Annotated in this window: 56 protein-coding genes, 3 pseudogenes and 1 riboswitch; of the genes and pseudogenes, 27 read left to right on the top strand and 32 right to left on the bottom strand. The window is 71.5% G+C overall.

The features are described 5' to 3' along the window. Nucleotides 1-97: 97 nt before the first annotated feature. Entirely contained in the window at nt 98-430 is a 333-nt protein-coding gene (locus ACWGIF_RS19625) for a hypothetical protein (protein WP_453498975.1), read from the bottom strand. Between the two features lie 397 nt (nt 431-827). On the opposite strand from ACWGIF_RS19625, the gene ACWGIF_RS19620 reads away from it, so the two are divergent. Continuing rightward, entirely contained in the window at nt 828-1,100 is a 273-nt protein-coding gene (locus tag ACWGIF_RS19620) for a hypothetical protein (protein ID WP_453498973.1), read from the top strand. 358 nt (nt 1,101-1,458) lie between these two features. On the opposite strand, the gene ACWGIF_RS19615 is transcribed toward ACWGIF_RS19620, so the two are convergent. Together ACWGIF_RS19615 and ACWGIF_RS19610 are read right to left on the bottom strand one after the other, a co-directional pair. Next, nucleotides 1,459-1,677, bottom strand: coding sequence for a hypothetical protein (locus tag ACWGIF_RS19615; RefSeq protein WP_362628075.1), 219 nt, complete (start codon nt 1,675-1,677; stop codon nt 1,459-1,461). 233 nt (nt 1,678-1,910) lie between these two features. Continuing rightward, nucleotides 1,911-2,180, bottom strand: coding sequence for a hypothetical protein (locus tag ACWGIF_RS19610; protein ID WP_453498971.1), 270 nt, complete (start codon nt 2,178-2,180; stop codon nt 1,911-1,913). A gap of 232 nt (nt 2,181-2,412) precedes the next feature. Here ACWGIF_RS19610 and ACWGIF_RS19605 point away from each other — a divergent pair. Together ACWGIF_RS19605 and ACWGIF_RS19600 are read left to right on the top strand one after the other, a co-directional pair. After that, nucleotides 2,413-2,564, top strand: a pseudogene (locus ACWGIF_RS19605) (IS5/IS1182 family transposase); the annotation flags it as partial. A gap of 69 nt (nt 2,565-2,633) precedes the next feature. Further along, the gene (locus ACWGIF_RS19600; protein WP_453498969.1) at nt 2,634-2,879 is read left to right on the top strand and encodes a DUF2283 domain-containing protein; all 246 of its coding nucleotides are present in this window, start codon (nt 2,634-2,636) and stop codon (nt 2,877-2,879) included. A gap of 405 nt (nt 2,880-3,284) precedes the next feature. Here the strand turns inward: ACWGIF_RS19600 and ACWGIF_RS19595 are convergent, their stop codons facing one another. Continuing rightward, the gene (locus tag ACWGIF_RS19595) at nt 3,285-3,503 is read right to left on the bottom strand and encodes a hypothetical protein (protein ID WP_453498967.1); all 219 of its coding nucleotides are present in this window, start codon (nt 3,501-3,503) and stop codon (nt 3,285-3,287) included. Nucleotides 3,504-5,852: 2,349 nt separating this feature from the next. Here ACWGIF_RS19595 and ACWGIF_RS19590 point away from each other — a divergent pair. Together ACWGIF_RS19590 and ACWGIF_RS19585 are read left to right on the top strand one after the other, a co-directional pair. After that, nucleotides 5,853-6,611: a hypothetical protein gene (locus tag ACWGIF_RS19590; RefSeq protein ID WP_453498965.1), complete on the top strand. Its 759-nt coding sequence runs from the start codon at nt 5,853-5,855 to the stop codon at nt 6,609-6,611. A gap of 502 nt (nt 6,612-7,113) precedes the next feature. After that, nucleotides 7,114-7,794 (top strand): HEAT repeat domain-containing protein, encoded by a 681-nt coding sequence (locus tag ACWGIF_RS19585; protein WP_453498963.1) that lies wholly within the window; start codon nt 7,114-7,116, stop codon nt 7,792-7,794. 61 nt (nt 7,795-7,855) lie between these two features. On the opposite strand, the gene ACWGIF_RS19580 is transcribed toward ACWGIF_RS19585, so the two are convergent. Both ACWGIF_RS19580 and ACWGIF_RS19575 read right to left on the bottom strand, forming a co-directional pair. Then, on the bottom strand, nt 7,856-8,134 hold the full coding sequence (locus ACWGIF_RS19580) for a hypothetical protein (RefSeq protein WP_453498961.1): 279 nt from the start codon (nt 8,132-8,134) through the stop codon (nt 7,856-7,858). Nucleotides 8,135-8,272: 138 nt separating this feature from the next. Next, entirely contained in the window at nt 8,273-8,683 is a 411-nt protein-coding gene (locus tag ACWGIF_RS19575; RefSeq protein ID WP_453498959.1) for a PIN domain-containing protein, read from the bottom strand. 238 nt (nt 8,684-8,921) lie between these two features. On the opposite strand from ACWGIF_RS19575, the gene ACWGIF_RS19570 reads away from it, so the two are divergent. The 4 genes from ACWGIF_RS19570 to ACWGIF_RS19555 all read left to right on the top strand — a co-directional run bounded on the left by ACWGIF_RS19570 (nt 8,922) and on the right by ACWGIF_RS19555 (nt 11,558). Then, a complete protein-coding gene (locus tag ACWGIF_RS19570; protein WP_453498957.1) occupies nt 8,922-9,053 on the top strand; it encodes a hypothetical protein in 132 nt (43 codons plus the stop codon). Nucleotides 9,054-9,450: 397 nt separating this feature from the next. After that, nucleotides 9,451-10,299: a heavy metal-binding domain-containing protein gene (locus ACWGIF_RS19565; protein ID WP_453498955.1), complete on the top strand. Its 849-nt coding sequence runs from the start codon at nt 9,451-9,453 to the stop codon at nt 10,297-10,299. A 61-nt stretch (nt 10,300-10,360) separates the two neighbouring features. After that, complete coding sequence (locus ACWGIF_RS19560) at nt 10,361-11,164, top strand: heavy metal-binding domain-containing protein (protein ID WP_453498953.1); 804 nt, start codon at nt 10,361-10,363, stop codon at nt 11,162-11,164. Continuing rightward, nucleotides 11,157-11,558: a hypothetical protein gene (locus ACWGIF_RS19555; protein WP_453498951.1), complete on the top strand. Its 402-nt coding sequence runs from the start codon at nt 11,157-11,159 to the stop codon at nt 11,556-11,558. Before ACWGIF_RS19560 ends, ACWGIF_RS19555 begins: the two co-directional genes overlap by 8 nt. Nucleotides 11,559-11,779: 221 nt before the next feature. Here the strand turns inward: ACWGIF_RS19555 and ACWGIF_RS19550 are convergent, their stop codons facing one another. After that, on the bottom strand, nt 11,780-12,709 hold the full coding sequence (locus ACWGIF_RS19550; RefSeq protein ID WP_453498949.1) for an AraC family transcriptional regulator: 930 nt from the start codon (nt 12,707-12,709) through the stop codon (nt 11,780-11,782). 110 nt (nt 12,710-12,819) lie between these two features. On the opposite strand from ACWGIF_RS19550, the gene ACWGIF_RS19545 reads away from it, so the two are divergent. Further along, nucleotides 12,820-13,500 carry an NAD(P)H oxidoreductase gene (locus tag ACWGIF_RS19545; RefSeq protein WP_453498947.1) on the top strand — a complete coding sequence of 227 codons (681 nt, stop codon included), beginning with the start codon at nt 12,820-12,822 and terminating at the stop codon, nt 13,498-13,500. Nucleotides 13,501-14,258: 758 nt separating this feature from the next. Here the strand turns inward: ACWGIF_RS19545 and ACWGIF_RS19540 are convergent. The 4 genes and pseudogenes from ACWGIF_RS19540 to ACWGIF_RS19525 all read right to left on the bottom strand — a co-directional run bounded on the left by ACWGIF_RS19540 (nt 14,259) and on the right by ACWGIF_RS19525 (nt 16,747). Continuing rightward, nucleotides 14,259-14,432, bottom strand: coding sequence for a hypothetical protein (locus ACWGIF_RS19540; RefSeq protein ID WP_453498989.1), 174 nt, complete (start codon nt 14,430-14,432; stop codon nt 14,259-14,261). Between the two features lie 153 nt (nt 14,433-14,585). Continuing rightward, nucleotides 14,586-15,710 (bottom strand): glutamate--cysteine ligase, encoded by a 1,125-nt coding sequence (locus ACWGIF_RS19535; RefSeq protein ID WP_453498945.1) that lies wholly within the window; start codon nt 15,708-15,710, stop codon nt 14,586-14,588. Between the two features lie 296 nt (nt 15,711-16,006). Then, nucleotides 16,007-16,451: pseudogene (locus ACWGIF_RS19530) on the bottom strand (IS5 family transposase); the annotation flags it as partial. 74 nt (nt 16,452-16,525) lie between these two features. Continuing rightward, nucleotides 16,526-16,747 carry a hypothetical protein gene (locus tag ACWGIF_RS19525; protein WP_453498943.1) on the bottom strand — a complete coding sequence of 74 codons (222 nt, stop codon included), beginning with the start codon at nt 16,745-16,747 and terminating at the stop codon, nt 16,526-16,528. 270 nt (nt 16,748-17,017) lie between these two features. Here ACWGIF_RS19525 and ACWGIF_RS19520 point away from each other — a divergent pair, with 270 nt between their 5' ends. Continuing rightward, nucleotides 17,018-17,398 (top strand): Hsp20/alpha crystallin family protein, encoded by a 381-nt coding sequence (locus tag ACWGIF_RS19520; protein WP_453498941.1) that lies wholly within the window; start codon nt 17,018-17,020, stop codon nt 17,396-17,398. 231 nt (nt 17,399-17,629) lie between these two features. Here ACWGIF_RS19520 and ACWGIF_RS19515 read toward each other — a convergent pair whose 3' ends face one another. Beyond that, nucleotides 17,630-18,037, bottom strand: coding sequence for a RidA family protein (locus ACWGIF_RS19515; protein ID WP_453498939.1), 408 nt, complete (start codon nt 18,035-18,037; stop codon nt 17,630-17,632). A gap of 123 nt (nt 18,038-18,160) precedes the next feature. Between ACWGIF_RS19515 and ACWGIF_RS19510 the strand changes: the two genes are divergently transcribed. Further along, nucleotides 18,161-18,541, top strand: a complete 381-nt coding sequence (locus ACWGIF_RS19510; RefSeq protein WP_453498937.1) for a winged helix-turn-helix transcriptional regulator — start codon at nt 18,161-18,163, stop codon at nt 18,539-18,541. Between the two features lie 191 nt (nt 18,542-18,732). Here ACWGIF_RS19510 and ACWGIF_RS19505 read toward each other — a convergent pair. From ACWGIF_RS19505 to ACWGIF_RS19495, 3 genes and pseudogenes are all read right to left on the bottom strand, one after another. Further along, a pseudogene (locus ACWGIF_RS19505) lies at nt 18,733-19,314 on the bottom strand (transposase family protein); the annotation flags it as partial. A 194-nt stretch (nt 19,315-19,508) separates the two neighbouring features. Next, nucleotides 19,509-23,630, bottom strand: coding sequence for a hypothetical protein (locus tag ACWGIF_RS19500; protein ID WP_453498935.1), 4,122 nt, complete (start codon nt 23,628-23,630; stop codon nt 19,509-19,511). Nucleotides 23,631-23,978: 348 nt separating this feature from the next. After that, nucleotides 23,979-24,814 (bottom strand): IS5 family transposase gene (locus ACWGIF_RS19495; protein WP_453498933.1). Its coding sequence is split into 2 segments (ribosomal slippage): nt 23,979-24,464 and nt 24,467-24,814, totalling 834 coding nucleotides; the frame shifts between segments, so codons are not numbered across the junction. A gap of 262 nt (nt 24,815-25,076) precedes the next feature. Between ACWGIF_RS19495 and ACWGIF_RS19490 the strand changes: the two genes are divergently transcribed. Further along, entirely contained in the window at nt 25,077-25,814 is a 738-nt protein-coding gene (locus ACWGIF_RS19490; RefSeq protein ID WP_453498931.1) for a hypothetical protein, read from the top strand. Nucleotides 25,815-26,353: 539 nt separating this feature from the next. After that, entirely contained in the window at nt 26,354-26,929 is a 576-nt protein-coding gene (locus ACWGIF_RS19485; RefSeq protein ID WP_453498929.1) for a hypothetical protein, read from the top strand. A gap of 371 nt (nt 26,930-27,300) precedes the next feature. Here ACWGIF_RS19485 and secD read toward each other — a convergent pair whose 3' ends face one another. Continuing rightward, nucleotides 27,301-29,649, bottom strand: coding sequence for a protein translocase subunit SecD (gene secD / locus ACWGIF_RS19480; protein ID WP_453498927.1), 2,349 nt, complete (start codon nt 29,647-29,649; stop codon nt 27,301-27,303). Between the two features lie 99 nt (nt 29,650-29,748). Continuing rightward, entirely contained in the window at nt 29,749-30,126 is a 378-nt protein-coding gene (locus ACWGIF_RS19475; RefSeq protein ID WP_453498925.1) for a hypothetical protein, read from the bottom strand. Nucleotides 30,127-30,666: 540 nt separating this feature from the next. Here ACWGIF_RS19475 and ACWGIF_RS19470 point away from each other — a divergent pair. The 6 genes from ACWGIF_RS19470 (at nt 30,667) to ACWGIF_RS19445 (ending at nt 35,335) form a co-directional block, all read left to right on the top strand. After that, a complete protein-coding gene (locus ACWGIF_RS19470) occupies nt 30,667-31,170 on the top strand; it encodes a hypothetical protein (protein ID WP_453498923.1) in 504 nt (167 codons plus the stop codon). Nucleotides 31,171-31,358: 188 nt separating this feature from the next. Beyond that, complete coding sequence (locus ACWGIF_RS19465) at nt 31,359-31,523, top strand: hypothetical protein (protein ID WP_453498921.1); 165 nt, start codon at nt 31,359-31,361, stop codon at nt 31,521-31,523. A gap of 1,032 nt (nt 31,524-32,555) precedes the next feature. Then, on the top strand, nt 32,556-33,107 hold the full coding sequence (locus ACWGIF_RS19460; protein ID WP_453498919.1) for an AAA family ATPase: 552 nt from the start codon (nt 32,556-32,558) through the stop codon (nt 33,105-33,107). A gap of 225 nt (nt 33,108-33,332) precedes the next feature. Next, on the top strand, nt 33,333-33,635 hold the full coding sequence (locus tag ACWGIF_RS19455; protein ID WP_453498917.1) for a hypothetical protein: 303 nt from the start codon (nt 33,333-33,335) through the stop codon (nt 33,633-33,635). A gap of 285 nt (nt 33,636-33,920) precedes the next feature. Further along, nucleotides 33,921-34,259: a hypothetical protein gene (locus ACWGIF_RS19450; protein ID WP_453498915.1), complete on the top strand. Its 339-nt coding sequence runs from the start codon at nt 33,921-33,923 to the stop codon at nt 34,257-34,259. A 539-nt stretch (nt 34,260-34,798) separates the two neighbouring features. After that, nucleotides 34,799-35,335 (top strand): hypothetical protein, encoded by a 537-nt coding sequence (locus ACWGIF_RS19445; RefSeq protein ID WP_453498913.1) that lies wholly within the window; start codon nt 34,799-34,801, stop codon nt 35,333-35,335. 605 nt (nt 35,336-35,940) lie between these two features. On the opposite strand, the gene ACWGIF_RS19440 is transcribed toward ACWGIF_RS19445, so the two are convergent. From ACWGIF_RS19440 to ACWGIF_RS19430, 3 genes are all read right to left on the bottom strand, one after another. Further along, nucleotides 35,941-36,390, bottom strand: coding sequence for a hypothetical protein (locus tag ACWGIF_RS19440; RefSeq protein ID WP_453498911.1), 450 nt, complete (start codon nt 36,388-36,390; stop codon nt 35,941-35,943). Then, nucleotides 36,377-36,829, bottom strand: coding sequence for an Ohr family peroxiredoxin (locus ACWGIF_RS19435; RefSeq protein WP_453498909.1), 453 nt, complete (start codon nt 36,827-36,829; stop codon nt 36,377-36,379). The genes ACWGIF_RS19440 and ACWGIF_RS19435 overlap by 14 nt, the downstream gene beginning before the upstream one ends. Before the next feature lie 75 nt (nt 36,830-36,904). Beyond that, a riboswitch (guanidine-III (ykkC-III) riboswitch) is annotated at nt 36,905-36,968 on the bottom strand. 68 nt (nt 36,969-37,036) lie between these two features. After that, a complete protein-coding gene (locus ACWGIF_RS19430) occupies nt 37,037-38,104 on the bottom strand; it encodes an AraC family transcriptional regulator ligand-binding domain-containing protein (RefSeq protein ID WP_453498907.1) in 1,068 nt (355 codons plus the stop codon). Nucleotides 38,105-38,321: 217 nt separating this feature from the next. On the opposite strand from ACWGIF_RS19430, the gene ACWGIF_RS19425 reads away from it, so the two are divergent. From ACWGIF_RS19425 to ACWGIF_RS19405, 5 genes are all read left to right on the top strand, one after another. After that, a complete protein-coding gene (locus ACWGIF_RS19425; protein WP_453498905.1) occupies nt 38,322-39,095 on the top strand; it encodes a type 1 glutamine amidotransferase domain-containing protein in 774 nt (257 codons plus the stop codon). Nucleotides 39,096-39,288: 193 nt separating this feature from the next. Next, a complete protein-coding gene (locus tag ACWGIF_RS19420) occupies nt 39,289-41,364 on the top strand; it encodes a discoidin domain-containing protein (RefSeq protein ID WP_453498903.1) in 2,076 nt (691 codons plus the stop codon). A gap of 314 nt (nt 41,365-41,678) precedes the next feature. Next, nucleotides 41,679-42,575, top strand: coding sequence for an NAD-dependent protein deacetylase (locus tag ACWGIF_RS19415; RefSeq protein WP_453498901.1), 897 nt, complete (start codon nt 41,679-41,681; stop codon nt 42,573-42,575). A gap of 118 nt (nt 42,576-42,693) precedes the next feature. Further along, the gene (locus ACWGIF_RS19410; protein WP_453498987.1) at nt 42,694-43,242 is read left to right on the top strand and encodes a GNAT family N-acetyltransferase; all 549 of its coding nucleotides are present in this window, start codon (nt 42,694-42,696) and stop codon (nt 43,240-43,242) included. 101 nt (nt 43,243-43,343) lie between these two features. Continuing rightward, entirely contained in the window at nt 43,344-43,619 is a 276-nt protein-coding gene (locus ACWGIF_RS19405) for a hypothetical protein (RefSeq protein WP_453498899.1), read from the top strand. 217 nt (nt 43,620-43,836) lie between these two features. On the opposite strand, the gene ACWGIF_RS19400 is transcribed toward ACWGIF_RS19405, so the two are convergent. The 3 genes from ACWGIF_RS19400 to pdxR are packed head-to-tail and all read right to left on the bottom strand — an operon-like array spanning nt 43,837 to nt 46,602. Beyond that, nucleotides 43,837-44,532: an RNA polymerase sigma factor gene (locus ACWGIF_RS19400; RefSeq protein ID WP_453498897.1), complete on the bottom strand. Its 696-nt coding sequence runs from the start codon at nt 44,530-44,532 to the stop codon at nt 43,837-43,839. Between the two features lie 8 nt (nt 44,533-44,540). Continuing rightward, entirely contained in the window at nt 44,541-45,029 is a 489-nt protein-coding gene (locus tag ACWGIF_RS19395; protein ID WP_453498895.1) for an LPXTG cell wall anchor domain-containing protein, read from the bottom strand. 43 nt (nt 45,030-45,072) lie between these two features. After that, nucleotides 45,073-46,602, bottom strand: a complete 1,530-nt coding sequence (gene pdxR, locus ACWGIF_RS19390; protein WP_453498893.1) for a MocR-like pyridoxine biosynthesis transcription factor PdxR — start codon at nt 46,600-46,602, stop codon at nt 45,073-45,075. 29 nt (nt 46,603-46,631) lie between these two features. Between pdxR and ACWGIF_RS19385 the strand changes: the two genes are divergently transcribed. Next, the gene (locus ACWGIF_RS19385) at nt 46,632-47,558 is read left to right on the top strand and encodes a DMT family transporter (RefSeq protein ID WP_453498891.1); all 927 of its coding nucleotides are present in this window, start codon (nt 46,632-46,634) and stop codon (nt 47,556-47,558) included. 109 nt (nt 47,559-47,667) lie between these two features. On the opposite strand, the gene ACWGIF_RS19380 is transcribed toward ACWGIF_RS19385, so the two are convergent. Together ACWGIF_RS19380 and ACWGIF_RS19375 are read right to left on the bottom strand one after the other, a co-directional pair. Beyond that, on the bottom strand, nt 47,668-48,297 hold the full coding sequence (locus ACWGIF_RS19380; RefSeq protein ID WP_453498889.1) for a class I SAM-dependent methyltransferase: 630 nt from the start codon (nt 48,295-48,297) through the stop codon (nt 47,668-47,670). 195 nt (nt 48,298-48,492) lie between these two features. Further along, on the bottom strand, nt 48,493-48,867 hold the full coding sequence (locus tag ACWGIF_RS19375) for a YbjQ family protein (RefSeq protein WP_374777748.1): 375 nt from the start codon (nt 48,865-48,867) through the stop codon (nt 48,493-48,495). A 293-nt stretch (nt 48,868-49,160) separates the two neighbouring features. On the opposite strand from ACWGIF_RS19375, the gene ACWGIF_RS19370 reads away from it, so the two are divergent. After that, nucleotides 49,161-49,637, top strand: coding sequence for an SH3 domain-containing protein (locus ACWGIF_RS19370; RefSeq protein WP_453498887.1), 477 nt, complete (start codon nt 49,161-49,163; stop codon nt 49,635-49,637). Nucleotides 49,638-49,644: 7 nt separating this feature from the next. Here ACWGIF_RS19370 and ACWGIF_RS19365 read toward each other — a convergent pair whose 3' ends face one another. From ACWGIF_RS19365 to ACWGIF_RS19335, 7 genes are all read right to left on the bottom strand, one after another. Then, nucleotides 49,645-49,995: an NTP pyrophosphohydrolase gene (locus ACWGIF_RS19365; RefSeq protein ID WP_453498885.1), complete on the bottom strand. Its 351-nt coding sequence runs from the start codon at nt 49,993-49,995 to the stop codon at nt 49,645-49,647. Nucleotides 49,996-50,138: 143 nt separating this feature from the next. Next, nucleotides 50,139-51,137, bottom strand: a complete 999-nt coding sequence (locus ACWGIF_RS19360) for a phosphatase domain-containing protein (protein ID WP_453498883.1) — start codon at nt 51,135-51,137, stop codon at nt 50,139-50,141. A 3-nt stretch (nt 51,138-51,140) separates the two neighbouring features. Next, nucleotides 51,141-52,349, bottom strand: a complete 1,209-nt coding sequence (locus ACWGIF_RS19355) for an RNA ligase (protein WP_453498881.1) — start codon at nt 52,347-52,349, stop codon at nt 51,141-51,143. 57 nt (nt 52,350-52,406) lie between these two features. Next, a complete protein-coding gene (locus ACWGIF_RS19350; RefSeq protein ID WP_453498879.1) occupies nt 52,407-53,093 on the bottom strand; it encodes an epimerase in 687 nt (228 codons plus the stop codon). Between the two features lie 117 nt (nt 53,094-53,210). Beyond that, complete coding sequence (locus ACWGIF_RS19345; RefSeq protein WP_453498877.1) at nt 53,211-53,645, bottom strand: VOC family protein; 435 nt, start codon at nt 53,643-53,645, stop codon at nt 53,211-53,213. 9 nt (nt 53,646-53,654) lie between these two features. After that, entirely contained in the window at nt 53,655-54,365 is a 711-nt protein-coding gene (locus tag ACWGIF_RS19340; protein ID WP_453498875.1) for a class I SAM-dependent methyltransferase, read from the bottom strand. Then, the gene (locus ACWGIF_RS19335; RefSeq protein ID WP_453498873.1) at nt 54,362-55,366 is read right to left on the bottom strand and encodes a tellurite resistance/C4-dicarboxylate transporter family protein; all 1,005 of its coding nucleotides are present in this window, start codon (nt 55,364-55,366) and stop codon (nt 54,362-54,364) included. Before ACWGIF_RS19335 ends, ACWGIF_RS19340 begins: the two co-directional genes overlap by 4 nt. Between the last annotated feature and the right edge of the window lie 139 nt (nt 55,367-55,505).

The following is a 55,505-nucleotide window of genomic DNA, read 5'->3' as shown; positions in this document are numbered from 1 at the left end:
GTGCGGAGCAGGGAGCGGGGCCGCTTGGCGACGGGCGATTTGCTCGGCGGGTCCGGCTGCGGCGGGAGCTCGGCGAACTCCTCGGCGCCGCACGCCGTCACCAGCAGCTTGAGGACTCCAGGCGGGTCTGCTCGGAGTTGTCCGACCCCCGGGACGGGTCGGCGGCCTTGCGTACGCGCAGCTGCCCGGTGCGGGCCAGGCGCAGGTAGACGTCGACCGGCTCGGCGGCGAAGACCTCGCGGATGCCGGCGTCGTCGGCGAGCGGGTGCTCGGCGTGGGCCAGGGCGCGGGTGTACTCGCCGACCACCCACTTCACCTGGCGGGCCCGGGACGGGGAAATCAACGGCCAGGACGTCACTTCGGCGGCCGCCGCGTTCAGCAGCTCGGGGCCCGTCAGCCTGCGGTCGACGACCTCGACGTCGGCGTTCACGACGTCACCTCACCGCGAGCGGAGGTGACGCGGCCGCGGACGACGGATTTTGGGGGAGGACGGGGGAGCGGAGCTTGCGGCCTCTCTGCGCCCCCTGTGGCTGGACCTGGCCGAGGCGGTCGGTATCGCCGCGAGCCGGGCGGCGTCCCGCTGGGACAGCTCGGAGGTTCTCGGGCTGCCCCGGGCGACTGCCGAGGATTCGCTTTCATGATCCGCCACCGGGCGGACAAGCTCGCCGGCGCGATTCTCGCCGAAGCGCAGTCGTCACGTAAGGAACCGGTAGAGCCTGTCGAACCCGCGGTTGCGCCGGCCGCTGCATCCGCCGCAAGTCCGTCACGCAACGGTCCTGCGGAGTCGCGCGCGCTCTTCACCGGTGGCTGTGCAGTGGCCACGGCACATGTCGGCGAAGCAGGCCAACGCGGTAGCGGCGGGGGCCACACTGGTCAGCCGGGACCGCGCGACCTACAGCTGGGACGTGGTGGCCGCTGACGGCAGCATCCTCGGGCACGTCGAGCCCGCGTACCAGGCCGGCCGGCGCAGGGGTTGGCAGGGCTGGGCCACCCAGCTGACGCGCTCCTCCGACCCGCACCGGCATCCCACCCGGGACGCCGCCGGGGCTGACGCCCTCGGGCAGTGGATCCGTCTCGTCACGGCCAAGCCCCGGCACTGACGTCCGGCCGCCCCCGCTAGTGTGCCGGCGGGGTGGCTGCCCAGGCCGGGCCGCGGATGACCCGGTTCTTCCATCCCCATCACGATGCGGCCGGACTGCGGGCCCTGGTGCTGTTCAAGTTGGTGACCTCAACTCGCCTTGGGGCCTACCTGGTACCAACCCTGAGGTCAAGGACGATGACTAGCGAGTGGCTGTCCAGGACAAGGGTCTGCTCCCAGGACAAGGGCCTCCCGGACAAGAGTTCGCGGGCGCCATCCGGATGCGGCTCATGCTCACATGACCGAGGAGCAGGCCGCCGACAACACGGGCGCCGCCTCGGGTCGCCGGCAGTGGGCCGATGACCCGGGCTCGCGTGTGGTCAGTAGCCGCTGCTGTCGTAGATCCGCTGGCCGGAGTACGTGCCGCCCTGGCAGTACCAGTAGCCGCTGCTGTGTTTCACCGGATTTCCGCCGCCGTACTTGCAGTCCGCCGAGGAAACCTGGGGTGTGGCCGCCTCGGCCGCGAAGGACCCGGTGGCGCTCATTCCTGCGAAGGCCAGGGTTGCGAGAGCCAGGCCGAGTAGTCGTCGAACGCGCATGCCTTACTCCTCTCGGGGTTAGCCCGTTTGGGCCTTCCCAGGATGACTGCGCGGGGTGTCTGTGGCGTGCGTGACTAGTCCAATCGGGTGATTCTGGGGGAGTGGCAGGGTGCTGGGCCGAACGCCTACAGGCCTTGGCGCGCCCGGGGAGTCCGCTGACCGGAGAGCCCGGGGCTGAGCGCTGCCGGTACGGCGTCGGGGATCAATCGAACCGTGGTTATCGGAGAGATTGATCATGGGCCGGGCACCGCGGCGGCGTTCGGCGACAGCCCCAGGTCGTCGCCCGCGAAGATGAGGACGCAGCCCAGCTTCTGGGCCGCCCGGCGCCATCCGGGCGGCAGCGTCAGACGCAGCGGGTGCAGGAACGGCGCGCTCAGACGGGGTGAGTGCGCGCTCAGCAGGCCCTTCGACAGGCGGACCTGCCACCCCTCAGCCGCAGGGACGGACAGGATGCTGTTCCGTGGCGGCCAGGTGGAGTCCGGCGCCGAGCGCGGAGGAGACAAATGAGGTGACGGTGTCGGCCCCCGACACCGTCACCTGCCGTTGCGGGTCCTCCAGGAGCAGGTGGGGGATCGCCCCTCGGGATAATCGACCAGTGCGGCCTGGGCGTTCACGCCGGTGGTGATGGGCATGCCCGCATCCTCGCGGAACCACCAAGCGGCCAGGGCCCGTTTGCGCGCGGGCCACCCGATCGTGCGGTCAGTCGACCGCGTGCAGCTTGGGCCGCGGCGGTGGAACTCCTCCCACGCCAGGATCCGAGCCGTCGGAGAGCAGGCCAACGCCACCCTGAAGAGTTGGCGGCTCCTGCGCAAACTCCGTTGCAGCACTGCCCGCATCACCGACATGGTCAAGGCCGTCCGGCCTTGCACCTTGCCACGGCAGCCTGAGGTCGCTGTGGCCGGAGGCATGGACAAGGACAGCGCCACCATTAACGAAAGCAAGGAAGACCGCTCACCGTGACAGACGTCAGAGTCACCTACGACAAGACCGTGAACGCAGCGTACGTATACCTCACCGAACCGCAGGCCCGCGTGAAATCCGCGCGCATGTATCCCTGCGATCCAGTGGGCGTCGACGGCATGATCAACCTCGACTTCGACGAGCAGGGCCGCCTCATCGGCATCGAGGTGTTGGCGGCCAGTTCAAAACTGCCCGAGTACCTGCTCCAGACCGCGGAGCGGCTGGATACCGAAGGTGCATGATCAGTAGAGCACCGCGTTCGCGGCACTGCGGTGCGCCTTGCAGCAGGATGGAAAGGCTCCCTGACGTCGATGAAGTCTGGGGAACGTGAACGCAGAACAAGGAGGGCATCTATGACATCGCTGGACCTGCTGGTCAAGCAGCATGTCGCCCCAGTGATGAAGGCAGCCGACTTCAGGAAGTCCGGCCGCACCTTCCGCCTGACCGCCGGCAACGGCGACCAGGCCGTTCTCGGGTTCGCCCGTCACTACGTAGACCCTGATGCGGCCGTCTTCGAGGTCGCCTATCACATCGTTCCATCGCCGTACTGGGCGGACCAGCATTTGAGGACAGCATGCGGAGGGCCGCGCACCCGATGGGTGCGCGGCCTTCGCAGTTGCTGGGTTCCCGGCTCGGCCGGGAGAACGTCACCTCCGGCGGATGAGGGCGAACGCTGCGGCCAGTGCTGCCCCCACGGTGGCCACTGCCCCGATCGGGGCGGTCAACGACGGGTGGACGACGCACACGTAGCCCGTACCAGCCAGAACGATGACGATCACGAGAACCAGGAGCAGCGTCTGCACCGGGTCCATGCCCTGCGAAGCCGGCTGGGGCTGCGCGGGCTCCTGCTGTTCGTTGGCGGACAAAGAGGTTCCCCCTCGGCCTCGAGGGTCCGCCGTGTGCTGGCGTCGACGGACCCGACTCTCCAGGCCCACGCACAGCACGAAGGCCCGCCACCAGCCGGCAACGGGCCCACAAAAAGACATGGGTGTCCCTGGCTAGGGCAGAGGCCTTGCTTAGCTCAGGGGTGAATCGTGCACTGTCGTCCTACCTTTCGATGCCCTTGAGGCCTACCCCGACAGAGCCGGCCTCACACACGCGCACCGGTGATCCGCGAGACTGTGCGGATGATCGCGCGCCGCTGCTGGGCACCGGCCCCGCTACGCTGCCGCCCCTCCGCCCGTGCTGGGCCTGCGCGGACCGACCCCTGAACACGTCTCCTCCGAGGGGCACCTACAGCTCGTCAGGCAGGGCGACCGGGGGAAGACCACCGGGCTGGATGCTGTCGACCGGGGCAGTGACCGGCGACGTGTGACGGCAGCCGGACCAACCCGCGGTCGACAGCACCACGAGACCGGGAGCAGCCGTGCGAAGGCTGCTCCCCACAGTTGCCATTGCACCCTACTTCCGGGCGAGGCCTGCCGTTGACGCGCTGATGCAGGTGTCAGCCGCACCCGGACAGAGTGCTCGCGTCCGGGAGTGCCGCCCCTGATTCCCGCTTCTCTTATCTCTGGATTTAACCTCGGGCCGGCCCCGCCACGGTGCCCGCACTCGGCAGCCTCCGGGGCGCGACCGGCGATCTGCTCGTCCGCCCCGACCATCCGCAGGCTGTCGATCAGCCTGGCCACCCCAGCCGGGCTGTTGAGGGTGACGCCAGCGGCGGGGTCACGGGCGAGCAGGGCCGTGACCTGCTCGCCCGCCCCGACCTTCCGCAGGCTGTACAGCAGCCTGGCCACCGCGCCCGGGTTGTCGAGGGCGACGTCAGCGGCGGCCCGAGCGGCCACCCGGAAGGCCCTCACCCGTTCACGATGCCCCAGCCGAAGCCTGCATCACCCGTCCACAACCTCCGGGGGTAAACACCCCCAGAAGCCGCCAGAGGGTCCCGCACACGGGTCAGCCGGCGCACTCCGCGACAGCTCGGAAGGTGACGGTCCCCCCTGTGGGGAGGCGGATCTCTACCGCCCATGTGTCGCCTGTCGTGCCCTGCCTCTGGTTACTACGCACAACGTAGTTCTCGCTCCCCGTACTCCAGGCCAGGACCTCCCACCCGCCACCTGTGAGGCGGCTTCCGGCCGGGCATGTGGCGGTCGCAGTGGCCACGGTCCCGGAGACTGCGTCTCCTTCAACTTCGAAGGTGGTTTCAAGGCCTGCGCCGGTGGCGCCGGGGGCGCCGGTAGCGCCCGTGGCGCCGGTGGGTCCTGCCGGTCCGACCTCACCGGTGGCGCCGGTGGGTCCTGCCGGTCCGACCTCACCGGTGGCGCCGGTCGGTCCTGCCGGTCCGACCTCACCGGTGGCGCCGGTCGGTCCTGCCGGTCCGACCTCACCCGTGGCGCCGGTCGGTCCTGCCGGTCCGACCTCACCCGTGGCACCGGTAGGCCCCGCCGGTCCGACCTCACCGGTGGCGCCGGTCGGTCCTGCCGGTCCGACCTCACCCGTGGCACCGGTAGGCCCCGCCGGTCCGACCTCACCCGTGGCACCGGTAGGCCCCGCCGGTCCGACCTCACCCGTGGCACCGGTAGGCCCTGTGGCGCCGGTAGCCCCCGTCGGTCCGGTCGGTCCCCGCTTGCACCGGTCGTGGTCGAACAGCCCGTCCCGCCCGGATGCCTCCGAGTCGGCCCCGGGGCCCCCGTGGTACGGCCTGCAATCCTTGTCGATCGGGTCCGCGGCTTCTCCCGCGCTGGCGGTGTGCGTGCTTGCCTGTGCCGCCGTGACCATGGGACCGGCGATCCCGGAAAGTACAAGGGCCAAAGAAGCCATGGCCCCGCGGGCAGCCCACCGCCCCCGCCCGTGCACAGGGCCCAGGGCCCACTTCGTCCTGCGCTGACGACTCATACATAGCTCCCTTGCAACACTGAGCCGGCTGATGGCCTGGAAGCAGCACCAGCTCCCCAGGCCACATCGGCACACCAAGGAGGCTGCTTGAGTAGGTTCATCCCAATATCAGCAAATCGGCCTATCGAAGCCTGTACGGAAGAAGACAAGCTCCCTGTCGGCTCCACTGGCGGCCTGAGCACCACCGCGGACCTCCCTCGCTCGCCCGGCCCCTGCGTCAGCGTGACCCGCACGCGGCGCGACGGCCTGGCGGACGAGGCCGTACGGCGGAGCGGGGTCGCGGGCCCGGGCGGGTCGCTAGGAAGAGAATTCGAACACATGATGGAACGCACCATGCCTATCTGCCCGGCGCCTTGTCAGATTTACGCGCTAGGTTCCCCGTCATGGATGCAGGGGATTGGATCGCTGTCGGTTCCATGGTTGTGGCCCTCATGGCTGCCGGCGTCAGCATGCGGCAGGCCAGGCATGCGAACCGTCAGGTCAAGGCCGCGGAAGAACAGGTCGCGGTCGCACGGCAGCAACTTGAGCATGCGGAAGTGGTGCATCGAGAACAGAACGAGCCGTACGTCGTTGTCGACATCCAGCCTGGAGACTCCATGTCGGGTGTCCTCGTGGTCGTCGTTGAGAACATCGGTTCCACGATCGCCCGCAATGTGCGGATCTCCGTGGACCCCCCGCTCGAATCGGGCTGGGGCGAGGACCTGACCGAGATGCTGAGGCGAGCCTTCTCTCGCACGTTCCCCCTGCTCCAGCCAGGACGCCGACTGCAGTTTCTCCTCGACGAACAGGAGCGCTTCCAGAACACCGCCCTGCCCACGACGTACACCTTCACCGTCCGCTGCGAAGGGCCGTACGGGCCGATGGAGGAGATGGAGTACGTGGTCGACTTCGGCACGTACGCCGAAATGCTGCTGGTGCACGGCCCCCTGAAGGGCGTGGAGGACAAGCTGAGCAGCATCCGGGACCAACTCAAGGGCCTGGCCGCCAGCTACAAGGAGAGCAATGCCGCGGCCATAAGAGAGGAAGCTCAACACCGCTCACGTCAGATGCGCGGGCGGATGGACCAGGCACGGCTTCGCCGCGAACAAACAACAGCGCCCGCCATCGAGGGCCAGCAGCACGGCGAAGAGTCCCAGACCTAAGCTTGTCGTTTAACGTCCGGCTTCGAACAGGCGGGCCTGATGCTCACCTGTCCGCACGGCCTGTCTCAGGAAGGCCTGCCTCATGTCCGCCCGCGGCGCAAGCGCAGTCGGTCAGGGCATGATCGACTCCGATTGGACTCGGTGGTGGGGTGGTGTGACGTGAGCGAGTGGCGGACCGATCCGACGTTCGCGATGTGTCGGGCGTTGGCGGACGGGGCGGAACTGTCCTCGTTCGTGGGCGGGCCGTTCGATGTGAGGGCGGTGGTGGCCGACATCCGGCCCGAGGCCAAGGACGGATTCCTTCTCGACGAAGTCCCCTGGGGGCACTTCCCGCTGGGGGATCATGTCAGGGAGGCCATTCACCTGCTGCACACCGGCACCTCGCCCGTTCGCACCGGAACGGGCGAGGTGAGCGGAATGTGCGCCAACAACATGCGGGCCGCCGCCGTGCTCGCCGTGCCGTTCCTGATCCGGATCGCCGCCGACACCCGCCACCCGTACCGTGCCGACGCTCGCCGAGGTTTCCTCCCCGGCCCGCGCCCGCTACTTCGGCGTCGCCTCGCGCCGCGAACTGCTGCTCCACCGGGCCGACACCCAGTACGACGACCTCTACGACGACTACGGTGTCGAGGTGACCGGCTACCCGGCGGGCTGGTCGGTCGCTGGCGCCCGGATCGCGATCACCGCCGACACCGCCCTCCTGCAGCCCCTACTCGGCGACCCCGACCCGGCGATCCGCATCCACGCCGCCTACGCACTGGCCACCGACCCCGACCGGACCGTCCGTGCCGCCTTCCGCACCCGTCTCGCCTCCCAGCAGGACCCGATCGTCCGTGCCGCCCTGGTCCTCGCCACCGCCGAAGCCACCCGCGCCCACCCCCACCCGCCGACCACCGCGTGGATGCGAGAGCAATGGCAGGACCCGGCGCAGGAGCCCGAGGTCCGGCTGGCCGCCGCGGTCGGCTGGCTCTGCCTCACCGACGAACCCGCCCCCGACCACCTGGGCGCCGCCGTCGACCGCCTCGCCACCGACAAGCGCGCCCACGCCATGGACGACCTGCCCTGGATGGCCATCGCTGGCGAATCCGGCCAGAAGGGACTGCAGCGCTGCATCCGAAAGATGCTCCACCCCGAACAGCCCGACCCTGCGGAATGCGACGACCCCTGGTGCCCGCGCCACTGACGGCGAGAGCAAGCCACCAGCGCACCCCGGCTCGCTGCCCGCAGTGGGCAGCGAAGGACGTTCAGATCCAGTTGCCCCAGCCGAACGTGGCGATGTAAGCCCGTCGGACGGCGTCCCAGCCGCGGCCGCTGCCGATGTGAATCACTGCCAGCGCAAGAAGGAACCAGGCCGTGAAGGCGCCAGTAATGATCAAGGTCCATCGAGGGCCGGAGAAACTGGCGACCACGATCAAGGCGATGACGGTCACGCCGAAGCCCATGTGGGCGGCGGGCAGATCAGAGCGCAGTGCCTCGCGAACAGAACCGGGCCGTGACGTCGGCGCGCCGTTCTCGCTGGTCAAAAACCCTGCGAGCCCAACGGAGTCCTGCTGCCAACCGGGATGCACAACGGGTCAACTGTCACGCTCAGAGGCTAACTGGCGTCCTCAAGGGCCGGCTATCGCGCTTAAACAAGTTGGGGCAAGCAGGTGTCGGCGCCCTTACTTGTTCGGCTCCTCGCCTGTGCCCGCGTCGGTGCGCAGCTTCAGGACCGGCATGTCGGCCGTCTTGGCCCGTATGGCCTGGCCCGTGTCGTAGGTGACGAGCCGGACCGGGCCAGCCGCGATGGCGCGGGCGGAGAGCGCCCGGTCGATGTTCTCGTCGTCGGGGAGGGGCAGGCGGGTGTGCCCAGGCGGGTCGAGCAGGACCTCGACCGCGTGCGGCGCGCCCGCGTCGTCGTCGAGGTGTTTGTCGAGGACGGCGAGGGTGTAGCCGGCGCGCCATCGCGTCTGTCGGTCCTTGGACTCCTTCAGTCGGTCCAGTTCGTCCACGACGACCATGGGGAACAGCACGCGGACCGGGCCGGTGATCGCGGCGAGCGCCGCAAAAGTCGACGTCCAGGAGCTTCGCATCGTGCTGGATGTAGAAGCTGGTGTCCGGTAAGAGGAGCGAGATCCCGCTCGGCCACCTCGCCATCTGGTCCTGGAGCGCGTCGATTGCGTCGCCGAGGGCGGCGATACGCTGCTCGATCTCCAGGCTGACCAGCCCGTTCACCAGCCTCTGCTTATCGCTGCCAGCCAGGTGGCCGACCCCGTCCAGCAGTGTCTGGTGTGTCCGTGTGCGGATCAGCCGACCTGCGGCTGGCGGGCCATGGCCGAGTACCCCCTCGCCTGGACCACCCTCCTCAAGGACACGCCGCTGTACGAGGCGGACGTCGACCTGTCCGGGCCGCTCGCGGACTACGACGCGCACCTGTCGGTGATCCGAGACGCGGCCGTCTAACTCCCCCCGGAGCTCACCGGGCTCCTCACCGAACTCGTCCGCCGGCTCGACGGCCTGGCCACCGAGAAGCCGCAAGGCCCGCGGAGGGCGGCGGCCCCTGCGGAATGCACACGTCCGCGCGGACTGCCGGGCGTGACCGCGTGCCTGTGGGGCGGGCGGCGGGTGGCAGGCCCCGTGGCAACGGGGCGGGCGGGGGTGAGCCACCGTGCCCGTGTTGACGTGGGGCAATCGGGACGGCCCCCGAGGGCCCGCAGGGCGGTCCTGCACTTGGGTTCCCGTGTTCCGGGGCGGGATAGGGCGGCGGAGCCCTTGGTCGCCATTCCGCTGATCCGTTCGATGACATACGCTGCCAACCGGGCGAGGTGATCCATCCAGTCAGTAGTGAGTCGAGAGGTCGATGGCACGGGAGCCGATGGCGCACGGACGGGACACCGGTCCGCCGGGGGTCGGTGGCACCTGGAACTCGACGCTGTCGTCCGAGGAGTTCGCCGCGGTCAGGGGCGTCGGGTTCGATCCGGTCGGACAGGTGTTCGGCACGACCGTCTTCAACCGGTCCCCTTGGAACAGCCCGGGCCAATGGGCGGGCACCTGCGGCGCGGAATGGTCCTCCTCGATGCGGGTGTCGTCCTCCTCGCAAACGGTGCAGTCGATGTACGCGGCGCGGACGCTGGCCCTTACCCGCGTGGTGGCCGAGTGCCGCACGCTCGGCGGTGACGGGATCGTGGGGGTGACGCTGCGGGTCGGCAAGTTCCCCGCGGGGGGTCTGGAGTTCACCGCGTGGGGCACAGCGGTCCGGGCCCGTTCGCGCATCAGACCGCGCCTTCCCTTCACCTCGCACCTCAGCGGCCAGGACTTCGCCAAGCTCATGGACCGCGGATGGGTTCCCACCGGACTCGCCTTCGGCATCGCCCTCGCGACCCGGCACGACGACTGGCGTACCTCCCGCCGAAAAGCCTGGACCGCCGAGAACCAGGAAGTCCCCGCGTACACCCGGCTGCTCCACCACGCCCGCCAGGACGCCCGGGGACGACTGGCCCTCGAGGCCGTGAAGCACGGTGGCGACGGGGTGGTGGTGGAGGGACCGGAGCTGACGGTGAGTGAGAGCGAATGCCCCGGAATCGAAGGCGCGCGCGACCTCACGGCGGAGGCGGTCTTCGTCGGCACCACGATCGCCCGGTACCGCCGCTCCGAGCGGCCCGCCGGGCCCGGGACACTGACCATCATGAGACTGGAGCGCGAGCGCTGACATGACGGAGCGAACGGGGCAGGGGCCTGCTGGGGGTACCGCAGGGCCGGCTGCGGAGGGCGTGGCCGAGGACGCGATGCGGCGCCTCGCGCAGCTACAACCGGGCGAGAAGGGCTCGCTCTTCACCTCGGACCTGACGGTGAACGAGTTCCTCCTGGTGCGCGAGGTCGGTTTCCGGCCCCTCGGCCTGGTCCTCGGCACCTCCGTCTACCACGTCGGCATCCAGTTCGGCCGGTGGTCGAAGAACCAAGAGCTGACCAAGCTGTCACAGGCCATGTACGACGCGCGCGAGCTGGCGATGAACCGCATGGAGGCGGAGGCGAGCGCCCTGGGGGCGGACGGGATCGTGGGGGTGCGCCTGGACATCGAATTCAAGGAGTTCGGCTCGGACATAGCCGAGTTCATCGCGATCGGGACGGCCGTGAAGGGGGACGGCGCCGACCCCGGACCGGGCGGGACCTGGCTCAACAACAAGGGCAAGCCGTTCACCTCGAACCTGTCCGGCCAGGACTTCTGGACATTGGTCCGGGCTGGATACGCGCCACTGGACATGGTCATGGGCTCGTGCGTCTACCACGTGGCACACCAGCGGTTCGGCCAAGTACTCGGCAACGCGGGCCGCAACGTCGAGATCGAGCCGTTCACCCAGGCGCTCTACGACGCGCGCGGGCTGGCGATGAGCCGCATGCAGGCGGAGGGGAACGCCCTGGAGGCCGAGGGGATCGTGGCGGTGCAGTTGCAGCAGCACTCTCATTCCTGGGGGTCGCACACCACCGAGTTCTTCGCGATCGGGACGGCGGTGCGTCCGCTCCGCGACGACCACGTCATCGACCGGCCGACCATGGTGCTGAGCCTCGATGCCTGAGATGCCTGAGATGGAAGTGGAACTGCTGGCCGCGGCGCTGCGCCGGGACAGCGCGGACCTGGACCTCTACGCCAACGTGCTGTTGGCGAGCCTGGCGGACTCGCTGCCGCCCGGCGCCATGCGGGTCACGCGCAGGCGTTCCGTCGCCGACCGGGTGGCCGGGCGGGAGGGTTCGGTCGCCGAACTGGACGTGGCACTCGGTGAGCAGCGGCTTTCTCTGCGGATGGACCGGGGGCGGGTGACGGGGGAGGTCTGCCACGAGGTCCGGGGCATCGTGCTCTCACGGCGCCCGGTGGGCCTGGACGAGTGGATCGACACCCTGGCCCGGTCCCTGGCCGGCGTCGCCGCCTCGAACGCCCGAGCCCGCGAGGCCCTCGAGCGCTTCCTGGCCTGACCTTCGCCAGCTCGCCCCGTCAGCCGAGCCGGGCCGGGGAGGAGGCTCCCGGGGCCACAATCGGGTGCTGCCGAGTCGAGCGACTGCTGGCGGGGGCACAACGACCAGGGCAGGCAGGGCCGGACCCCGACAACAGACCCCCCGAGCTCCGGCACGACGTTTCGGTGTCGTTCTGCGGTCCGGAGCGTGGGGCCGGTGTCTTTGCGGCCACGTGCCGTGACTCACGCCGCCGTGGTGCGGAACGTGCTGGGGCTGAGGCCCTTGTGGCGTTTGAAGGCGGTGCTGAAGCCGAAGGCGTCGGCGTAGCCGACGGTCTTGGCGATCTGGGCGATGCTGAGGTCGGTGTCGGCCAGGAGTGCCTCGGCGTCGTCCATGCGGCACTCGGTGAGGTAGGTGAGGGGCGGACGGCCCATCAGCTCGGTGAAGCGCCGGGCGAACAGTGCCCGGGAGACGCCCGCTTGAGCGGCCAGCGACGCGACCGTCCAGCTCTCGGCAGGCCGCCCGTGGAAGGCGTGCAGGGCGGGGGCGAGGACCGGATCGGCGAGGCCGCGGTACCAGCCGGGCGCGTCGGCGCCCGCCCGGTCGAACCAGGTGCGCAGCGTGCAGACCAGAGCCCAGTCGAGGAGCCGGTCCATCAGCGCCTGCGAACCGGCGGAGAGCCGGGCGGCGTCGGCGGCGGAGTTCTCCAGCCAGGCGCAGACCTCGGCGTCCTCGGTGATGACCAGGACGGGCGGCAGGGCGCGCAGGAGCCGTTCGTGGCGGTGCCCAGAGGCGCGGTAGGCGCCCACGATCAGCGCGGTCGCTCCCTCCGGGCCGGTGCCCCAGTGGATGCCGTCGAGTTCCTGGCCGGTGCACGCGGCGTCCGCGGTGAAGCAGTTGATCTCGTACGCGGTGTGGGGGCGGTGGACAGTGGCAGGCTCGTCCGTGAGGCGGAACCGTGCGGGGCCCCGGACGATGGCCGTGTCGCCCGCGCCGATCGCCCGCTCGGTGCCGTCGGACAGCAGCAGCGTGCCGCCACCGCGCAGCACGCTGACCATGGTGAGCGGAGCGGCGTCGGCGAAGGTGATACTCCAGGGCGCCGTCAGGACGGCATGGCTGACGACCGAGCCTTCGGCCCGGATGCCGCTCAGCAGTGAACTCAGAGGATCCACAGCGCAATCGTAGACGATCTCCTATGTCCCGGAGAGTTTCTCCCATGGATCATCTACGGTGCCGCGGTTGTACTGGACTCACTGCACAGATCGAGCCCTCGGGAGACACCGTGCCGCAGCACAGCAGTGACACCAGGACAGCCCTCGTGGTCGTCGCGCACCACCGCAGCGATTCCCTCACCGCCCACACCGCCCGCCGCGCGGCTGCCCAGCTCGAGGCCGCCGGATACCGCATCGACCTGCTCGACCTGCACGCCGAGGGGTTCGACCCGCGGATGAACGTGGAGGACCAGCCGGACTGGGGCAACCGGGAGAAGCCGTACTCGGACGAGACGCACACCCACATGCGGCGGATCCTCGACGCCGATGTCGTCGTCGCCGTCTTCCCGGTGTACTGGCAGAGCGTGCCCGCCGTCCTCAAGGGATGGATCGACCGCGTATGGAACTACGGGTTCGCCTACGGCCGCAGCAAGCCCCGCCTGGCGGGCAAGCGCATGCTGTGGCTGGCCCTGGCCGGCGCCACCGCCGACGACCCCATCGCGGAGTCGATGCGGTCCGTCCTCGAGGCCAACCTGAGCGACGGCATCGCCTACTACTGCGGCTTCTCCCGCTCCACCGTAGGTCTGCTCCTGGACGCGGAGGAGCGATCGCAGCGCATCGACGCCGAGGGCAATCTGCTGGTCGGCGAAGCGGTCGCCGGCGCCGAGCGGGAGGCGCAGTACACCGATTTCGACCGTCGGGCACGGAAGTTCGTCGAGGAGTTCCTCGCGGACGAACTCGTCGCGGCCTGACGGCCTCCGGATCCCCGGGGTGACACTGCGGCAGTACGTGCGGCACCGGCGGCCGGGGCTGCCCGCGGTGAACAGCAGCGCCCGGTGACGGTCCAGTTTCCGCTCGTACGCCACCCCCTCCCGCAGCGCCGCCGGGTACTGGGTCCGCCAGACCAGCCGGACGCGTCTCTGCATGACGGCCGTCGGGTCATGCCTGCCCCGGCCAGCGGGGGGCAGGCCGGGAGCATGCGGGGCGGAGCCGCAAGGGCGGTCACTTCCCTATGTTCCCGTGCCGCACTGCCAGCTGGACCCCGAGCTGGGCCTGCGGACCTGTGATGCGCCCCTGTCAGCGACCGCCTCCATCGCGAGGTGCTGGCGGGCGGCGCCTGCTTCACCGCGAAGTGCTGCCGTTTTGTGCGGGCTTGCGCAGTTCCTAGGAGCGCCCGCAGCTGCAGAGCCAGCGCTGACCGTGGAGAGGGCACCGAACGCGCACCGGCCGGCGGCTTCGGGCGCGTTCACACCGCCCAAGAGGGGGCTGTCATCGTCCCGACCAGCGGGAGAGGCGGGGCGCGGTTCGCAGGTCCCGGACCGCTTGGCGGACCACAGCCCGCTGTGACTGACAGCTACCCGCCTTCTCCCTTTGCAGCCCGCTGCGACCAGCACCGGCGCAGCCGCTCTCGGAGGGAGACGCTGGCGGCGGCCCGGGAGGCTGTCCGCCTCCGTGGCGGCGGTTGCGCGAGCGGCTGTACGCGGCACAGGGGCTGTTGTTGGTACGGCGATCAAGGCCGATGGGGCAGCGATGCGGCGGCCAGAAGCTCCTTGGCGGAACCGCTGAGGGACTGGCGGGTGCCATCCGGGTTCAGGGCCTGGGCCTGAAGGTGGTCGTGCATAACGCTGTAGCGCCGCACGTCGGACCGTTTCTCCAGGTACAGGTCGCTGGTGAACCGTTCCATCCGCCGCCCCCACCCCGGGATCGTCCGCAAAGTCGAGGATGGAGAACTGTCCCGAGACGCCCGGGTGGGCCCACACGTCGTGCGGGAGGACCTGCACGGTGATGTGTGGCTGCCCGCCGAGGAACTCAAGCTCGGGATCCTGCCCGACCCGGGTCACCCCTCCGTGGTCCGCCGTGCACAGTGCCGGACGACCGAGGCCAGGTCCCCCTCCGAGCCGAGCAGGGCCCGCTGGACGCGCGCTCCGTTGCCGCGCTCCAGGAGGCCTGCGATGCCGGCCCGTACGGACTCCTGGTCGCCGGCGTCGGCCAGCGCGTCGCTGACGTGCCGGTACAGCGCCTCGACAGCCGTCGCGGGCGCGGTCTCCCGCATGGTCTCGGGGTGCAGCAGCGGGCCGTCGAGGCCCGAGCGGCCGGCCTGCCAGGAGGCGAGCCGGAGCAGTCCCGTACTCACCCGCGGCGCGGGCTCGCCTGCCTTCCAGGACCTCGCCGTGGTCTCCACCAGGCCCCGTACGAGGGCGGCCAGCAGGACCGGCGTGGACGCGTCGAGGCAGACGTCCGCCACTCTGACCTCCACCGTGGGGTAGGAGGCGGAGAGCCGTGCGTCGAACCAGATCATGCCCTTGTCGCGCAGCACACCGGAGTCCACCATGGCCTTCACCTCGGCGTGGTAGCGGTCCGCGGAACCGAAGACGTCCACGGGGCCGGCGGCGGGGAGCCTGTTCCACACCCGGCTGCGGTAGCTCCCATAGTGGGTGTCCTCGCCCTGCCAGAAGGGGGAATTCGCGCTCATCGCCGTCAGTACGGCGAGCCAGGGGCGGATACGGTCCAGTACGGCGACCCCCTCCTGGTCCGACTCCACCGACACGTGGACGTGGCAGCCGCAGGTCAGTTGCTCCTGGGCGGTCATGCCGAACTGCCGCGACACCCAGTCGTAGCGGTGACCCGGGGAGAGGGACGGCCGGACGGCCAGCGGGGAGGTGCCGAGCGCCGCCACGACCGCGCCCGCCGTCGCCGCGTGCTTGGCGGCCTCCGCGCGCCACCGGACGATCTCCTCGTGGAGCTCGCCCATCTCCGTCACCGGCTTCGTGGCGAACTCCACCTGCTCTTCCTGGAGCTCCGCCTCGAAGGTGTGGCTCGGCTCCTCCCCCTCCTCGGCGGCCTGGTCCGGGCCGGCTCCGGCCCGGTCGGCCGCGGCGAGAACGGCTCCCGCCACGGCTCGCGGCTCCCCCGTCTCCGCGTCCGCCAGCAGCAGTTCTTCCTCCACGCCCACGCTTCGCATGCAGCAGCCCATCGCCTCGTCGTGCCGTTCACCGATCGGTCAACGCCTGCCCCTGCCCACCGCCGGTATGCGGAAGCCGGCTCGCCGGACCGGGGTCTCCAGCAGACCAGGCGGGAGCGCCGCCGCCGACGAGGCGCGATGGGCGGGCCGGGCTACGGCTTGGCGGGGTTCGAGCCCTGCCCGGCGCCCTCGGCCCCGCTGTCCTTCGTCGTCGGCAGCTGGGAGCCGTAGTCCAGGGCCAGCCACAGGCACAGTCCCGCGGCGCCCTGCACTGCGGCCCACGCTTACATCCGGTACCGGGCCCGACCGTCGGCCCCAAGGTGGACCTTGGTGCTCAGGCCTCCGCGGGAGCGTCCGGGTGCGTGATCGGCTGGTTCCCGGCGTCCCGCCGCCCCTTTTTGAGTGCTCCGGCGGCGTGCTGGTGGGCTCGGACGACGGTGGAGTCGACGGAGACGGTCCAGTCGATGTCGTCGTCGGCGTCCGCCGCGGCCCGGACCGAGGCCGGGATCCGTTCCCAGGTGCCGTCGACAGCCCATCTGGCCAGCCGTTTGTGAGCGTCTGGAACGGACCGAGCTCGCCCGGCAGGTCACGCCAGGGCGAGTTGGTGCGGTACTTCCGGGCGATGGCCTCAAGGGTGCGGGGGCGGCGGTCGGCCCACCGCCGTCCACGGACCGGATCGGCCGGCATAAGCGGCTCGATCCGGTCCGACATCGCATCAGTGATCACTAACCGGACAGACAAATCCGATCACTGACCAACTCATCAAAGAGACACGCCAAAGGTCGTGACGTCCACTGAGCTCGCCCCTATGGCGATTACTTGAACTTCCAGCCGTAGGCGCTCACAACACGCGCGTTAGCGCTGGCGCCTTCATGGTCTGTCCCCATCTTCTTCCACGGAAGCGTGTAGTTCTGGTAGACGCCGGGACTGGTCAGGTACTCGAAAGTGACCGTCACACGCCAGTTGTCCGCGGATCGCCCGCTGCACTTCGCGTACCACGTGTACTGATTCTCGACGTAGTTGTAGTGGGTCTTCACATAACAACCCGACGGACCGTTGTACGTGGCCGCGGAGGCGGGACCCGCAGTCATCCCCAGGACTGCGAGTGCTCCCAGCCCCGCCGTGAGCCCTCGTTTGACGATTCGGTACAAGATTCCCCCATGTCATCTCGTCACGACCCAGTTGGATCGCTTGGCGGCTGAAGCCGCCTCTCCGTGTATCCGGACGGCTAACCGCCCTGCGGTAGCGCCCTCAGGAAGTCACCCCCGAACACGCGTGCGATCAACACACTAACAACGTGCAAGAAGTTGCGAAAGATCTTTCGGGCTGCACGGAAGGAGACCGCGAGGCGGTGGGCTTGTGCCGGGCTTCCCTGGGGGCCGGCGGACGATGTCGAAGAGGTCGATGACTCCTACGTGATCGAGCTCGACCTGCCGGGCTGCGCAGGGATCAGATATCCGTCGAGGTTCGGTTCGGAACTCGCCGTCCACGGGGAGGTCAAGGAGAAGGAACGTGTCGGCGTCCTTCGGCGGCAGACTCGCAGGACCGGACAGTTCGACTCCCGGATGAGCCTTCCTGCCGACGCGGAAGCCGAGCACATCAGCGCGGAACTGGCCCACGGCGTGCTCACCGTGCGCGTCCCCAGAACACAGAGGGCAAAGCCCCGCCGCATCGAAATCACCGGCTGACCCGGAAACGGCTCTGCCCGGTGCGGCGGGGTCACACCCATCCGGCAACTTGTTCCTGCCGAAGGGGCCGATGCCGTCGCCTGGGTCAAGCCGCTAACTCCCCGGCCGGCTCGCTGTGTGTACTGCCGTGCTGCCGAGGTCGGCTCGCTGGCACGCAAAATGACGACTGACGACTGATGAACAGCTGCCACGGCTCCTGCCGATGTCGGCACTCAACGGAGAGAGACGTCTTCAGTCGAGGACGGCGGTCGCCTCGATCTCCACCAGGTGCTCGGGTACGTCCAGCGCAGCGACGCCCAGCATGCTGGCCGGCGGGACCGGTATGGTGCCCAGCCTCTTGGCCGCCCGGGCGATCCCCTCCAGCAGCAAGGGCATCTTGTCCGGAGTCCAGTCGACAACATAGACGGTCAGCTTCGCCACGTCGTCAAGGGAAGCACCGACCCCGTCCAGGGCGGTGGCGATGTTGACGTAACACTGCTCGACCTGTGCGGCGAGGTCGCCTTCGCCGACCGTGACACCATCGGCGCCCCAGGCGACCTGCCCTGCGATGAAGACCAGCTTCGACCCCGTCGCGACCGCAACCTGCCGGTAGACGGGGATCTCCGGCAATCCAGGGGGGTTCACCAGGGTGATGGCCATGCCGCATACCTCCGTTTGAACTGCGAGCAGCCGCGAAAAGCCGCTCTCTTGTGGTTACTCAGAAACCATAGGAGAGTGACCCCTGACATGGAAGAACGCACTTTTCGGTGACTGGGGAACCAAATGGTGACCAAGCAGTTCAGTGGCTCGCCAGAGGACGCCGACCTCAGGCGCGCGGACTCACTGGCGCGGGAGATCTTCTCGGACATCGCCAACAAGTGGGCGCTGCTGATCATCGAAGCTCTGGGGGAACGCACCCTGCGCTTCAGTGAGGTACGCGGCGAGGTCGAGGGCATCAGCCACAAGATGCTCACCCAGAACCTGCGCATGCTGGAGCGCTACGGTCTGCTCGAGCGAACCGTGCACCCCGTCGTGCCACCGCGAGTCGAGTACGCCCTCACCGAGCCGGGCCAGGCCCTGCGGGTGACGATCGACGGACTCTGCGACTGGACCCACCGCTACCTCCGCCACATCGAAGCCTCCCGCCACCGCTTCGACGCCTGACGCGACAGTCGCTCGCCTGCCGCTTGAGACGACGGAGGAAAGGTCGGCCAGGGCGTGGAGCCTGGTGCCATCCGTCCCGGGCCGGGCTTCTGGTGGCCGGGCTGGCCTGTGACAACTGACACGTCCGCGATGCGCCCGTCCACAAGGACGTCTGTGTTGTGTGCTGCTTTCCAGTCCGAGAGTTCGGTCTAACCGCGCTCGCGGCGGTGCGGGATGACGAGTCCGGTGCCCGGGTAGCCGCCCTCGGCGATGGTCATGGCCTCGCCGACGGCGGCTTTGGCGCCGGATTCCTCCCAGGCCTTGCAGTCGTTGCGGTTCCCGGCGAGCGGCTGGCCGACCACGACGACCAGCCGGTTGTCGGCGTCGATGACGACCTGGTGGTTGGTGGAGTACCGGTAGTTCTTCGACCGCTCGGCGATGGTGTGGTCGCGGGTGGGGACCAGGGTGCCGTCCACGATGAGCACGGTGTCCTTGGCGAACCGCTTACGGGGCTGGAGCGCGAGCATCGGTCCGAGGTGGTCGATGATGCGGTCCGCCGCCGACTTGGACACCCCGAACAGCGGGGCGAGCTGCCGCATCGTCAGGTTCGTGCGCCAGTACGCAGCGACCAGCAGGGCCCGGTGCTCCAGCGGAAGACTCCACCGCCGGCCCTTGCGGACCGCGTCCGCACCCTCGCGTCGCAGATCCGTCACCAGCTTGGCGAAGGCGCGCGGGATCAGCCCGGTGAACGGGGCTATCCAGGACGGCTCCGACGCCGTGATCACACCAGTCACAACAAGATCATCCCAGTTGCCGACGCTGCCCTATGTCCTCGATCCTGTGTGCTCGGCAAGCAGGGAGGGCACATGGGCTGGTTCTTTTCCCGGGCGACGGAGACAACAGCAGTCCGGATGTCTCCTGGTCCTACAGCGGCTTTGCCGCATTCCGGCTTAGGAGCCGCATCTGCGTGAGGCGTGCAGCAGCAGCATCACGCCTTCGTTCCTGGCCGTGCCGCACTGTCCGCCCAGGCTCGGGTGAACCGCTCGTGCGCGGGTGCCGGGACCGCAGCGGGGGCTTCTGCCAGAGCGGCGGGTTTGGGGCGCGGGGCCTTTGCGGCGGTCAGCTCCTTGCGGACGGCGCGGTGATGATCGATAGACCAGGAGTTCCAGCGGCGGACGGTACGGTCGGCTGGGCGGTCGAAAGCGTGCAGCTGGAGCTGGAGGGCGGCCGCGTCACGGCTGACACCGAGAGCCGCAGCCACCTCGTCCACCAGGTCCGGGACGCTGAAGAGCGGGTTGGTCTCGTACTGGCCTGGCGGAACGGGGGTGGTGGCGGACCGGTCCGCCAGCCTGCGCAGAGCGGTGAGCAGATCGGCGGGCAGGTCCGTGAGCCCGCCGAGTAGGACGCGGGCACCCTGCGCCGCAGGGTCTTCTACCGGGCGCTCGGCGAGAGCCCAGGCGACAGCGGTGGCGGCGGCCTGCATGCCGTCGGCCTCCAGAGGGTTCTCGAGGCGACCGGTGAGCAGGGCCGTGGCCCAGATCTCCGGGAGTCCGTGGTCCGCGGCGAGGGCAGCGGCATGGCTGCCGTCATCGGTGTACGGGGCACTGCCGAGCAGCTGGGTCCAGGCCGCGGCCATGCGTTCCGCGGCCGCGGTTATCCCGCCAGGGGCCCAGAGCTCCGCCGGGTCGCCGGGCAGAGCGGCGGCGAGCACGGTGCGTCGGCCGGCCGGCCCGAGTCGTCGCCGGAACTCGTCGTACGCGTAGAGGGTGTTCTGGTCCGCCTTGTACGGCTTGGAGCGGACCAGCTTGCGGTGCGCACCGTAGTCGTCGCTGCCGGCGAATCCGTCGAGGACCAGGGCGGCGATCGGGCGCGGCACCCCGGTGCGCCAGCGGAACAGGTCCACGGCCTCCTCGGGCACCGGCAGTGGGCCCTCTTCGGCGAGCATGGCGAGCAGGCGGGGAAGCCGGGTGGTGTCATCGGCGGCGACGGTGTGCGTGGCGCACTCTTCGGCATCGGTGGGCACCGGATCGGCTGATCGCTGGAGGAAGGGGGCGAAGCCGCTGCGGTCCGGCCCGGAGGCCACGGCGATACCGTCCGCGCGCAGTGCGGCGATCCGGTGCTCCGGGGCCCGGCCGGTCCGCCAGGAGCTGTCGGCCTCCGCGAACGGCTGCCGGCTCCATACGCCGAGCAGCGCCGCGAGCGCCTGTCGCTGCTCGTCGGGGGTGGCCGCGACGACGGTCCGCCAGGCCACGGCATCGATCCGGCCGGTCAGCACCGCCCACTCGGACGGCGGCGCGGGCAGGGCGAGCACCCGCACCTCGTCGTCGATCTCGCCGCGCAGGTATCGGCCGTCGGCGGCGACCGAGGTGAGGAGGGCGGGCTGTGGCTGCGGCTGCCGTTCCTCGTAGCCGCGCAGCTGGGGCAGCAGGCCGTGGAGGGCCGGGACGAGCCGGTTGTCCGGCGCCGGGTCGGGCAGCTCGACGACCGGACCGGCCCGCATGACGGCCACCCGGTGGGACAGCTCCCGGCGCTGACGCAGGACGTCAGCGGCGAGCCGGACGGCGCGGTCGACGCCCTCCTGGACCCGCGGGTCGGTTACTCCCGGCAGGGCGCGCCCGATGCCCTGGTGCAGCAGCTCGCGCACCGCACTGTCCGTGACCGTCCTCAAGACACGGGACGAGGGCTCGTCGCGCGGGGTGAGGAAGTGCCAGAAGGCAGGTGGCGGCACCGGCCCCGCCAGTTCGCCCAGGGTGGCCCGGCTCCGGGTCCTGTGGCGGCTGCCGGGGAAGCCCTGAACCTGCCAGAGCAACGAGTTGTCGCCAGCGGCATGGCAGCGGATGGTGGTCCCGCCGGCCAGGACTGCGTCCTCACCGCCGAGCGGCAGGGCAAAGATTCCCCACGGGCGACGGCCCCAGTTGTTGCTGCGGTAGGAGGCGGTGCGGCCGTCGACGGACTCCAGCACGAACTCGCGCGGCGAAGGACCCGCGTACGGCGTGCGGTAGTCGACCCGGCAGCCGGTGAGTGAGCCGTCCTGGCCGAGCGGGGAGGGCGGGGCGCCGGACGGCAGCGCGGCGAGGATCCGGTGGTCGGGGAAGGGCTTCGTGCCGGGCGGGGACCGGTCGGGGTCGTGGAAGGCGGGCAGGGTGCGGTCGGCGGTGGGGACACCGGTGGTCGGGTCGATGCGGTTCCAGCCTCCGTGGTCCTCGCTGAACACCGTGGTGCTCCAAAAGGCGTGGCCGTCGTGCATCTGGTAGTCGCGGTGGCCGATGCCCCCACGTCCGCCGGCCCGCAGGACGCGCTCGCCGTCGAACCGGCCGCCCCGGTCCGGGGTTTCGAACTGGTAGCCGAGGCCGCCCTGGATGCTGCCGCCGTAGGGGCGCAGCCCGTACGTCTGCTCTGGTTCGAACTTTTCGCTGGGGTGGTCGGACCAGTAGGCGGTGTTGGGAGAGTTCTCCTTGTGCTCCTTGTTCCAGGCGACGAGGAACTGTCCGCCGACCCAGTGCACGGTGTGGCCGAGTGCTCCGTCGGGCAGTTCCAGGGTGTGCTCTGCGCGCAGCCCGGCGTGGTCGACGGCGAGGGCGTGGGTCTCCCCGTACACGGTGAGCACCGGCCAGGTGCAGGTGACGTGCACGGTTTCGTCGGGCCGGAACGCGGCGAGGGCCTGGTCCAGGGCGGGCCAGCCCAGCTCCTCGGGGAGCCCGGCCCGCAGGGCGCGGGCCAGCGGGCCGGTGAGGTCGAGTGCGTCGAGGGCCTCCTCGATGCCGTCCAGGGCGACGACGGTGGGCCGGTCGAGGAGGCCGCGCAGCTCGTCGACGGCCTCATCGGCGGCGGCGAGTCCCCCGCCGCGCAGGGCGTCGAGCAGCTTCTCGACGCGGGCGTGCACCTCGGCCGTGATGCCCGGATTGTGAGGGAGCCGGCTGATGGCAGTGCCGCTGATCGCAGTGCCGCCACGGGTGCGGAGCCCGGCGTGCACGGTGCCTTCCAGCCGGGGGCCGAACACCGGGTCGGCGGCGAGCGCCTTGAGGTCGCGCTGGGAGTGCTCACCCCAGAACTCCAGGCTGATCGCAGCACCGGGGTCGTGGACGGGTACGCCCTCGGCGAGGCAGAGGTCGAGGAGGTCGGCGTCCAGATGCGGCCACCGGTAGCGGTCCTCGTGCAGCCGGACCGGGGTGCCGTGCGCGCGCAGCAGCGGGGCGAAGCGGCCCACCAGGTCCAAGAGTTCCGCGGGCATGGGCTGGCGGGTCACCCCACCGCCGCTGACCGTGCGGTGCGAGTATCCGGCGGCGTACCGGCGCAGCCAGTCGCCGAGGCCGCCCTCCGGGGTGATCCGCCCGGCCGCGGCCGCATCGGCGGCGCCGCACGCGATGAGCAGTCGCAGCCAGGCAGCTGCGTCGTTCTTCGACTCGGGAAACAGGTCGAGGAGGGTGGTGGCCTGTTCGTCGGCGGGCGGGTGGTCGCCGAGCGGGCCGGCGGCCGCGTCGAGCAGCCGGTCGGGTATGGCCTTGCCTCGGGCCGCGGCCAGCACCCTGCCCAGCACCCGGGCCTCCTCCTCGCTGCCGAGCCCGGCCGCGCGGGCCGAGTCCCGGACCCGGCGGGCAAGATCGGCGGGAAGCTCGCCGGGGGACGCCGCCCAGGCGCTCAGGAGGCGGACGAACTCGTGGTGCGCGTCGTCCGGTGCGAGGACACCGGCCAACCAGGCCGCCGCACCGCTGAGTTCACTGGCGGGTAGGGCGCCGAACCGGGCGAACAGCAGCTGATTCGCCCGACGCCAGTCGGGATCGACCGGCAGAGCGTGGGTGCGCTCGGCGGCGCGCGCCTGCGCGTAGGCGCGGGCGGCGGAGCGGCGGTGCGTCTCCAGCATCCAATGACCGATGGTGTCCCAGAACCAGGGCAGGTGGGCGGCCGGCAGGCCCCGGGCCAGGCGCTCGGCGTCGTCTACGAACCGGCCGGGCTTCTCCCAGGCCCGGTGCCGGCTGCTGCCCGCCCGTTCCAGCATGTCGCGGGCGTCGGTTTCGACGCCGGGCCCCTGAGTACGTGCCCAGTCGGCGTACGTCTCGGAGATGCGATGATTGACTGGGAGCGGGACTGGAGTTCCGGTGTTGCTGGTCATACGTGTGATCTTGCCAGGCGGTTCTGACAGCGGGTCCGGGGGATTCTGGGGCGTCAGGAGTAGTTGCGCTGCCCCGACATCGAGGCGTTAGCCTTCGGGTCCACTCTTGAGCGCCACAGCGGGCCAGCGGCCCGCGGTTCCGGCGTCGGCCGGACCACGGACAGCCGTAACGCGGCAGCTATCGACCCATCAGGTGACGCAGACGCCCGAGGACTGCGACCCGTCCGTGCGGAATGGCAGGGCAGCGCAACTCCTACGCCCCGTGGAACCGGCGGGCATGCTCGCCGACTTCGTCCGCCATCGCGTCGTAGCAGTCCGGGCCGCAGGCGAGGCCCGGGCTTAGGGGTCCTAACAAAGGCGTTGGACGTGGCGGTGGGTGATGAGGCAGGTGGCGAGGCCGAGGAAGGCCTCGTGGATGTCGTCGCGTCGTTCCCACCGGATCCGTAGTCGCCGGAAGCCGTGGAGCCATGCGATGGTCCGTTCCACGACCCACCGGTGGACGCCGAGGCCGGAACCGTGCGGGACGCCGCGGCGGGCGATCACGGGTTTGATGCCCAGGGCCCAGACGAGACGGCGGTATTTGTCGTGGTCGTAGCCGCGGTCGCCGAGCAGACTGTCGGGTCGTTTGCGTGGCCGTCCGACCAGGCCGGCGACCGATGGGATCTTCTGCAGCAGGGGTATCAGCTGGGTGACGTCGTTGCGGTTGCCGCCGGTCAGTGAGACGGCGAGTGGGATGCCCTGGCCGTCGACGACGAGGTGGTGCTTGCTGCCCGGACGTGCTCGGTCGACCGGGCTGGGCCCGCTTTTGGGCCCCGTCGAGCGGCCCGGACGTGGGAGGAGTCGATCACCGCCCGCGACCAGTCCAGCTTCTTCGCGACCCGCAGCTTTTTCAGCAGCACCAGGTGCAGTTGGTCCCAGACGCCGGCCTCGTTCCACGCGGCCAGACGCCGCCGGCAGGTCATGCCTGATCCGAAGCCCAGCTCCTGCGGCAGGTACTCCCACTGGATCCCGGTATGCAGCACGAACAGGATCCCGCACAGGGCCTGCCGGTCCGGCACCCGAGGGCGCCCCTCCACCTGCTTGGCCGCCGGCGCAGGCAGCAACGGCTCGATGAGCGACCACAGTTCATCCGACACGATCCATGGCCGCGACTGACGTTTCCCCACGGTCAGACCAACGACCATCCGAACCGAAAGTCACATGATCAACAGCTTCTGTTAGGACCTCTTATTCACGCCTCCGTGCGGGCCGATGTCGGCAGGGGGAAGGGGCCTTCGGCACGGCGGTACGGGCGCCGGACAGATCCACACCAACTCACGGCAGCCGGACCACGGCTCGGATGGCTGCGGCGCTCCCCGCCGTCAGTGTGGACGGCGCCTCCCTCTCAACCGTGGCGGTGACCCTCTGATCAGCTTGCCGACGCCAGCACGTTATAGGATCCACAGGGTGGCAGAACTGATCAAGACCAGTGCGACCCAACCTGACGATCGCTCGGGCCAGCCCACCCGCGACCAGGTCATTGGCCGGATCGCTGATCACCTTACGGCCCGGGACCTCGGGCATCCGCTTCGTGTCGCGGTGGACGGTATCACCGCCGCAGGGAAGACAACCCTGGCCCGTGCACTGGCATCTGCGGTCGCCAGTCGCGGCCGACCCGCGATTCACCTGTCCATGGACGGATTCCACCACCCGCGCGCCCACCGCCACCGGCAGGGCCGCGACTCAGCAATCGGCTACTACCAGGACGCCTACGACCTTCCCGCGTTCGCACGGACAGTACTCACACCGCTGGGCCCAGGCGGCGACCGCCGCTACCGCGGTCGCATCATCGACCTGGCCAGCGACCAGCAGATCTACGAACCCCCCGTCACCGCGCCGGCCCAAGCGGTGCTGATCGTGGACGGCAGCTTCCTCCAGTGCAGCGAACTGGCCCCCCTGTGGGACGAAGTCGTGTTCGCCGACACCAGCTTCCCCGTCGCCCGCCGGCGCGGCACTACACGGGACGCCGCGCTCTTCGGCGGACTTGAACAGGCCGAGAAGGCCTTCGACAACCGCTACCACGCAGCCTGTCGGCAGTACCTCGCCGAGGCCGACCCGGCCACGCAAGCAAGCATCGTCATCGGCAACAACGACGTCGACCACCCTGAACTGCGCCGCATCGGCGACCTCCGACGGCCCCAGTAGCCTGCGCGGCCGTCCAGCCAACTGATCCTCGAACCCATGTCCCCCATGATCGGAAAGACAACGGCTTCTGAGCCCCTCCCCCGGCAACGGACCCCCGGGCTGCAGCAGCCCGCAAAAGGGGTCGGCAGCCCTCTTCCGGCGCTCGCAACAGCAGGCCACGGCCGCACCCGCCACCGCGGGCGTGACTGCCGCTGTAGCGGAGGCGCCGCCTGCCGCCGCTCGTCCAGGGGCCGAAGCCGCGCTTGGTGAGCTTCCACTTCGCCCGGGGCGGCACCCTGGTGAGCGATTTCGGCTTCGTCGCCGGCTTCCAGCTCGTCGGCGTCCGCATCGGTAGACCAGCCCGGATCTGACGGTCCTCTCGGACCATGTCGGCACAGAGATGGGCGGATGAAGGCGCCCAGTGCGTTCCTCAGCCCGGATCATGGCGCGGGCGTGGCGGCTCTGCTCCTGCTCACGGAGAAGGGCAACACGCACACCGCCTTCCTAGACGTACAGACCGTGCGTCTCCAGGAGCGGCGGCGTGGCGTGGGGACCGCCTTGTGGGAGCGGTCCGCGGGGAACTGCTCGCTGGGGGCCGGACCTCGGTCGCGGCCTTGGTGGACTTGGGCGCTCCGGGGCAGGCGTTCGCGGAGTCGGTGGGGTTCGAGAACGTACTGCCGATGGGCTGGTACGAACAGGAACTCCCCGCCGTCGGGCCCGCGCCGGTCCCGGCCCCACCCGGCTACGAGCTCCACACCTGGCACGGCCTGATCCCCGATGCCTGGGCGCCGGCTGCCGCCGCGGTCCGCGGGGCGATGGAGGATGCGCTCGGCGGGGACATGGACGAGCGGATCCAGGTCTGGACGGCGCAGCGGCTGCACGCGCTCCAACAGTTGATCATCGAGCGGGGCGGGGAGGTGATGACGGTCGCGGCCGTGACCGGAGCGGGCGAGGTGGCGGCGTACACCGAACTCGTCCTGCTGGACCCCACCGGCCCGCGCGCTCTCCAGAACGACACGGTGGTCGGCGCCGCCCACCGAGGCCGCACCCCGTTTAGCGCGGGTCCGCAGCACGGGCCACCGGTTGGGCTTCTTGATCGCCCGGGGGCAGTTCCGGTTCCGGCGGGCTGGGAGTAAGCGGCTGCGTGCCTCTTGCGCGGCCTGAGTAAGGGAGCGTGTGAGCTTGGCCGTAGTGGCTCACGGGACGCTTCGGCGGATGATGCGGACGCACTTGAGGTAGGAGACCCGGTCCGCGTCTACGGCGGGGCCGGCGAGAGCTGCGGCGTGGGCGAACCGGCGGATCGCGTGGTGGACGGCGGTGAGGAAATCCGGAAGCGAATGCGTAACATCCCGTGACCGAAAGTCATGATGGTGACAGAGGTGCCGCTTCCCCGGGCATCGTGCCGACCGGGCCTCCACGGAGCGTTGCCGCGGTTGTCGGAGCTCCATGGAGGCCCGGTCGGCGTGTGATGGAGGCTGCCCTCGGCCTCAGGACCGTCCTCGCGGGCTCAGACGACCGCCCCCGTCCCCCTCTCCTTCTTCCTCCGCGCCTCCAACGGGCGGTACCCGTCAGGGACTTCCTTCGCGGCGCGACGGTCCCGTGCCGGTGGGGGTGTCGGGTTGCGGTGTTCCAGGGCGATCGCGATCGGGACCGCGGTGAAGATGGTCGAGGCGATGCCGACCAGGACGCCCGCGATCAGCGCCACGGAGAAGTCCGCCAGCGAGTCGCCGCCCAGTACCGCCAGTGCGGTCAGGATGAACAGGGCTCCCATACCCGTGTTCACCGTGCGCGGGAGTGTCTGGACCACCGCGTGGTTGGCCGTCTTCTCCAGGTCGCCTCGGGGATCCCGGCGGCGCGCTTCGCGGACGCGGTCGAAGACGACCACCGTGTCGTTCACGGAGTAGCCGATCACCGTGAGCAGCGCCGCCAGGAAGACGCTGTCCACCGGCCTGCCCAGCCAGGCGAACAGGCCCACCACGAGGAGGACGTCGTGGACCATCGCAGAGACTGCCGCTGCCGCCAGGGTCCAGCGGAACCGCACGCTGAGGTAGATCAGCTGGGCGGCCACCGCGATGCCCAGGGCCAGGAGCGCCTTGTGGCGCAGTTCGCTGCCGAGGCTCGGGCCGATCTGTTCGTCACGCTCCACCGTGACGGTTCCGCCGGGCTCCTCCAAGGCCGCCTTGACGCGCTGCTGTTCGTCGTCGGTGAGCTTCTCCGTGCGTACGGTGATGTCGCCGTCGCCGGACTCCTGCACCACCGCGCGCGGGAACCCCGCGTCGGACACGGCGTTCCGGGCCGTGTCCGCGTCGACGGACCTGCTGGTGCTGTACTCGACGAGGCGGCCGCCGGTGAACTCCACGCCGAAGTCCAGGCCGCGGATGAGGATTCCTGCGACGGCCACCGCCACCAGGAGTGCGCTCGCGCCGAGCCAGCGGCGACGGTGGCGGACCAGGTTCGGGTTGTGGCGGGACAGCCATGTGCGGACCCGGCCCGTCGAGGCGATGCCCGTCAGACCGGGGCGCTTGCGTACGAAGCTGCGGGCGACGGTGAAGTCCGCGAGCGCGCGGGTGATCACGAGCGCCGTGAGCATCGATGCCAGGACGCCGATGCACAGGGTGACCCCGAAGCCCTTGACCGGGCCCGTGGCGAAGAAGAACAGCAATCCCGCGGCGAGCAGCGTCGTCACGTTCGAGTCGATCACCGCGCTCCACGCCTTCGCGAAGCCGGTCTTCACCGGCTTCGCCAAGTCCTTGGAACGGACGCTCAGGTACTCCTCCCTGGCCCGTTCGAAGACCAGGACGTTCGCGTCCACCGCCATGCCGATCGCCAGGACGAACCCGGCGAGCCCCGGCAGCGTGAGCGTCGCGCCGAGCGCCACCAGAGCGGCGTACGAGATGAGGCCGTACAGCGCGAGGGCCAAGGCGGCGAGCGCGCCAAGGAGCCGGTAGACGACGGTGATGAACAGTGCGGTCAGGGCGATGCCGATGAGCGCGGCCTTGGTGCTCGCCTCGATTGCGTCGGCGCCGAGCGTCGGGCCGACCGTGCGCTGCTCCACGACGTCGAGGGGCACCGGCAGCGCGCCGCCCTTCACGAGCGCCGCCAGCTCGCGCGCCTCGGCCTGGCCGAAGCCGCCGCTGATCTGCGTGGAGCCGCCGGTGATACCGGTCCCGCACACCACGTCCGCGGTGACGCCGGGCGCCGAGATGATCTTGTTGTCGAGGGTGATGACGACGCGGCGTTCCGGAGCGCCCTGAGGCGCGCAGGCCGCGTCCGAGGTGATCTTCGCCCAGTTGTCGCCCGCGCCCTTGCGGAAGTCGAGGGAGACCATCCAGCCGCTGAGCGACTGCTGGTCCAGGACCGCCTCGGCGTCCTCGACCCCCTCGCCGGTGAGGGCGGTGGGGCCCAGCTTCAGGTGGTTGCCCGGCTGGTCCGGGTCGGGCAGGGTGCGCGATCCGTCGGCCTCGGGCTTCGCGGAGCCCTTGTCGGCCGTCGCCCCCGTCACCGGGTGGACCGTGAGCTGTGCGGTGCGGCCGATGACCTCGGCGGCCTTGCGTGGGTCCTGCACTCCGGGCAGTTCGACGATGATCCGTTTCTCGCCGGAGCGGGCGATGCCGGGTTCGGAGACGCCGAGGGCGTCGACGCGCTGCCTGAGGACCTCCAGAGCGCGGTCGGTGGATGCGGCGTCGGCCTTGACGGTGGGTGAGTCCCGGGTCTCCAGGACGATCTGGGTGCCGCCGCGCAGATCGAGGCCGAGGCGGGCGGATTGGGTGAGGGCGATGTAGAGGGACAGCGCGACGGCTGCCAGCGCGACGATCGCCCTCCACAAGGGTGGGCGGGACAAGGGTGCGCGAGACATGCGTACTCCACGATGAGGGCAGGACGGAGGGACGCGTGACCGGCCCCGCGCGGTGCGCGCCGGGTCAGAAGGGTCAGGCGTCGATGACGGTCTGCGTGCTCATCGGTGGGGCGGGCCGCGCGGGGCGGCGGACTCGGCCGGCCTGCGCGGCGGCGCGAGTGCGGTGGCGGGGCCCGTGTCGGGCCCGCCCAGGGCGCGGCTCGGGGCCGTGTCGACGGCCGTACGCGCGGGGCCCGCAGGCTGCGGGCCCGGGATGTGGGCGTCAGGTCGGTGCGTGACCGCGACATGCCGCGCCGGGACGTCGTCCGGTCCTGCCCCTTGTCCGGCGTGCCCCGCCACCGTGTGGTGGGCGAGCGGCCTGTCGGCGGGCATGGGCATGCCCTGCGCCCCGGCCACCGGGACGAACAGCGCGAGGACGGTGACGACGAGGGTCAGCGCGGACGCGGCCAGGCGCGCGGAGTGGCTCTGTTGCGGCACGCGTCCCCCCATCCCTTCGGTGCTCGTCGGGTGCGCACGGCGTGGCCCCTCCCTGCTCAACGTATGGGGCGCCCCGGTCCGTTCCGTGTTCCTCGGCAGTTCTTCGGAAGCCGAAGAACTTCAGCAACAGCGCGAAACCCAGCCGGTTCGCCGCCCCCGACTTGCTCCGAAGCCGCTCCTGGTCCTCCTCCAAACAGCGTCCAGACCTCGATCAAGTTCTCCGGCTCCACTCCTGCCGCACTCCGCACTCCCGACGGTCTTCGTGACCGGACCAACGTCGCCGAGCGGCTCCTCAAGAATCCGGAAAGATCCAAAACCCGGACAAGCCCACCCCGGAGTTGCTACAGAGAGCTACTTGTCACTTCGTGGCAGCTTCGGGAGGACAGGGCCGAAGGGGGTGGGTGAGCCGCAACCGACGGTGGGCCCCGATGGGTGATGCTGCCGCGCGCCGAGGCCCTCCGACCTGGCGTGTCGGAGACGGTGGGGGTTCCGTCCTTGGTATGGCTGACGAGCCGGGCCCCCGGCGGCGAAGGACGAGGGTTGGAGTCGGTAGTGGCGATGGTCGGGCTGTTCTGGATTACCCCGGAAGCGACGTACCTGGGTTCCCCGCCGACCGACGACGGGAGCTGCGTCCGGCTGAGCGCTGCGGGGCTGGAGGCCGTGGACCGCGAACGCTCGCGCACTTGGACGTGGGAGGAACTGCGTGCGGTGACGGTCGAGGACGTGCCGCGGCAGGGGATGGCGGGCCGGCTGTCGGGGATCGTGGAGTCGCTGGTGATGTCGCTCGGAGGCGGCGAGGGCCCGCCCACAATGACGCTGCGGCTGGAGACCCGGAGCGGGCCGGAGCGGGTCCGGGTCTACTCGGCGGCGGCTGGCGGCTACAGCGCCGAGGAGGAGGCGCTCTCCCAGGCGCTGCTCAGCCGGTTCGCGGCGGGGACGGCCGACCTGCGGGCAATGGAGGCGTGGGGCCGCGAGCACGGCCTGGAAGGCACCCCCAAGGCGCGCGTGCGCGAAGAGCTGCTGCGGGCCTGGGCGCAGGTCTGAGGTCCGCCATACGGACTGATGGCATTAACGTGCAGTTGAGCTGGAGTCAGCGGAGCCGCCACGTCGGCGGTCACCGGGTGCAGCCGTGGAAGCACCCTTCACCGACTGCCACGGAGATCGCTCGTGATTCCCCAGTCCCGCTCTCGGCCAACAGGACCGAGACCAGCCTCATCCTGGCTCTGTACCCGGTGGACATCACCGACTGGATCTACAAGACCTGCGGCAACCCCGACGGCCGCAAGCTGCTCGGCCACTACTGGGGCCAGACGGCGCCCGCACCGGTGACAGCGGCTCGGCGTCCGGCCCCGGATTCCGGGCCGACGCCGCTGACTTGCCGCCCGGCACCCGGCTGACCGTCACCGCTTGCCTCGAACTCCCCTGCGAGCGGATCAAGGGTACGGCCATTGACCCCGAGCACCCATGGCCAGGCGTCGGCCAGGGCGACTTCGCCGAGCCCCCGGTTCTGGAGCCCCGTTGCTCCAGGGCCAGCATCCGCAGGTACTCGATCACCTCCTGCGCGCTGACGGCGTAGGGGGTGTGCGGCGCGGGCGCGGTGACGTCGATGCCGGGACCGCCGTTGACGAAGTACGACCAGAAACCGACAGTCGCGTGGGCCGGCAGACGGCTCGCCCGGCCGGTGAACTCGTGCCGTACGTAGTCGGCGAGGTCGTTCCCGTAGATGATGATGTCGGTCTGGTGGACGGACAACACGGGGTGCCGTCTCTGCGGGCCTCGGGCTCCAGGCGGGGTGCCAGAACCTGTTGTGCTCGACGTCGAAGAGCACACCCTCGACCGGTTGGGAGAGCCTTTCGGTCAGGTCCTCGGGGTTGCCGTTGCGCCAGTCTGGCCAGGTTCGTGACCCGTGTGGGAGCCCGGCGGCGAGGAAGACCCTGTGGTCCGCCGAGAAGGTGAAGCCGAACCGTGTCTCGACCGCGTCGAGTTCCCGCTCGCTGAGGCCCGGCCCGATCTCGGCTCGGAGCATGCGCTGAAGGTCCCTGGCGGTTTCCAGGGTCAGTGCAGGAGGCGACTGCGCGGTCATCCCGGCAGCACAGTGACTGGTAAGACCGCAGATGTCGCGAGGTGGTCCGAACCCAGGGCGGTCGCTTCTGCGCCCTGCACAATTCCCCGAGCGCTCAAACGATTTCTTGCCCGAGATGCGGAGTCAGCTCGGACGACCACCGCAGGCTGAGACCGGATCTTTGCTCGCCGGCCGCCGTCGAACTGGCCGACCGGTCCAGTACCTTCGCGCCCGGTCTCATCCGGAGGGAGCCCGGCACCGAACCGGCAGTACAGCTCCGTGAGATCGCCGCCCGGCTCCCCGCGGACGCGGGCAGGGTCGACGAACTCCACAGCCGAACCCGGCCCACCTACCGGAAGGATCTGAGATGGATCCGCTGAATTTCCCCGCAGGCGCCGTTTGCGTGATGGTCGGACCTCCGGGCTCCGGCAAGTTCACCTTCGCCGCCCGCTGCCCCGACAGCTGGCGCGTCTCCCTGGACCGCTGCCGGCGCCTGGCCACCGACTCCCAGATCGACCAGTCGGCCACCCCGGTCGCCGTCGAGATCCAGAACCTGCTCCTGGACGCCCGCCTCGCCCGCGGCTTGACCACGCTGGTGGACTCCACCCACGTGCACGGCCGCGTCAGGGCCGGGCTGATCGCCCGCGCCCGCTCCTGGCAGCGCCCCGCTGTGGCCGTCCTGTTCGACGTACCGCCGGCGACGGTGGAGGCGCGAAACGCCAGCCGCGATCGCGCGGTACCCGTGCGCATCGTGCGCGAGCACCACCAGCTACTGCCCAACGCCGACCGGCTGTACGGCGAGGGCTTCGCCAAGGTGCACCTGATTTCCGACCTCGGCCCGGCTGGAACCCACAGTGGCCAGGCCGGCCCCCGGTCTTCATCCCCACCCGCTCACCCCGGCGGAGCTTTCCGCTGGTGACGAGTGGCTGCGCGGCTCCGACGAGTGCTACTTGCCGGTCCAGGGCGGGGCCGCCGGCCTTACCGCGCACCGCAGCACCGTTCACCACCATCGCGACGACCCGCGCACGCCGATCACCGTCCGGCTCGACCTGTACTGAGAGCACTCCGTGCCGCCCCGACCCCGCACCCGTGGAGCCGGGGCGGTCGCGGTGGCCCGTCACATCATTGAAGGGAGATGGACGTCATGACGCTGCCGCTGCCGTACTTCGAGGTGGACGTCCCCATACAGAGCGCAGACGGCCTGCGCGGAGTGCACGTATTCACCGGCCAGGCCGACAGTCAGAGCGCCGCTGTCCAGGCCGCACACGAGGTCTACGACATGGCGCACGCCGCGACAGAGGCCGGACTGGAGATCCCCCACGGGCGGCCTGACGGCTGGGGCGCCTGTGGCTACCGACCCGGCTGGGAGCCCGACTGGGCCGCCGCGAAGGCCGGCCTGTGGAAAAGCCCGTACAGCTGGACCAACTCCCCCGGCTTCGAGCTATAGCTCTGCCCCGTGACAGCCGCTCTGCTTGGCGGCTTCGACGGCTGTCCCGGGCCCATCCATCCCGTACGAGACGAGACGGAGAACCAGTACGTCGTCCCACCGCGACGTCGACCACGCCCTCGCCTACCCCGAACCGCCGGCCTCGCCGCTCTGGCACCGCAACGGCCCCAAGGCCCGGCCGATCACGCCCGGACAGCAGCAGCGCAACTGCGCGCTCCTGCTTCGCGCGCCAGCACACCCCCGGCCCCGCTCCCCGCGCACCGCCAAGACCCGGGCGGAGGCGCGATGATGAACTCCCAGACGCACCGCGCCATAAGCGGCTACGTCGACGCGATCCCGGCCCCCGGCACCGGCCGGGACACCGCCTGCTTCGACCTGATCCACTCCCCCGCCGACGCGGACCGGTGCGCCCCCGACACCCCGGACACCGTGTACGCCTGCACCACCGGACACCCCCGCATCGCCGACGTGTTCCTGCGCGACATCCACGGGTCGAGGCTCCGGCTACGACGACACCGCGGCTCCTGCTGGCTCATGCGGTCACCGCCGCCGTCACGGCCGGCGCCGTCGGTGTCGCGGCGAACTGCCTCGTGGACACTCCCGATTCACCCCTCATGCTGGTAGCCGCGCTGGGGCTCGTCTGTTACGTCGCCGCTCTCGCCGGAGCGGCCGCCGCCCCGCACGACGCCGAGTTCCGGCGCAGGGCCCGATGCACCGCCGTCAGCCTGGCGGTCGGTGCCGGAGCGGCTGCCGTGCAATCGGCGCACGTTGCCGTTCCGCTGCTGCTGCTCGGACCAATAGCCGGCGTGCTCGTGGCCGGCCGGGCCTCTGCGGGTATCCCTCTACGCCATGCGCCACCGCAGGAGCCGGCCGCGGTCGCGCCGGCGTCGCGGGCCGTGCGTGCCTCGGACGGAGGCCCGTAGACCGGGCCGCCGGGCCCGGTGGACGGGCGTCGCTGGATCTCTCGGGGGCGGGGCGGGCAGTCCGCGGGGGCGACGGCTCCGGCGGTCTCCTTGAGCAGCCAGGCCGCGGGGCTACGCCGTCGAGGGGCCGGCGGACGGCCCCGCCTGGTGGGCTCTGGTTCGAGTTCCGGCGTGCCGACGGAAGCGTGGACCGGGGCAGCCCTCTGCTCGCGCTGTCACCTCGATGTCATCATGGCGGGTGTGAGCTCCCCCCACGCGACACCCGACGCCGAGCCGGTGCAAGACCGCTGGCGTGCCCGGGAGGCACCCTACGGAGACTTCATCATGTTCGCCGACGGATCCCTGTCGGTCATGGAACTCGTGCGGCTCTCCCCTGCGGGCCGGCTCCATGACATGCGGGCCGAGGACTGGCGATGGTGGGAGGTCCTGAGGGCCACCGAGTGGACCCCCACTGCCTGGATGGACGTGGATACGACGTTCGCCTCGTACACCTTCGCCGGACGCCGCGCCCTGGCAGGTGAATCATCGGACCGCGGCGGTATCGGCTGGGTCGCCCTGACTCGCGACGATGAGCACGACACCCTGGAATGGATCGCGGTCTCCTGCTCGTCCAATCCGTTCACCGAAGTCACCTTGGACGCAACCACGGTGACCGCGGTCAGCACCCTGGGCCGCATCTGGTCCTTCCCCAGAAACAGCCCCCAGCAGGTGAAGATCACCGTGGATCCGGCCTATCCCTGGCCCTCGCCACCTCAGACAGGCGGTCCCGCCGGCTGACCCGATCATGCGCCCGCCGGCTCGGTCTCGGCCCGTCAGCCACAGCGGGGGCCATGGCGGCCGGTGTGCGGCTGGAGGCGCTCGAACCCTGGCGGGCCGTATCGCGAGATCAAGGCGGCTCCGCGAGGAAGGCCTGCTTCGCGACGGGCTCGGCCTGCGCGACGACAACGTCTGACACAAGGCACGGCATCCCCACGCACAGAGCCCGGCCGGGGCCGTCGTCACCCGGCCGGGTTCTGTCACGCCAAGCACACCACACCTGGCTCGGGGGCAAGCCCCGCCGCAACGGGAATCGGCACCGCGAAACCGGCGTCAGCACCACGCGCCAGGCGATGGGTGCGGGCCCGGGGAGCCTCAGGCACGCGGCCCATACGAAGCCGACCTGCGCGGGGAGGACTCCTGAGCCGGCGACCCGACCCGCCGGCGGGCACCGCACGACACGGTCTGCTCGCCCAAGGCGACGAAGATGTCCTCGGCCGGCCACTCGGCCATCCGAGGTCGGCGACCGCGGCATCCTCCCGGCCGCCGAGGGTCCCGCGGACGGCGCCAAAGGAACGGAACCCACTCGGGTTCCGGCTCGGCTGCGGGGGCGGCGACCACGGAGGTCACATCCGCCAGTACGAACCCGCACGGGAATCGACGTGCACCACGTACCGGCCGACGCGCACCACATGGTGGTCAGGACCGGACCAGGAGCCGGTCGTACCGTGGGCGCCGGGCAGCGGGGTCCAGATCTCCAGGAAGGTGCTGCCGTCCGGGTTGGTGCCCCGCTCGACGAGGTTCGCACCCTCCCACCGGAAGGTTCCGGCGTCTTCGCCCGGCTCGCCCGTGAGGTGGTGGAAGTGCACCCGGGAGCCGTCGAAGGACGTCGTACCGGCGAAGCCCCGGCTGTCGGCGTAGTACGGGCCGGCCTGCAGCCACACCACTTCGCGGTCCTCCAGAAGGGGTCCGCCGTTGCGGCTGATGCCGCGCCGCAGCCAGGCGCCGTGCTCGGGCACCGGGATGCCGGGGCCGCCCGTGCAGCGGCCCGTCGGCCGGGGCTCAGGCCCGGTCATCGGTGGCGGGGTCGTCCACGGCCAGAAGCGTCAGCGGTACGTTGCCGCGTACCGCCTGCGCGTACGGGCAGACCGCGTCAGCCTGGTGCAGCAGGGGCTGGAGGTCGGCCGCCCGCCACCCCGGCAGGCTGACCGTGAGAGCCACCGAGAGGCCGTAGCCCGCGGGCGTGTCCGTGGTGCCGAGCTGTACTTCGCAGGCCACGTGTGCGGCGGATGCATCCGCCCCGAACTCGGCGGCGACCTCCGCGAGCGCGGAGGTGAAGCAGGCGGCGAAACCGGCCGCGAACAACTGCTCGGGGTTGGTGGTGCCGGGCACCTTCTTGCGCGGCGGGGCCAGACGGACGTCCAGGCGCCCGTCGTCCGTGCGGACGGATCCGGTACGGCCGCCGGCGGCATGTGCCGTCGTCCGGTAGAGGCTGCGGGTGAGTGGCACGGTCATGGCGTTCGGCCCATCCTGCTCGACGAGGACGCTGCCCGGGTACGGACAGCGGACGGCACTGCTCGTGCAGCACCTCGCGCGTCGTCGTGCGTAACCGGGTACGGCGCATCTCGTCCGGGGCCGTGGACCCGGCCGTCGGCCAATGTAGCAACGGAGCGCCTGCGGCCGGGGCCTCGCCCCCCGGTGAAGTTCCTCACCCGCCGCCGGTCACGTCGCGATCCGGGGACGCGGGCCCGTGCCGGGCGTGCCGGTGTGCGGGTGTACCGGGTGTGCCGCGTGTGCCGCGTGTGCCGCGTGTGCCAGGCTGCGGTATGCCCCCGGAGGCATGCCCTCCCACCGGGTGAAGGCACGGACCAGGACCGTCGCGCCGCTCAGGCCGACGAGGGGGGCGATCCGGTCCAGCGGCAGGACGGTGGTCTCCAGCAGCCGCTTGGCCCGGGCGTGGCGGGCGGTGTCGAGGAGCGCGCGCCACGACGTGCCCTCCGCGTGCAGGGCCCTGCGCAGGGTCCGGACGCTGAGGTTGAGCTCCTTGGCGGGGCCCTCGGGGCCGGCGTCCTCGAGGGCGGCGTGCTCCAGCCACTGCCGCACGCGCCCGGCCACGGTCACGGCCGCGGACAGCTGGCTCAAGAGCCGGTCGGCGTAGGCCCGGTGCAGGGCATTGAGCGCCGGGTCGTAGAGGGGGCGGCGCCTGTCGAGGTCCTCGTCGGCGACCGTGATCGCGTTCTCCGGGGCGTCGAAGGTGACGCGGCAGCCCAGGACGCGGGCGTAGGGCTCTTCCGCGCCCGCACGGGGGTGGGCGAACGACACGGCCAAGGGCGCCCAGTCGTCGCCGGCGATCCAGCGGGCCGCCCGCACCATGCTGCTGACGATCGCCTCCACCTGCTGGGGGTGCATGGCAGCCGGGTCGACGGTCGGCCGGTAGCAGACCCGGCTGACTCCGCCGCGACGGTCCAGGGTCACCGTGCCCGCCTGGCTCACCAGGGGGTGGTAGCGCTCGGCCGCCTGTGCGGCGTCCGCGAGGCTGGCGCAGGTGAGAACGAGGTGCCCCAGGATGTGCAGGCCTTCGGGCCGGATCCGGTCGCCCACGAGGAGCCCGGTGTGCGGGCCGGCATCCCGGGCGCCGAGCACGGCGTCCCACAGGGCGCGCATCTCGCCGAACTCCAGCCGGTCCGTGGGCAAGGCCCAGGAACCGGCCCCGCCGGTGCCCTCTGCCATGGTGCTCAAGACGGCGAGTGCGTAGGACGCGGTGACGGAGGGCGACTCGGTGGTGGACACGGCCGTCAGTCAATGCGGGCACCCCACCCCCGTCAATACCGTGCGCGGGACGGCCGCCGGGGGGCCGGTCCGGAGAGTCAACGCCTTGGCCGTCGGAGTGGATGACGGCGCCGCGGGCCGCTCCTAGAGTCGGCCTTCGGACACCGAGGGGATCAGGGGCCCACGGAGCGCCGGGGAAGGGCGCTGCCCTGATCACCACCGCTCAGAGGAGTACGCCGTGATTCTCTTCCTGCTCCCCGCAGGGGACTACGACCCGACCGAGGCGGCGGTGCCCTGGGCCGCATTGCGGGACGCCGGGTTCGAGGTGCGGTTCGCCACCCCCGGCGGGAAGGTCGCGCTCGCCGATCCCCGGCTCACGGACCTCGGCTTCTCCTGGCTGTCACCCTGGCTGATGACCCGCCGCGCCGAGCTGGCCGCCTACCGGCGCCTCACCGAGGACCCCCACTTCCTCGCCCCCTCCTCGTACGCGGATGTCGACCCGGCCGACATCACGGGCCTCTTCGTGCCCGGCGGCCACGCCGCGGGCATGCGGACGCTGCTCGACGACGCCACCGCCCAGCAGTTGTTCGCCCGGCTCTTCACTCAGGGGCTGCCGGTGGGGGCCGTCTGCCATGGTGTGCTGCTCGCCGCCCGCGCCAAGGATCCCGCCACCGGGCGCTCGGTCCTCCACGGCCGGCGGACGACGGCTCTGACGTCCCTGTTGGAGTTGACCGGATGGAACCTCACCCGGTTCTGGCTGGGGCGCTACTACCGCACGTACCGCACCACCGTGCAGCAGGAGGTGACCGCGGCGCTCGCCGATCCGAGCCACTTCCTTCCCGGCCCGCCGCTGCCCGTCCGCGACACCGCCGCCCGGCCGGGCCGCGGCTTCACCGTCAAGGACGGCAACTACGTATCCGCGCGGTGGCCCGGCGACTGCCATCGCCTGGCGGCGGAATACCTGGCCCTGGTCCGTGCCCATGAGGCTGGAACGGTGCACCGGTCCGGTTGAGCCCGGCCCGCATCGCGCGGGCCCGCATCGCGCGGGCCGGTGGCTGGCGGACGGCGGACGGCGGAGGCGCCGCGGTCACCGAGGGCCATCTCTGGATTGTCATGAACGCATCGTGAAAGAGATGGGGATGGGGATGAATCGACGAAGAGCCTTCGGACGAAGCCGGTACCAGTTAATCGGCCTGGTCCTCGCGATGGTCACCCTGATACTCGGCCCCGCGGCCGCCGGCGCGTCGGCGGGTCCTCAGTGGTGGGAGCCCGTTACGCGCCCGGCCCCGGATTCGCAGGTCAACGTCACGGGAGAGCCGTTCACCGGGACCGACGCCCAGGGCCGGGTCCGCGGATACGTCGACGCGCACGTCCATCTGATGTCCAACGAGGGCTTCGGGGGACGGCTGGTCTGCGGAAAGGTCTTCTCCACGGCGGGGGTGGCGGACGCCCTCAAGGACTGCCCCGAGCACTACCCGAACGGCGTCCTCGCCCTCTTCGACATGATCACCAAGGGCGGTGACGGCCGGCACGACCCGAACGGCTGGCCGAGCTTCCGCGACTGGCCGGCCCACGACTCCGCCACCCACCAGCAGACCTACTACGCCTGGGTGGAGCGGGCCTGGCGGGGCGGCCAGCGGATCCTGGTGAACGACATGGTCACCAACGGAGTCATCTGCTCGCTCTACTTCTTCAAGGACCGCGGCTGCGACGAGATGACCGCGATCAGGCTCCAGATCCAGAAGACGTACGAACTCCAGGACTACGTCGACGCCATGTACGGCGGCGCCGGCAAGGGCTGGTTCCGGGTCGTCACCGAGCCCGACCAGGCCCGCAGGGTCATCCAGGAGGGCAAGCTCGCCGTGGTCCTCGGGGTGGAGACCTCCGAACCGTTCGGCTGCAAGCAGGTGCTGGACAGCGCCCGCTGCACCATGGCCGACATCGACCGCGGTCTGGACGAACTGCACCGGCTGGGCGTGCGCAGCATGTTCCTGTGCCACAAGTTCGACAACGCCCTGTGCGGCGTCCGGTTCGACTCGGGCACCCAGGGCATGGCCATCAACGTCGGGCAGTTCCTGTCGACGGGCACCTTCTGGAGCACGGAGCCCTGCCCCGGCCCCGAGCACGACAACCCGATCGGCTTCGGCCTCGCCGCCGGAGGGGCCGAAGCCGAGGGCCGGGAGGAAGCGGGCGCCACCGGGACGGCCGAGCACACCGGCACCCCCCAGTCGGAGGCGGAGGCGGAGACCCGGATTCGGGGCGCCTTGCCGGAAGGGGTCGAACTGCCGCAGTACGGCTCCTCCCTGCAGGCGGCGCAGTGCAACCGCCGGGGCCTGACCGCCCTGGGCGAGTACGCGGTGCTGGGCATGATGAAGCGCAACATGATGCTGGAAATCGACCACATGAGCGTCAAGGCGGCGAACCAGGCGCTGCGCGTGCTCGAAACCGAACGCTACTCCGGTGTCCTGTCCACCCACGGCTGGATGGACGAGAACTGGACCGAGCGGGTCTACCGCCTGGGCGGCTTCATCACCGGCCACATGTACGAGGCACCCGCGTTCACCGCCGAGGCGCGCAGGAACGCCGCTCTGCGCGCCAAGTACGGCGCCGGATACGGGATCGGCACCGACATGAACGGCTTCGCCTGGCTCCCCGGCCCCCGGGGCGCGGCCGGGAACCCAGTCCACTACCCCTTCCGCAGCCCCGACGGCGGCTCGGTCCTCGACCGGCAGGTCACCGGCTCGCGCGTCTGGGACGTCAACACCGATGGCGGCGGCACTCACTACGGCCTCGTACCGGACTGGATCGAGGACATCCGTGTCACCGGAGGCCAGGACGTGGTGGACGAGCTCATGCAGGGCGCCGAGGGCTACCTGCGCACCTGGGAGCGGACCCGCGGCCACACCACGCCGTACGCACCGCTGGTCCGCGGCTACCGCCCCCACGCCGGGCACCTGGCCTCCACACGCCCCCTGCCCGCCGGATTCACTCACGAAGGGGTCTGGAAGGTGCTGCGTGACCCCGCGCCCGGCACGGTCCGGCTCTACGAGTGCAAGGTGGCGCACCACTCGCTGCTGACCGCCGACCCGGGGTGCGAGGGCCAACAGCCCCTCGGCGCAGTCGGATACGTGTACACCAAGGCGGTACCGGGCTCGGTGCCCCTCTACCGGTGCTACATACCGTCCGTCTTCGACCACTTCGTCTCCCCGCGCGCCGACTGCGAGGGTCCGTACACCAAGGAGGGCCTGCTCGGGTACGTCATGCCGGTGACCGCGCCGTAGCGGCCACCGCAGAGGTGCCCCCGGCGCGTGCGGCCCGGGGGCACTTTTGCGTTGATCCGGGGTCAGCGCAACGGGGACGGGTCCCGCCCGGTGAGGCGGCGAGGGTGCACTGGGCGGCGGCGTGCCGGTCCGCGTCTCGTCGGGCCGTCGGCGCCGTCGGCGCTGGTCGTAGGCTGTGGGGCCGGGCGAGGCAGTGATCTCGGAGGACGCCCAGAGGTATCCGGCACCGCTGAGGCGGCCGGCATCCGGCTTGCGCGTCCGGCCGCGCAGCACGGTCCTGTGCCGAAGTCCGGCCGGTTCCGTACGCTGGCTGCATGCGCATGCGCCCCACCCTGAGCTGGACGCCTCCTGAGGACCTTCGGCCCGGCACCACCGATCCGGAGCCGGTCGCCGATGCGCTGAGGGCCGGCGGCGTACTGGTCATCAGCGGGGCGGGCATCTCCACGGAGTCGGGCATCCCCGACTACCGGGGTGAGGGCGGGAGCCTGCGTCGGCACACCCCGATGACCTACCAGGAATTCACCGCCGGCGCTCAGGCCCGGCGCCGGTACTGGGCGCGCAGTCACCTCGGCTGGCGCACCTTCGGCCGCGCCAGGCCCAATGCCGGGCACCGGGCTGTGACAGCGTTCGGGCGGCACGGCCTGCTTTCGGGCGTGATCACCCAGAACGTCGACGGCCTGCACCAGGCCGCCGGCAGCGAGGACGTGGTGGAGCTCCACGGAAGCCTGGACCGGGTCGCCTGCCTTTCCTGCGGCGCCTTCACCGCGCGCCGTGAACTCGCCCGGCGGCTGGAGGAGGCCAACGCGGGCTTCGAACCGGTGGCCGCCCAACTGAACCCGGACGGTGACGCCGACCTCACCGACGAACAGGTCGGGGACTTCACCGTGGTGCCCTGCTCGGAGTGCGGCGGCATCCTCAAACCGGACGTGGTGTTCTTCGGTGAAGCCGTTCCGCCGCGACGGGTCGCGCGCTGCCGCGAACTGGTCGGCGAGGCCACCTCACTTCTGGTCCTGGGCTCCTCGCTGACGGTGATGTCCGGCCTTCGGTTCGTCCGCCAGGCAGCTCAGGCGGGGAAGCCCGTATTGATCGTCAACCGGGACCCGACCCGGGGCGACCAGCACGCCGTCACCCGGGTCGCGCTCCCCCTGGGGACAACCCTCACCACCCTGGCCGACCGGCTGAACATCCCCGTCGGCCAGTCGGCGGCCTGAACCAGTCGCGAAGGTGCCCGCCCGGCGTCAGCCGCTCCGGACCGGACCGGGGCGCGGGCGCGGCGCCGGCATGCAGGTACTCCGGCAAGGGGAGGGCGCGATTGATAGGTTGCCCGCCATGACCGAACTCGGAGCTGCCGCCTGGCCGCCCGCCCCGATAAGGACCACGCGGCTCGTGCTCCGCGAGTCCGAGGCCCGGGACCGTGCGGCGTTCATCGAGCTGTTCGCATCCCCAGAGGTGGGCATCTACATCGGTGGTCCTCGACCGCGGGATGCGCTCGAACGCGCGGTGCCCGAGGTGCCCGGACGGCGCCCTGGTTTTTTCGTGATCGATCGCGACGGAACGATGATCGGCATGATCACGCTCGATCGGCGCGAGGCAGAGCGTAGGGGTCACGTCCGTCCCGATGCCGGGGAGGCCGAGCTCGGTTACATGTTCCTGCCGGAGGCGTGGGGATGTGGGTACGCCGCCGAGGCGTGCGCAGCGGTACTCGGCTGGTTCGTCGACGCGTATCCCGGCGAGCCGGTGGTGCTCTGCACCCAGACCGCCAACGACCGCGCGATGCGCCTCGCGGCGAAGCTGGGGTTCACCGAGGTGGAGCGGTTCGAGGAGTACGGCGCCGAGCAGTGGTTCGGTGTGTGGTCCTCGGTCGCGCCGTCCGGTTGAGCTCGGCGGCCCTCGGTCGTCCATGTCTGCTCCGCGGTCCGCCCTCGGCCGACAGGCGGCGCGCCTAGCGGGGAGCGGAGCTCGACGGCGGTGAGGATGTCGTGACGCCTCCCCGCGCGGTGGACGGACTCGCCGAGGGCATGCCCGCGCCCGACGGCTTCGGCGAGGCCGGCGCAGACCGGGTCGCCGAGGCGCCGGGCGGCGACGACGCGACCGGGGATCCCGACGCGTCGACGCCCGGGGTCGGCCTCGCCGACCCGGGAGGCCGCGGCGCGGGTGACGTCGGGGATTGCGGGGACGGGCCCGGCGCCGTGATCCTCGGCGGGGTGGCGGGCGGTACCGGGCGGGGCGCCGGATCCGGAGCCAGCAGCAGGTAGCCGATCGCGGCCGCAGCCGCCGCCAGGCCGGCCGCCAGAGGCACCGCGAAACGCCGCAGCCTTTCCACGGGCAGCCGTCCCGCCTGCGGTCCCGGCGGGTTCGCGGGGCGCAGCCGGCGGACGTCGATGCTGTCCGCACGCGCCTCGAGGGCCTGCCGCAGCCGGCGCTCTACGGGGCGCTCGGCGAGGCGGGCGGCAAGGCGTTCGCCGTCACGCGTCATATCCGTCCCTCCAGAATCCGTTCCAAGGCGTCCAGGCCGCGGCTCGCGCTGGACTTCACCGCTCCCCGGCTGATCCCGAGGGTGTGCGCGATCTCCGCCTCGCTGAGGTCGGCCCAGTACCGCAACACCAGAACCTGCCTCCGGCGCGGCGTCAGCCGGCCGAGCGCGGCGAGCACCTCGCGGTGCGCCTCGTCCAGGACCACGTGGTCCTCGGCGGACGGTACGTCGGCCACCGCGGGCGGGGTCCAGGCCCGGACGGTGCGCCTGCGGCGCAGGACGGAGCGCGAGGTGTTGACCACCGCGGTGCGCAGATAGCCCAGCGCGTTGTCGACCTCGGTGATCTGCTCGCCGTGGCGCCGGTACAGCGCGGTGAAGGCGTCCTGGACCACGTCCTCGGCGGTGGCGAGGTCGTCGACGAGCAGCACCGCCAGCCGGACCATCCGCAGCCGGTGTGCGTGGTAGAGCTCCGTGACGGTGGGCGGCCGCGGGCCGTCCTGGCCGGTGTGGGCGGTGTGGTCGTACGGGGATGAGGTGCCGTACGGGTCCGCGTACGAGGACGCGTACGAGGCCCGGGCCGACCGCCGGGACGGACGCGGGGCTGCACGCTCTCGGCACAGCAACGACCACAGGCCCCGCCACGCCCGGCCGAAGCCGGGCGTGAGGGGGCCGACGGGTGGTGCGAGGTGGAGCACAGGATTCCTCAGTGGTTCGCGCGGCGCCGCACGGCGTACAGGGCTCCGGCTCCGGCGAGGATCAGGCCGGTGGCGCCCGCCCCCAGGGCCATGGTGGTCGCCGAGGAGCCAGTATGCGCGAGCTCGGACCCGGCGGGGGCGGCGGCGGGGTCGGACGGGGAGGCGCTGGGCCGCGAGTCGCCCCCCGGAGCCGTCGCGGACACGCTGGGAGCTGCGCTCGGGGCGGCGCTCGGAGCGCCCGGAGCGCTCGGAGCGGCACTGGGGGCCGCGCTCTTCGCGTCCGATCCCGCGCTCGGCTGGGTGCTGACCGACGGCACGGGCCGGGGACCGCCCGTGGTGGGAGTGGCACCGGCCGGCACGCTGACCGCCGGGGCGGGCGCGGCCGAGCTGCCGCTCGCCGCGGAGGCGGGCCCGGCGAGGGCCGCCACCACCCCGGCGGCGGCAAAGGTGACGGCCGCCCGGCGGATGGCCAGGGGGACGCGCTTCAGGTTCTTCACGGTGGTTCTCCACGGTCGGGTCGAGGACGCGGGACTGCGCCCTTCACCCCCGCACGACGCGCGACCCCGCGGGAGGTTGCCGCCCTTCCGGAAAAACTTTCCGCCCGGTGCCGGGCAGCCCGTCCAGTGCCGTGCCCAGGAGGGCGACTCCCTCCTCGATCTCGCTCGCCGAGCCCGCCGCATAACCGAGGATCAGGCCGGGCGGGCCGGGTCTGATGCGGTGCCAGGACAGCGGATGGGCCTTGACTCCCAGAGCCAGGGCCGCCGTCGCCAGCGCCGCGTCGTCGAAGCCGGCGCCGTCGAAGGTGACCGTCAGGTGCAGGCCGGCCGCCGCGCCGTGGACCCGTGCCCCCGGCAGCCGGTCGGCGACGGCCCCGAGCATGACGTCGCGGCGGCGGCGGTGGCGGCGCCGGACGAAGCGCAGGTGCCGCTCCAGCTCGCCCGACTCCATCAGCCGGGCGAGGACCAGCTGGGCGAGGACCGGGTTGCCGAGGTCGGCGTAGCGCTTGGCGGCGGTCACGGCGTCGCGCAGGTGCGGCGGGACCAGCAGCCAGCCGAGGCGCAGAGCGGGGGCGAGGAGTTTGGAGACGCTCCCGGCGTAGCAGACGCCCTCGGGCAGCAGGGCGCGCAGCGCGGGGACGGGGGCCCGGTCGTAGCGGTGCTCGGCGTCGTAGTCGTCCTCGATGACCAGTCCCCCGGCGGCCGCCCAGCCGAGCAGGTCGCGGCGGCGCTCGCCGTCGAGGACGACGCCGGTCGGGAACTGGTGCGCCGGGGTGAGCAGGACGGCCCCGGCCCCGCTCGCCCGGAGTTCCGACACGTCCAGCCCGGCCTCGTCCACCCGTACGGGCACCGTCTCCAGCCGCGCGTACTCCAGCTGCTGCCGGGTCCCGAGCGAACCGGGATCCTCCACCGCGACCCGGTGCACGCCCTGCTCGCGCAGGACGTGCGCCAGCAGGCCGAGGGCCTGCGCGACGCCCGCGACGATCACCACCTCGTCGGGATCGGCGCGGATCCCCCGGTTCCGGGCGAGCCAGCCGACGACCGCCTCCCGCAGCGCGGGCGTGCCCTGCGGATTGCCGTAGCCGAAGTCGGCCGGGGTGAGCGCGGCGAGCACCCGGCGCTCGGCCTGCAGCCAGGCCGTGCGCGGGAAGGCGGTCAGGTCGGGCAGCCCGGGTGAGAGGTCGATTCGGCACGGCACGGCGCGCAGGGCGTCCACGAGACCGCCGCGCTCGGACGGGGCCGCGGGCGCGGCCACCGGTGGCGGGGCGGCGACGACCACGGTGCCGCCGCGACCGCGGCCGGAGACCTGACCGGTCTCCGCCAGCCGCTGGTAGGCCTCGGTGACCAGGCCCCGGGAGACCCGCAGGTCGGCGGCGAGGACGCGGCTGGCCGGGAGCCGGCTGCCGACGGGCAGCGTGCCGTCGGCGATGGCGGCGCGGAGCCGGGCGGCCAGCCATTCGGTGCGGCCGCCCGGCGGGGCCTGGCCGAGGTCGAGCTGGAGGAAGTCCGAGCCGCTCAAGCCTTCGGACCCGGTTTTGGACCCCTTGACGGCGCCTTCATTGGACCTGCTCATGGGGCCATTGTGCCGCCAGACTGGAACTCATGCAGACACAATCCACTGCCTTCCGGGATCTGGCCCCGGGTATCGCCGGGATGGCGCTGGTCGGCAGCAGCGTCACCGTCTCCCGCGCACTCGCCGACGCCCCGCTGTTCGCCCCCCAGGCCGTCCGCTACGCGGTCGCCGCCCTGCTGCTGCTCGCCCTCGCCCGGGCCGCCGGGGTGCCGGTCCTGCGGCCGCGCGGCCGGGAGTGGCTGTGGCTGGCCGGGATCGCGGCGACCGGGCTGGTGCTGTTCAACGTGGCGGTCGTCCGCGGGGTCGCGCATGCCGAACCGGCCGTCATCGCCGTGGCGGTGGCCTCCGTACCGATTGTGCTGGGACTGATGGGCCCCTTCCTGGAGGGACGGCGGCCCAGCCGCCAGGTGCTGCTGGCGGCTCCGGTGGTGGTGGCCGGGGCGATGCTGGTCGAGGGGACCGGCCGGACGGACGCGGCCGGGGTGGCCTGGGCGGCCCTCGCCCTGGCCTGCGAGGCCGCGTTCACCCTGCTCGCCGTGCCGGTGCTGCGCCGGCACGGCCCGTGGGGGGTGTCCGTACACGCGGTGTGGCTGGGGGCTCTGATGCTGGCGGGGCTCACGGTCGTCTTCGAGAGCCCGGCCGATCTGGCATCGCTCGGACCGGCCCAGTGGGCGGCGACCGGCTACCTCGCCGTGATGGTGACGGCGGTGGCGTTCCTCCTCTGGTACCGCACGGTGGCCGCGGTGGGCGCGGGCCGTGCCGGGCTGCTCACCGGGGTCGCGCCCCTGGCCGCGGCCGGTGCGGGGATCCTGACGGGCAGCGGGGTCCCGGGGCCCGCCGTGTGGCTGGGCCTGCTGGTGGTGATCGCAGGGCTGGCGGCCGGTCTGCGTCCGGGCCGCGGCCCCGGGACGCCCGTGCGCACGCCCCGTACCGACCGGGCGGCCGCATCCCCTTGAGGTGCCGGTCCGCCTCGGGGCGGGCACGCTCGGGGCGATCCGCGGGCGCGCTCGGGGCGATCCGCGAGCGCGGTCCGAGCGACCGGACCGGGGCCGGACCGCGTACCGGCTACGGGCGCCGCCGCGCGTAGCAGAAGAGGTGCTCCTCGGGGCCCGCCAGGGGCGCGGCGGGCTGGAAGGGCGCGAGGTGGTGGTGCAAGACCTCCAGGCCGAGGTCGGCGAGGCGGGCCAGGTGGTCCTCCGTGGAGAGGCTGCTGACGGTGACCTCGTGACCCATCCATTCGATGTCCAGGCCCCGGATGTCCCCCGGCACCGTGGCCATGACGAAGTACCCGCCGGGCGCGACCCAGGACGCCATGCGGTCCAGTGCCCGCGCGACGTCCGGCTGGTCCATCACCAGGAGAGGGAAGAAGGCGCACACCGCGTCGAACCCTCCCGTTTCGGGTGTGTACGTGCGCACGTCGGCCTGTTCGAAGCGCGCCTGCGGTACCCGTGTGCGGGCCAGGGCGACCATGGCCGCCGAGACGTCGATGCCGGTCACGGCGCAGCCGGCCCGGACCAGCGCCTCGGCGGTGGGCCGTCCGGTACCGCTCCCCACGTCCAGCACACGCGCTCCGCCGGGAAGCCGGGCGGTGAGCCAGTCAAGGGCCGCGATCTGACCTGGTACCTGCCCGAACACCTCCTCGTAGCGCTCCCCCAGCGCGTCGAACACCTCTGCCGCCGACTTGCGTTGACTCATCGGGCCGTCCCCTTCGTCGCGATGGGTCCACCGTACGGTCGGATTCCCGCCCGCACGGCCCGATCGTCGCGTTCGGCCCGACCGGCGCGTTCGGCGGCCGCCCCGGTAGCAGACCGAAGTGACCTTGTGGACGTGTCAGTCGTAGCTCCCGCCCTCTGCGGCCGGCGGTGGCCGGGGTCGAGGGGTGTCGAGCGGTCAGGCGGAGGCGGGGACCAGGACCACGGCCGTCCCGTACGCGCACACCTCGGTTCCGACGTCGGCGGCGTCCGTGACGTCGAAGCGCATCATCAGCACGGCGTTCGCGCCTCGCGCCTTCGCCTGTTCGACGAGCCGGTCCATGGCCTGGTTGCGGGTCTGCACGAGGGTTTTGGTGAGACCCTTCAGCTCGCCACCGATCATCGACTTCAGGCCCGCGCCGATCTGGCTGCCCAGGTGGCGGGAGCGCACGGTGAGGCCGAAGACCTCACCGATGACCTGCTCGACCCGGTAGCCGGGGACGTCGTTGGTCGTCACGACGAGGACGCCGGTCTCGTGCGCGCCGGGCCCGCCGCCGTAGTCATCGATACCCATGGCACCCACTCTCGCCCGGCCCGCCGCGGCCCGCATCCGGGGAGCCGTGCGATCAGTGCATTCGGGCGGCGAGGCCGAACTCGTGGGCCACGAGCACGGCCTGGGCACGGCTGGACGGGGCGGGCACGGCCGCCGCGCTCCCGCAAGACAGATTGGTCATATCGGGCTAAACGGCGGTGAGCCACCGGGGCGAACGGCCCCCTCCTCGTCATAGTCGTGCGTGGCAACCGCCTGGTTGCCACCCCGCGCCGCGCGCCGCGGCAGGGCGGACGTCTTCGTAGAGGAGCCGGCTCATGCTGAAGCCCACCAGAACCACCCTCGCTCTCGCCGGCGGAAGCCTGGTTCTCGGTCTGGTCGGAGCAGCGGGCGCCGCGGTCGCGGACGAGGATCCGAAGGACCAGCGGCCGCCGCGGGAGATCATCGTCGGCGGGCCCGCGAACGGGCAGACCGGCGGATACCCCTACGACGAGTACGCGATCGGCAAGGTCGTCTCGAAGGGCCCATTGAAGGTCCGCAGCAAGCCGACCACGCAGTCGAGGAGCGTCGGCCACGTCTCTCCGAACAGCAGGGTCGAGATCTACTGCAAGGAGAACGGCGAGAAGGTCGACGGGAACCGCCTCTGGTACCGCCTGGCCGAGAAGTACGACGACGGGGAGAACGACGGCAGGGAGAACGGCGTCGCACGGCCGGACCGCCGGGCGTACGACAAGGAGCGCTGGGTCTCCGCCCGCTACGTCAGGAACCTCACGCACGTGAAGTACTGCCACTGACCCGCTGTCAGTCCGCCGGGCGTACGGTACGCGGCCCCACGCACCGCACGCCGTACGCCCGGACCCGCTCGCGCAGTTCACGGTCGGCCGTGACCACGACACAGCCGCGCTCCGCATAGGCCGCGGCCAGTTCCACGATCAGGTCGTCGCCGCTGCCGGGCGCCGAGTCCACCCGGACACCGGGTACGGACTCGACGCCCCGGGCCGCGCCTTCGACGACGAGCACGATCTCCTCGTCCCCGCCCCGCAGGGCCAGCCGGTCACGCAGCCGCTCAGCCGCGCCCCGCCGGTCGCGCCACCAGCCGTCCGGCACCGAACCGACGACGTTCGCCGCATCGACGATCAGCACGCGCGTCATAGGGACCGCCTCCGCCTTGGGGGGTGTGTCCTGCCGATGATGCCGGGCTCGCGGCGTCCGGTCGCGCGCCTCGCCGCGCGACATCCCCTCGGGTCGTGTCGTCAACGTCCCGTCCGACCGGCGGGGTCCGGCACGCACACTCCTTAGAAGTCGCCGTAGTTGACCTGCCAGGTGGGCAGGCCCATCCGGCGCCAGACCGCGACCACCCGGTCCCGGTCGTCGAGCGACATCCGTACCGCGTAACGGTGGCGCACATGCGCGTCGAACAGCTCCGCCTTCACTACGTCGTCGCGGCGCGTGTCACCCTTCGCGCGCATCCACAGCTCGTCGTACGGCACGTCGTACCTCCTCAGCCAGGACTCGGTCTGCGGACGGTGCTCCTCACTGCGCCCCGACAGCAGCACGATCACGTCGCCGTCGGCACGCCGGAAGGCGTCCAGCGCGTGCCGTACCGACTCGTTGAGCAGATCGAACTCGCAGCGCGAGAAGTCGTACGGTCCCCGGTCACCGGTGATCGCGAGGGTGCCGTCGATGTCGCACATCACCGCCGCCGGCAGCGCCGGGTCGGGGACGTACTCCGTCACGGGCGGCACGGCTATCCCGCCGGACCCGCCGTTCATCCACTCCGACGTCAGCCGCCAGCCTCCCTTGCGCGCCTTCTGGTGCTTCTCGGCCAGGACACGGATGATCTCCTCGCCGACCTGGCGCTCCCGGGCGGCGTCCCGGCGCAGGCACTCCTCCAGCGGGACGTCCGTGAAGTCGTGCACGACGAAGGTCGCGAGACCGCCGACCGCCGCCTTGAGACGCTTGGGGATGTGCTTGGTCAAGTGGGTGTTGTCGACGACCACGTCGAAACCGCCGTCGACCGCCGCGCGGACCGCCGCGTCCTGGACGGCCAGCGCCGTCTGCTCGTGGGCGAAGCTGCGGCCCCGCTCGGGGTCCGGCAGGTCGAGCATCAAGCGCAGGTCGTCCAGATTGACGCGGCGCATGCGCCCGCCGGCCTGGGCCTGCAGAGCGCGTGCGGCCGTCGTCTTGCCCGAGGCCGGCAGGCCCGTCATGACGTGGACGACGGGCAGCGGGGCCTCCTCGGCGGCGGCAACGGCGACGGCGACGGCCGTGGGTGCGGGTGTCTCTTCGGACACGGGTCAGTTCTCCTCGTCGATCGTGAAGGGGTCGGACGTGTCCGGCCGGACGTTGCGCCACACGGCGAGGTCCGTGGTCCGGCCGTCCAGGCGCAGGAACATCGCGGCGCGGATCTCGCGGTCGGGCAGCTCCTTCACCGCGCGGGCGAAGGCGCCCCGGTCGGCGGCCAGGTGGCCGAGTCCCGCGTACGCCTCGTCGATCGCGCGCTCGCGCTGCCCGGCCGCGTCCTCGATCCGGTCGATCACCTCGCGCACCCAGGTGTCGAACTCGTCGGGTACCTGGTTCAGCAGGGCGTCGAGCGGCTTGCCGTCCGAGGCCTCGATCTCGGCGACCGTGCATCCCAGCCCCTGGGCGAGCTGCTTGGCGGGCAGGCCTGCGAACCGCTGGATGCCGTGGGCGCGCCAGATGTCCCGCTCGGTGACCTTGGTGAGCACCCGGTGGAGCCGTACGTACTCGGACAGCTTCGCCTTCGCGCGCACACCGGAGGCGAAGCGCAGCACGAAGCCCTCCGCCTGCGTGCCGGTCGCGGCGACGCCGCCCGGCAGGGTGTTGGACTCGGTGAGCGCGATCAGCTCGTCGATGGGCATGGCGGGCCACACGGTGACGACGGAACCGATCCCCTCCCAGTGGGTGGCGGCCTCGGCGAGCGGGACCTCCGTCCCGTCCACGCCGAAGGCGGCGAGGAGGACGAGGTCCCGGCGGTCTCCGTAGTCGACGACGATGCGGTTCTGCGGGTACAGGATCTCCGCGAGGTACGTGGTGCCCGGGCGCAGGACCGCGGTGTCCCTGCCGTCGAGCCGGCGCTGGGCCCAGGTGGCCTGGGTGCTGATGAAGGAACCCTTGGAGGCGACCCGCCAGCGGTCCGCGTAGTGGAAGACCACCGCGAGGCTCCCGTCGACCTTGTCGTACACCTCGAACGGCTCATCGGGGAGGGCGGGGGCGTACGGCTGCCCCGACTCGTGCTCGCCGACGTTGAAGAATTTCGGCAGCGGCAGCGCGACGATCGCGCCCGTGGTGTCGTCGGCGACGAGGCCGCGGCAGCGCGTGGTGACCTCGTTCCAGACGCGCTCGTACTGGGCCGTCCGCGTGTACGTGTAGATGGACAGCGGCAGTTCTGGGTGCGTCTTGCGGGTCACGTACCCGGCGTCGATCGAGTCCGCCAGCGCCTGTGCGGGCAGCAGGGCATGCAGAGTCAGGGTCTCCTGGCTCATGGGGTCCTCCCGGTTTGAGATGGCTCATTCTCACGTGCGGGAGGGTGTGCCCGGTACTCAATTATGCCTGGTCCGGGCACCTCCCAGGCGGTTGATGTCCGCCGGCCGCAGGATGTGGCCGGGGATCTCCGTACCGGGCGTGGCGACCGCGATCATGGCTCGGCCGAAGGCCTCGGAGGTGATGACGAGGTTCGGCGCGACCCGCCGCAGCAGCGGGATCAGGGGTGCGGTGACCGCGTAGAGCAGGCGGTAGAGCCGGGTCCTGGAGGGCACGCCGCGCACCGGCTGGACGATCCCGGGGCGGAACATGTAGGCCCGGAAGGGCAGTTCCAGCAGGTCGTTCTCGGTCTTCCCCTTGACCCGGGCCCACATGGAACGGCCCTTCTCCGTGCTGTCCGTGCCCTCGCCGGAGACGTAGACGAAGGTCATGGCGGGGTTGGCGGCTGCCAGCGGCCGGGCCACGGCGAGGGTCAGGTCATGGGTGATGCGCCGGTACTCCTCCTCCTTCATGCCGACGGAGGAGACACCGAGGCAGAAGAAGCAGGCGTCGTACGAGGCCGGGTCGAGCCCCGCGGCGGTCAGGTCGGACGGGTCGTCCTGAACGCGCTCGTGCAGCTTGGGGTGGCTGACGCCGAGCGGGGTGCGTCCGACGGCCAGGACGCGCTCGACGGAATCGTCGCGCAGGCATTCGCGCAGGACGCCCCGGCCGAGCATGCCGGTCGCCCCGAAGAGGATGACGTTCACGGCACGCAGCCTAGGCCCTGTCCGGGGCGGTACAGGGCGATCACCGGGCTCATCGCCGCAGGCGGGACTCGGATTCGAGACGCCGTTCGAGGGCGTGGCTGTTCCCGTGCGGACGCCTTAGTGCGAGACGCAGAGCTCGTTGCCCTGCGGATCGGCGAGCGTCGTCCACGTGGAGGGGCCCTGGCTTCCCTCGTGGAGGTGCTTGGCGCCCTTGGCGACGAGGCGCTCGACCAGTGCCTGCGGGTCGTCGGAGCCGGTACGGACGTCCAGGTGGACCCGGTTCTTGACCGTTTTGGGGTCGAGGACGAGCTGGAAGAGGATGCGGGGCGCGCCCTCGAGACCCTCCGGATGACGGATCGCGGCGCCCACTTTCCAGACGAGGACGCCACGGTGGGTCGTGGTGTCGGCCTCACTCGCATGGCCGGCTTCGACCAAACCCCGGATGAACTGCTCGTCGCTCGGCTCCACCTCCCACCCGAGGGCGTCGGCCCACCAGTCGGCGAGCGGGTGCGGGTCGGCCGAGTCGATCGTCACCTGGAACGTGTATGCCATGCCGGGACCCTACTGAGGAGCCGCGGCGGCCGCCACAGGAACCACCGCGTAGTGGGAGCCCACGGCCGGCTGCCCGGTGTGGTTGGGGCCGGCGGCCGGGTCTGCGCCGAGGTAGCGGAAGGGCAGCCGGACCGCGCGCGGGCCGTCGAGGGAGACCCGGTGGTGCCGTGCGCTGTGGCGGAACCCGGCTGCGCGCAGCGCCGCCACGGCCGCCCGCCCCGCGGGGCCGCCGTCGGCCCGGCGGAGCGATTCGGGGTCGAGGTGTGCGAGCAGCAGGCCGCCGGGGGCCAGCCAGGAGGCGGCCCGGGCGAGGAGCCCGAGCTGGTCGCCGATGTAGTGCAGGCCGTGGACGCAGGTGATCAGGTCGTATGTCCGGTCCGGGGACCAGTGCGCGACGGAGGCCGTCACCAGTTCCGGCCCGTGGATGTCCGGGGCGGGGGCCGGGGCGGGTACGAGGGGACCCACGAGGTCCACTCCGGTCAGGACGGCTCCGGCGGGCAGCCGGGTCCGGGCCTCGCGCAGGGCGCGGCCTTCGCCGCTGCAGAGGTCGAGCCATGACGGGGTGGTGGAGCGGGCTGTGAGGCGGGCGACGGGGTCGAGGCCGAGTTCGCGGGCGTAGCTGTTGACTCCGGCCAGACCGCGCTCGCGGTTCATCGTGCTGTTCGCGACCACCGAGGTGCGTTCCAGCTCGTGCGCGGGGAGGAGGTGAGACGTCGTCATCGGTCCATTGTCCCGGGGCCGGGCGGGCGGGGTGTGGCGCCAGGGGTCGCACGACGGGCCGCGCGATGGGCGGTGACGTGGGAGGCGATCAGGGCGGCAAAGGTCAGCAGCCAGGCGGCCACGGCGATCCAGAGGAGGAACTCGCCCAGCGGGCGGAGCCAGGCGATGCCGGCCGGGCCCGCCACGGACAGGCAGGCGGTGGCCGTCATGCCGAGCGGGAAGACGGTGGCCCAGCGCCGGATGTCGTAACGCGGCCGGGGGTGGCGCAGTTCGGCGGTGAGGAGGACGACATACCAGACGAGGGACAGGGCAAGGAGCACCAGGGTGACGGTACGCAGGGCGGTGTGCACCGGGCCGGTCCATACGGATGACGCCGTGAGGCCAGAACCGGCCAGGGCCGAGATGGAGAGCGCCCCGCCCGCCACCCAGTGGTCGCCCGCACCGCCCACCACCTCACGGAGGTCGAAGCGGAGGAGGGCCGCCACGTAGAGCACCAGGCCGAGGCAGAAGGCGGCCAACGCCGCTCGGGCCGGCCAGTCCTGACGGCAGGTCGCGGCGAGGACCGCCGCGAGGACGGCGAGCCCCTGGGTGGCCACACAGCCGAGAAACGCCGCTCCCGGCATGCGCTGCCGCCAGTGCCGTAGGACGTTGAACAGCAGCGCGGGCCAGATCGCCGCGGCCAGCGCGAGCAGGACGACGGCCGCGGTCTGCCACCCCAGCAGCGAGAGCCGGGTCCCGACGACGGTGGTGGCGGCGACGGCCGTCAACGCGGCCGGTGTGTCGGCCTCGGCGCGGAAGCGCCCCCGGTCGCCGAGCAGCCGGGCGGTGAAATCGGCGGCGAGTACGAGCCACAGCACCCCGGCGACACCCAGCGCGACCACGGAAGCCACCTCGTGCCCGGTCATGGTGAGGGCGACGGAGAGGATGCCGGCGGCCATGACGGCGGCTCCCGCCGCCGGCGGGAGTCCGGCCCACCAGCCGCGACCAGGAAGGATGCTCACCGCTCCAGCGGACCCCACGGCTCCGCGGGCCGCCAGCGGACAGGGCCGACCGGCGCTCCGACGCGCTGCGCAGGCGCACCGCGCAAACCTCTTGCACGCAGGATCAACGGAGCGTGTGCGCACTGCACATGAAGGGCTG

The organism is Streptomyces sp. NPDC054849, from assembly GCF_053610945.1.
Note: the sequence above shows the minus strand (reverse complement) of the source record. Positions and strands in the feature narration are given on the sequence as shown.

Excerpts from the sequence above, each read along its gene's own strand:
- ACWGIF_RS19345 (WP_453498877.1), bottom strand. The coding sequence starts at position 53,645 with ATGGCATACACGTTCCAGGTGACGATCGACTCGGCCGACCCGCACCCG.
- ACWGIF_RS19370 (WP_453498887.1), top strand. The coding sequence starts at position 49,161 with ATGCTGAAGCCCACCAGAACCACCCTCGCTCTCGCCGGCGGAAGCCTG.
- ACWGIF_RS19460 (WP_453498919.1), top strand. The coding sequence starts at position 32,556 with ATGGATCCGCTGAATTTCCCCGCAGGCGCCGTTTGCGTGATGGTCGGA.
- ACWGIF_RS19510 (WP_453498937.1), top strand. The coding sequence starts at position 18,161 with ATGGTGACCAAGCAGTTCAGTGGCTCGCCAGAGGACGCCGACCTCAGG.
- ACWGIF_RS19415 (WP_453498901.1), top strand. The coding sequence starts at position 41,679 with ATGCGCATGCGCCCCACCCTGAGCTGGACGCCTCCTGAGGACCTTCGG.
- pdxR (WP_453498893.1), bottom strand. The coding sequence starts at position 46,602 with ATGAGCAGGTCCAATGAAGGCGCCGTCAAGGGGTCCAAAACCGGGTCC.
- ACWGIF_RS19435 (WP_453498909.1), bottom strand. The coding sequence starts at position 36,829 with ATGACCGTGCCACTCACCCGCAGCCTCTACCGGACGACGGCACATGCC.
- ACWGIF_RS19565 (WP_453498955.1), top strand. The coding sequence starts at position 9,451 with ATGGCACGGGAGCCGATGGCGCACGGACGGGACACCGGTCCGCCGGGG.
- secD (WP_453498927.1), bottom strand. The coding sequence starts at position 29,649 with ATGTCTCGCGCACCCTTGTCCCGCCCACCCTTGTGGAGGGCGATCGTC.
- ACWGIF_RS19615 (WP_362628075.1), bottom strand. The coding sequence starts at position 1,677 with ATGCGCGTTCGACGACTACTCGGCCTGGCTCTCGCAACCCTGGCCTTC.
- ACWGIF_RS19385 (WP_453498891.1), top strand. The coding sequence starts at position 46,632 with ATGCAGACACAATCCACTGCCTTCCGGGATCTGGCCCCGGGTATCGCC.
- ACWGIF_RS19455 (WP_453498917.1), top strand. The coding sequence starts at position 33,333 with ATGACGCTGCCGCTGCCGTACTTCGAGGTGGACGTCCCCATACAGAGC.
- ACWGIF_RS19570 (WP_453498957.1), top strand. The coding sequence starts at position 8,922 with ATGGCCGAGTACCCCCTCGCCTGGACCACCCTCCTCAAGGACACGCCG.
- ACWGIF_RS19620 (WP_453498973.1), top strand. The coding sequence starts at position 828 with ATGTCGGCGAAGCAGGCCAACGCGGTAGCGGCGGGGGCCACACTGGTC.
- ACWGIF_RS19535 (WP_453498945.1), bottom strand. The coding sequence starts at position 15,710 with ATGCGAAGCGTGGGCGTGGAGGAAGAACTGCTGCTGGCGGACGCGGAG.
- ACWGIF_RS19355 (WP_453498881.1), bottom strand. The coding sequence starts at position 52,349 with ATGAGCCAGGAGACCCTGACTCTGCATGCCCTGCTGCCCGCACAGGCG.
- ACWGIF_RS19340 (WP_453498875.1), bottom strand. The coding sequence starts at position 54,365 with ATGACGACGTCTCACCTCCTCCCCGCGCACGAGCTGGAACGCACCTCG.
- ACWGIF_RS19500 (WP_453498935.1), bottom strand. The coding sequence starts at position 23,630 with ATGACCAGCAACACCGGAACTCCAGTCCCGCTCCCAGTCAATCATCGC.
- ACWGIF_RS19450 (WP_453498915.1), top strand. The coding sequence starts at position 33,921 with ATGATGAACTCCCAGACGCACCGCGCCATAAGCGGCTACGTCGACGCG.
- ACWGIF_RS19365 (WP_453498885.1), bottom strand. The coding sequence starts at position 49,995 with ATGACGCGCGTGCTGATCGTCGATGCGGCGAACGTCGTCGGTTCGGTG.
- ACWGIF_RS19420 (WP_453498903.1), top strand. The coding sequence starts at position 39,289 with ATGGTCACCCTGATACTCGGCCCCGCGGCCGCCGGCGCGTCGGCGGGT.
- ACWGIF_RS19590 (WP_453498965.1), top strand. The coding sequence starts at position 5,853 with ATGGATGCAGGGGATTGGATCGCTGTCGGTTCCATGGTTGTGGCCCTC.
- ACWGIF_RS19440 (WP_453498911.1), bottom strand. The coding sequence starts at position 36,390 with ATGACCGGGCCTGAGCCCCGGCCGACGGGCCGCTGCACGGGCGGCCCC.
- ACWGIF_RS19375 (WP_374777748.1), bottom strand. The coding sequence starts at position 48,867 with ATGGGTATCGATGACTACGGCGGCGGGCCCGGCGCGCACGAGACCGGC.
- ACWGIF_RS19380 (WP_453498889.1), bottom strand. The coding sequence starts at position 48,297 with ATGAGTCAACGCAAGTCGGCGGCAGAGGTGTTCGACGCGCTGGGGGAG.
- ACWGIF_RS19515 (WP_453498939.1), bottom strand. The coding sequence starts at position 18,037 with ATGGCCATCACCCTGGTGAACCCCCCTGGATTGCCGGAGATCCCCGTC.
- ACWGIF_RS19410 (WP_453498987.1), top strand. The coding sequence starts at position 42,694 with ATGACCGAACTCGGAGCTGCCGCCTGGCCGCCCGCCCCGATAAGGACC.
- ACWGIF_RS19540 (WP_453498989.1), bottom strand. The coding sequence starts at position 14,432 with ATGGAACGGTTCACCAGCGACCTGTACCTGGAGAAACGGTCCGACGTG.
- ACWGIF_RS19575 (WP_453498959.1), bottom strand. The coding sequence starts at position 8,683 with ATGCGAAGCTCCTGGACGTCGACTTTTGCGGCGCTCGCCGCGATCACC.
- ACWGIF_RS19555 (WP_453498951.1), top strand. The coding sequence starts at position 11,157 with ATGCCTGAGATGCCTGAGATGGAAGTGGAACTGCTGGCCGCGGCGCTG.